48 protein-coding genes and 2 tRNA genes (2 of these 50 cut by a window edge) are annotated in these 57,671 nt (G+C 67.1%); 27 read left to right on the plus strand and 23 right to left on the minus strand.

Going from position 1 to position 57,671, the window contains the following annotated elements; genetic code table 11:
* The 3 genes from CAM01S_RS01785 to CAM01S_RS01795 form a co-directional block, all read left to right on the plus strand.
* A protein-coding gene (locus tag CAM01S_RS01785) for an ATP-binding cassette domain-containing protein (RefSeq protein WP_083527635.1) crosses the window boundary here: on the plus strand, positions 1–70 show its 3' portion. Its footprint begins 1,070 nt before the window's first position; only the last 70 of its 1,140 coding nucleotides appear in the window; the start codon falls outside the window, past its left edge; it ends in the stop codon at positions 68–70.
* A complete protein-coding gene (locus CAM01S_RS01790; RefSeq protein ID WP_066515337.1) occupies positions 67–900 on the plus strand; it encodes an ABC transporter permease in 834 nt (277 codons plus the stop codon). Before CAM01S_RS01785 ends, CAM01S_RS01790 begins: the two co-directional genes overlap by 4 nt.
* Positions 901–1,014: 114 nt before the next feature.
* Positions 1,015–3,012 (plus strand): amino acid transporter, encoded by a 1,998-nt coding sequence (locus tag CAM01S_RS01795; protein WP_066515340.1) that lies wholly within the window; start codon positions 1,015–1,017, stop codon positions 3,010–3,012.
* A 222-nt stretch (positions 3,013–3,234) separates the two neighbouring features.
* Here CAM01S_RS01795 and CAM01S_RS01800 read toward each other — a convergent pair whose 3' ends face one another.
* Positions 3,235–5,025 (minus strand): long-chain-fatty-acid--CoA ligase, encoded by a 1,791-nt coding sequence (locus CAM01S_RS01800; RefSeq protein WP_066515350.1) that lies wholly within the window; start codon positions 5,023–5,025, stop codon positions 3,235–3,237.
* Between the two features lie 148 nt (positions 5,026–5,173).
* Here CAM01S_RS01800 and CAM01S_RS01805 point away from each other — a divergent pair, with 148 nt between their 5' ends.
* Positions 5,174–6,082: an oxygenase MpaB family protein gene (locus tag CAM01S_RS01805; protein ID WP_066515356.1), complete on the plus strand. Its 909-nt coding sequence runs from the start codon at positions 5,174–5,176 to the stop codon at positions 6,080–6,082.
* 211 nt (positions 6,083–6,293) lie between these two features.
* Here the strand turns inward: CAM01S_RS01805 and CAM01S_RS01810 are convergent, their stop codons facing one another.
* The 8 genes from CAM01S_RS01810 to glgX all read right to left on the minus strand — a co-directional run bounded on the left by CAM01S_RS01810 (position 6,294) and on the right by glgX (position 17,497).
* Positions 6,294–7,301, minus strand: a complete 1,008-nt coding sequence (locus tag CAM01S_RS01810; RefSeq protein WP_066515358.1) for an aldo/keto reductase — start codon at positions 7,299–7,301, stop codon at positions 6,294–6,296.
* A gap of 24 nt (positions 7,302–7,325) precedes the next feature.
* A complete protein-coding gene (locus tag CAM01S_RS01815) occupies positions 7,326–7,907 on the minus strand; it encodes a TIGR03086 family metal-binding protein (protein ID WP_066515360.1) in 582 nt (193 codons plus the stop codon).
* Positions 7,908–8,147: 240 nt separating this feature from the next.
* Positions 8,148–8,708 carry a YceI family protein gene (locus tag CAM01S_RS01820; RefSeq protein WP_066515366.1) on the minus strand — a complete coding sequence of 187 codons (561 nt, stop codon included), beginning with the start codon at positions 8,706–8,708 and terminating at the stop codon, positions 8,148–8,150.
* 63 nt (positions 8,709–8,771) lie between these two features.
* The gene (locus CAM01S_RS01825) at positions 8,772–9,443 is read right to left on the minus strand and encodes a hypothetical protein (RefSeq protein ID WP_157071345.1); all 672 of its coding nucleotides are present in this window, start codon (positions 9,441–9,443) and stop codon (positions 8,772–8,774) included.
* A gap of 471 nt (positions 9,444–9,914) precedes the next feature.
* Positions 9,915–10,919: an aldo/keto reductase family protein gene (locus CAM01S_RS01830; RefSeq protein ID WP_066515376.1), complete on the minus strand. Its 1,005-nt coding sequence runs from the start codon at positions 10,917–10,919 to the stop codon at positions 9,915–9,917.
* A 118-nt stretch (positions 10,920–11,037) separates the two neighbouring features.
* A complete protein-coding gene (gene treZ / locus CAM01S_RS01835) occupies positions 11,038–12,843 on the minus strand; it encodes a malto-oligosyltrehalose trehalohydrolase (protein WP_066515378.1) in 1,806 nt (601 codons plus the stop codon).
* Positions 12,840–15,248, minus strand: coding sequence for a malto-oligosyltrehalose synthase (treY, locus tag CAM01S_RS01840; RefSeq protein WP_083527718.1), 2,409 nt, complete (start codon positions 15,246–15,248; stop codon positions 12,840–12,842). Before treY ends, treZ begins: the two co-directional genes overlap by 4 nt.
* A 20-nt stretch (positions 15,249–15,268) precedes the next feature.
* A complete protein-coding gene (gene glgX / locus CAM01S_RS01845; RefSeq protein WP_066515380.1) occupies positions 15,269–17,497 on the minus strand; it encodes a glycogen debranching protein GlgX in 2,229 nt (742 codons plus the stop codon).
* A gap of 290 nt (positions 17,498–17,787) precedes the next feature.
* Here glgX and CAM01S_RS01850 point away from each other — a divergent pair, with 290 nt between their 5' ends.
* Entirely contained in the window at positions 17,788–18,111 is a 324-nt protein-coding gene (locus CAM01S_RS01850) for a spore germination protein GerW family protein (RefSeq protein ID WP_066515388.1), read from the plus strand.
* A gap of 15 nt (positions 18,112–18,126) precedes the next feature.
* The gene (locus CAM01S_RS01855; RefSeq protein ID WP_245631502.1) at positions 18,127–18,801 is read left to right on the plus strand and encodes a nucleoside/nucleotide kinase family protein; all 675 of its coding nucleotides are present in this window, start codon (positions 18,127–18,129) and stop codon (positions 18,799–18,801) included.
* Here CAM01S_RS01855 and CAM01S_RS01860 read toward each other — a convergent pair whose 3' ends face one another.
* From CAM01S_RS01860 to CAM01S_RS01880, 5 genes are all read right to left on the minus strand, one after another.
* Positions 18,802–19,182: a metallopeptidase family protein gene (locus CAM01S_RS01860; protein ID WP_066515391.1), complete on the minus strand. Its 381-nt coding sequence runs from the start codon at positions 19,180–19,182 to the stop codon at positions 18,802–18,804. It abuts the gene before it with no gap.
* Positions 19,183–19,306: 124 nt separating this feature from the next.
* Positions 19,307–19,382 (minus strand) — tRNA-His (locus CAM01S_RS01865).
* Positions 19,383–19,578: 196 nt separating this feature from the next.
* A complete protein-coding gene (gene orn / locus CAM01S_RS01870; RefSeq protein WP_083527637.1) occupies positions 19,579–20,334 on the minus strand; it encodes an oligoribonuclease in 756 nt (251 codons plus the stop codon).
* A gap of 128 nt (positions 20,335–20,462) precedes the next feature.
* The gene (locus CAM01S_RS01875) at positions 20,463–21,701 is read right to left on the minus strand and encodes an MFS transporter (RefSeq protein WP_066516715.1); all 1,239 of its coding nucleotides are present in this window, start codon (positions 21,699–21,701) and stop codon (positions 20,463–20,465) included.
* On the minus strand, positions 21,695–22,129 hold the full coding sequence (locus tag CAM01S_RS01880; RefSeq protein WP_066515394.1) for a MarR family winged helix-turn-helix transcriptional regulator: 435 nt from the start codon (positions 22,127–22,129) through the stop codon (positions 21,695–21,697). The genes CAM01S_RS01875 and CAM01S_RS01880 overlap by 7 nt, the downstream gene beginning before the upstream one ends.
* A gap of 259 nt (positions 22,130–22,388) precedes the next feature.
* Here CAM01S_RS01880 and CAM01S_RS01885 point away from each other — a divergent pair, with 259 nt between their 5' ends.
* Positions 22,389–22,679, plus strand: coding sequence for a hypothetical protein (locus CAM01S_RS01885; protein ID WP_066515407.1), 291 nt, complete (start codon positions 22,389–22,391; stop codon positions 22,677–22,679).
* 164 nt (positions 22,680–22,843) lie between these two features.
* Positions 22,844–23,050 (plus strand): YbbN family protein, encoded by a 207-nt coding sequence (locus CAM01S_RS01890; protein ID WP_245631503.1) that lies wholly within the window; start codon positions 22,844–22,846, stop codon positions 23,048–23,050.
* 285 nt (positions 23,051–23,335) lie between these two features.
* On the opposite strand, the gene CAM01S_RS14775 is transcribed toward CAM01S_RS01890, so the two are convergent.
* Positions 23,336–23,695 (minus strand): hypothetical protein, encoded by a 360-nt coding sequence (locus CAM01S_RS14775; RefSeq protein WP_169795801.1) that lies wholly within the window; start codon positions 23,693–23,695, stop codon positions 23,336–23,338.
* A gap of 162 nt (positions 23,696–23,857) precedes the next feature.
* Between CAM01S_RS14775 and CAM01S_RS01900 the strand changes: the two genes are divergently transcribed.
* The 3 genes from CAM01S_RS01900 to CAM01S_RS15020 all read left to right on the plus strand — a co-directional run bounded on the left by CAM01S_RS01900 (position 23,858) and on the right by CAM01S_RS15020 (position 28,739).
* Positions 23,858–24,769 carry an LCP family protein gene (locus CAM01S_RS01900; RefSeq protein ID WP_169795802.1) on the plus strand — a complete coding sequence of 304 codons (912 nt, stop codon included), beginning with the start codon at positions 23,858–23,860 and terminating at the stop codon, positions 24,767–24,769.
* 185 nt (positions 24,770–24,954) lie between these two features.
* On the plus strand, positions 24,955–26,013 hold the full coding sequence (locus CAM01S_RS01910) for a glycosyltransferase family 2 protein (RefSeq protein WP_169795803.1): 1,059 nt from the start codon (positions 24,955–24,957) through the stop codon (positions 26,011–26,013).
* A gap of 299 nt (positions 26,014–26,312) precedes the next feature.
* Positions 26,313–28,739 (plus strand): helix-turn-helix transcriptional regulator, encoded by a 2,427-nt coding sequence (locus CAM01S_RS15020; RefSeq protein ID WP_066515429.1) that lies wholly within the window; start codon positions 26,313–26,315, stop codon positions 28,737–28,739.
* Between the two features lie 2 nt (positions 28,740–28,741).
* On the opposite strand, the gene CAM01S_RS14780 is transcribed toward CAM01S_RS15020, so the two are convergent.
* A complete protein-coding gene (locus CAM01S_RS14780) occupies positions 28,742–29,080 on the minus strand; it encodes a PqqD family protein (RefSeq protein ID WP_169795804.1) in 339 nt (112 codons plus the stop codon).
* 130 nt (positions 29,081–29,210) lie between these two features.
* Between CAM01S_RS14780 and CAM01S_RS01925 the strand changes: the two genes are divergently transcribed.
* The 5 genes from CAM01S_RS01925 (at position 29,211) to CAM01S_RS01945 (ending at position 36,287) form a co-directional block, all read left to right on the plus strand.
* Positions 29,211–31,577 (plus strand): glycosyltransferase, encoded by a 2,367-nt coding sequence (locus tag CAM01S_RS01925; protein WP_169795805.1) that lies wholly within the window; start codon positions 29,211–29,213, stop codon positions 31,575–31,577.
* A 159-nt stretch (positions 31,578–31,736) separates the two neighbouring features.
* Positions 31,737–32,276: an arsenate reductase/protein-tyrosine-phosphatase family protein gene (locus CAM01S_RS01930; protein WP_066515435.1), complete on the plus strand. Its 540-nt coding sequence runs from the start codon at positions 31,737–31,739 to the stop codon at positions 32,274–32,276.
* Positions 32,273–33,706, plus strand: a complete 1,434-nt coding sequence (locus CAM01S_RS01935) for a sugar transferase (RefSeq protein ID WP_066515436.1) — start codon at positions 32,273–32,275, stop codon at positions 33,704–33,706. Before CAM01S_RS01930 ends, CAM01S_RS01935 begins: the two co-directional genes overlap by 4 nt.
* Before the next feature lie 20 nt (positions 33,707–33,726).
* A complete protein-coding gene (locus CAM01S_RS01940; protein ID WP_157071348.1) occupies positions 33,727–34,632 on the plus strand; it encodes a WecB/TagA/CpsF family glycosyltransferase in 906 nt (301 codons plus the stop codon).
* A gap of 29 nt (positions 34,633–34,661) precedes the next feature.
* Positions 34,662–36,287: a tyrosine-protein kinase domain-containing protein gene (locus tag CAM01S_RS01945; protein ID WP_169795806.1), complete on the plus strand. Its 1,626-nt coding sequence runs from the start codon at positions 34,662–34,664 to the stop codon at positions 36,285–36,287.
* 818 nt (positions 36,288–37,105) lie between these two features.
* Here the strand turns inward: CAM01S_RS01945 and CAM01S_RS15355 are convergent.
* A complete protein-coding gene (locus CAM01S_RS15355) occupies positions 37,106–38,470 on the minus strand; it encodes a hypothetical protein (protein ID WP_066515444.1) in 1,365 nt (454 codons plus the stop codon).
* Between the two features lie 439 nt (positions 38,471–38,909).
* On the opposite strand from CAM01S_RS15355, the gene CAM01S_RS01960 reads away from it, so the two are divergent.
* The 4 genes from CAM01S_RS01960 (at position 38,910) to CAM01S_RS01975 (ending at position 45,590) form a co-directional block, all read left to right on the plus strand.
* The gene (locus CAM01S_RS01960) at positions 38,910–41,102 is read left to right on the plus strand and encodes an acyltransferase family protein (protein ID WP_066515452.1); all 2,193 of its coding nucleotides are present in this window, start codon (positions 38,910–38,912) and stop codon (positions 41,100–41,102) included.
* Entirely contained in the window at positions 41,099–43,357 is a 2,259-nt protein-coding gene (locus CAM01S_RS01965; RefSeq protein WP_066515455.1) for an acyltransferase family protein, read from the plus strand. The genes CAM01S_RS01960 and CAM01S_RS01965 overlap by 4 nt, the downstream gene beginning before the upstream one ends.
* A 74-nt stretch (positions 43,358–43,431) precedes the next feature.
* Complete coding sequence (locus tag CAM01S_RS01970; RefSeq protein ID WP_169795808.1) at positions 43,432–44,520, plus strand: glycosyltransferase; 1,089 nt, start codon at positions 43,432–43,434, stop codon at positions 44,518–44,520.
* Positions 44,517–45,590 carry an ATP-binding cassette domain-containing protein gene (locus CAM01S_RS01975; RefSeq protein WP_066515463.1) on the plus strand — a complete coding sequence of 358 codons (1,074 nt, stop codon included), beginning with the start codon at positions 44,517–44,519 and terminating at the stop codon, positions 45,588–45,590. Before CAM01S_RS01970 ends, CAM01S_RS01975 begins: the two co-directional genes overlap by 4 nt.
* 64 nt (positions 45,591–45,654) lie before the next feature.
* Here the strand turns inward: CAM01S_RS01975 and CAM01S_RS01980 are convergent, their stop codons facing one another.
* Positions 45,655–46,551, minus strand: coding sequence for a glycosyltransferase family 2 protein (locus CAM01S_RS01980; RefSeq protein WP_066515470.1), 897 nt, complete (start codon positions 46,549–46,551; stop codon positions 45,655–45,657).
* A gap of 246 nt (positions 46,552–46,797) precedes the next feature.
* Here CAM01S_RS01980 and CAM01S_RS01985 point away from each other — a divergent pair.
* Positions 46,798–46,870, plus strand: a tRNA-Arg gene (locus CAM01S_RS01985).
* Between the two features lie 25 nt (positions 46,871–46,895).
* Here the strand turns inward: CAM01S_RS01985 and CAM01S_RS01990 are convergent.
* The gene (locus CAM01S_RS01990) at positions 46,896–47,885 is read right to left on the minus strand and encodes a hypothetical protein (RefSeq protein ID WP_157071350.1); all 990 of its coding nucleotides are present in this window, start codon (positions 47,883–47,885) and stop codon (positions 46,896–46,898) included.
* A gap of 140 nt (positions 47,886–48,025) precedes the next feature.
* Here CAM01S_RS01990 and msrA point away from each other — a divergent pair, with 140 nt between their 5' ends.
* The 5 genes from msrA to CAM01S_RS02015 all read left to right on the plus strand — a co-directional run bounded on the left by msrA (position 48,026) and on the right by CAM01S_RS02015 (position 51,755).
* Positions 48,026–48,553, plus strand: coding sequence for a peptide-methionine (S)-S-oxide reductase MsrA (gene msrA, locus CAM01S_RS01995; protein ID WP_066515477.1), 528 nt, complete (start codon positions 48,026–48,028; stop codon positions 48,551–48,553).
* Between the two features lie 45 nt (positions 48,554–48,598).
* Positions 48,599–48,811, plus strand: a complete 213-nt coding sequence (locus CAM01S_RS02000; RefSeq protein ID WP_066515480.1) for a hypothetical protein — start codon at positions 48,599–48,601, stop codon at positions 48,809–48,811.
* Positions 48,812–48,962: 151 nt separating this feature from the next.
* Complete coding sequence (locus tag CAM01S_RS02005) at positions 48,963–49,499, plus strand: single-stranded DNA-binding protein (protein WP_066515483.1); 537 nt, start codon at positions 48,963–48,965, stop codon at positions 49,497–49,499.
* An 85-nt stretch (positions 49,500–49,584) separates the two neighbouring features.
* On the plus strand, positions 49,585–51,270 hold the full coding sequence (gene ettA, locus CAM01S_RS02010; RefSeq protein ID WP_066515486.1) for an energy-dependent translational throttle protein EttA: 1,686 nt from the start codon (positions 49,585–49,587) through the stop codon (positions 51,268–51,270).
* Between the two features lie 2 nt (positions 51,271–51,272).
* A complete protein-coding gene (locus CAM01S_RS02015) occupies positions 51,273–51,755 on the plus strand; it encodes an acyl-CoA thioesterase (protein WP_174520403.1) in 483 nt (160 codons plus the stop codon).
* Positions 51,756–51,870: 115 nt separating this feature from the next.
* On the opposite strand, the gene CAM01S_RS02020 is transcribed toward CAM01S_RS02015, so the two are convergent.
* Positions 51,871–52,746: an acyl-CoA thioesterase gene (locus CAM01S_RS02020; RefSeq protein WP_066515503.1), complete on the minus strand. Its 876-nt coding sequence runs from the start codon at positions 52,744–52,746 to the stop codon at positions 51,871–51,873.
* Between the two features lie 90 nt (positions 52,747–52,836).
* Here CAM01S_RS02020 and CAM01S_RS02025 point away from each other — a divergent pair, with 90 nt between their 5' ends.
* Positions 52,837–53,514, plus strand: coding sequence for a DUF8185 domain-containing protein (locus tag CAM01S_RS02025; protein ID WP_066516717.1), 678 nt, complete (start codon positions 52,837–52,839; stop codon positions 53,512–53,514).
* A gap of 42 nt (positions 53,515–53,556) precedes the next feature.
* Here the strand turns inward: CAM01S_RS02025 and CAM01S_RS02030 are convergent, their stop codons facing one another.
* The 3 genes from CAM01S_RS02030 to pepN all read right to left on the minus strand — a co-directional run.
* On the minus strand, positions 53,557–54,018 hold the full coding sequence (locus tag CAM01S_RS02030; RefSeq protein ID WP_083527644.1) for a globin: 462 nt from the start codon (positions 54,016–54,018) through the stop codon (positions 53,557–53,559).
* Positions 54,015–55,127: a mechanosensitive ion channel family protein gene (locus CAM01S_RS02035; protein WP_083527645.1), complete on the minus strand. Its 1,113-nt coding sequence runs from the start codon at positions 55,125–55,127 to the stop codon at positions 54,015–54,017. Before CAM01S_RS02035 ends, CAM01S_RS02030 begins: the two co-directional genes overlap by 4 nt.
* Positions 55,128–55,207: 80 nt before the next feature.
* Positions 55,208–57,671, minus strand: the 3' portion of a protein-coding gene (gene pepN, locus CAM01S_RS02040; protein WP_066515506.1) for an aminopeptidase N. The gene runs 119 nt beyond the window's last position; only the last 2,464 of its 2,583 coding nucleotides appear in the window; its start codon lies off the right edge, out of view; it ends in the stop codon at positions 55,208–55,210.

Raw genomic sequence — 57,671 nt, forward strand, 5'->3', positions numbered from 1 at the left:
CGAAGTCAGCCAGCGGCACGGACTCGGGCCAGCTCAGGCGCGCCGAGGGAACGAGGAGAAGGTCCGATGACTGCAACAGTCACATTGCAACCAGTCCGCTTGAACGCGCTGGCGGCCTGGCTCTCCGACGGTTGGGTCGTCACGCGCCGGAACCTCACGCGAATCAAGCGCTCACCGGACATGCTCGTCTTCGCGGTGCTGCAGCCGATCATGTTCGTGCTCTTGTTCAGTCAGGTGTATGGGGGCGCGATCCGCGTCAACGGTACGAACTACACGCAGTTCCTCATGGCGGGCATCTTCGCGCAGACGGTCGTGTTCGGCGCGACGTTCTCGGGCTCGGCGATGGCGCAAGACTTGAAAGAGGGGCTCATCGATCGCTTTCGGACGCTGCCGATGAGCGCATCCGCGGTCTTGATCGGTCGGACCAACAGCGATCTCGTGCTGAATGCGATCTCGATGAGCATCATGATGCTGACCGGTGTGGCAGTCGGGTGGCGCGTGCACGCATCCGTGCTCTCATTTGTCGGCGGCGTTGCGCTCCTCCTGCTGTTCGCCTACGCGTTCAGCTGGGTGATGGCGCTGGTCGGCATGAGCGTTCGGACACCGGAAGTCATCAACAATGCGTCGTTCATGATTCTGTTCCCCCTCACGTTCGTCTCGAACGCCTTCGTGCCGAGCAACACGCTCCCGCTGGTGCTCCGAGTGTTCGCGGAGTGGAACCCGGTGTCGTCGCTCGTGCAAGCCGCTCGGACCCTGTTCGGCAATGTCGGGTCGGTGCCCGTCCCTGAGATCTGGACGATGCAGCATCCGGTGACGACCGTGCTGATCGGCATTGCCGGGATGCTGATCGTGTTCGTTCCCCTTGCCGTCGGCAAGTACGCTCGCATCAGTGCACAATGACCCACTGACCGGCGGATTTGCTGCCGGACGGAGGGGCACTCCTGAACCGTCGAACGAAGGCACGGGTGGCCGGAGTTCGAAGGCGCCAGTATCCATTGATCGCGAAGAGGAACGATGAGCGTCAGGCCGAGCGCCGATCTCCCTGGATCATCTCGAGGTGCTGTAGTGACGCCGTCCAACCCGCGTATGCGGAGCCGCTTGGGCGATTGGATGATGCAGGGGACCGACCGGGCCACCGGACACCAGGGCCCGCACCAGGTGCACGTCGAGAAGACACACTCCTGGTGGCGAGTCATGTGTCTGACGGGCGTTGACTACTTCTCCACGCTCGGGTACCAACCCGCGATTGCGGCGCTCGCCGCGGGTCTGCTTTCGCCCATTGCCACCCTGGTGCTGGTGATTGTCACGCTCTTCGGAGCGCTCCCGGTCTATCGGCGCGTCGCGAACGACAGCTTCAAGGGTGCCGGTTCGATCATGATGCTCGAGCGGCTGCTGCCGTGGTGGGCGGGCAAGCTCCTTGTGCTCGTGTTGCTCGGGTTCGCCTGCACGGACTTCATGATCACGATCACGCTCTCCGCGGCGGATGCGGCCGCGCACCTCGCAGAGAACCCGTACACGGCGCCGCTGTTCGGGCACATCCCGCTCGTCATGACGCTCGCGTTGATCGCGCTCCTCGGCGTCGTGTTCCTTCGCGGGTTTCGCGAAGCGATCGGTATCGCCGTGGTTCTCGTCGGCGTGTACCTCCTGCTCAACCTCGTGGTCGTCGTCGTCACCCTCGGACAGGTGTTCACGCACCCGGTCGTGATCACCGACTGGTGGTCGGCCTTGACCGCCCAGCGGTCGAACCCGGTGCTCATGATCGCCGTCGCCGTGCTCGTGTTCCCGAAACTGGCGCTCGGTCTGTCGGGGTTCGAGACCGGCGTCTCCGTCATGCCCCAGGTCACGGGCGACCCGGCGGATGCCGAGACACCCCGGCCGATCGGCCGGATCAGGGGCACGCGACGTCTGCTGACGACGGCGGCGATCATCATGTCGTCATTCCTCATCCTCACCAGCTTGGTGACCACACTGCTGATCCCGCAGCGTGCGTTCCAGGCGGGCGGTCCGGCCAACGGGCGCGCGCTGGCCTTCCTTGCGCACGAGTACCTGGGCGGGGCCTTCGGCTCGCTCTACGACGCCTCGACGATCGCGATCCTCTGGTTCGCCGGCGCGAGCGCCATGGCGGGGCTGCTCAACCTGGTCCCACGGTTCCTGCCGCGCTACGGAATGGCCCCCCAGTGGGCCCGCGCTGTCCGTCCGCTCGTCATCATCTTCACGCTCATCGCGTTTGCGATCACCATCGTGTTCAACGCGAACGTCGACGCCCAGGGTGGCGCCTACGCGACGGGCGTCCTCGTGCTGATCACCAGTGCGGCCATCGCAGTGACGCTCTCGGCGCGTCGGAAGGCGCAGCGAGGCTGGTTCGTGGTGTTCGCCATCATCACGATCGTGTTCGGTTACACCACGGTCGCGAACGTCGTCGAGCGCCCGGACGGTGTCCGTATCGCGAGCGTCTTCATCGTCGCGATTGTTGTCGTCTCGCTCGTATCGCGCGTCCGACGCTCATTCGAGCTCCGCGCCTCCTCGATCGTGCTCGACCCCGTCGCCGAACAGTTCGTCGTTGCAGATGCCGACCAATTCGGCACCGTCTGCATCATCGCGAACGAGCCGGGCGCTGGCACCGCTGAGGCGTACCGCGACAAGGGCCGAAGCGAGCGGCGCGACTCCGGCATTCCGGCGCGGGTGCCGACGATCTTCCTCGAGGTCCTGCAGGCAGACTCCTCCGACTTCGAAGAGGATCTCGTCGTCGAAGGGCACGTCGTTCACGGCTTCCGGATCCTGCGCGTTCGGTCGGGCAACGTTCCCAACACGATCGCGGCGACACTGCTTGCGATCCGCGACGTCGCAGGAGTTGCTCCCAGCATCTACTTCGAATGGACGGAAAGCTCGCCGATTCGGAACGCCCTCCGCTTCCTGTTCACGGGCGTCGGTGACGTCGCCCCGGTCACGCGGGAAGTCCTGCGTGAGGCCGAGAGCGACCCGAACCGCCGACCGGTGGTGCACGTCTCCTGACGCCGGCTCTCCTGCAATCCCGGGAGGCGTCAGCGGGCCGCAACCATGCAAGACGGTGTGCCTCCGGGCCGGGACCGCTGCGCAGCCTTCCGAGACGGTGCGCCGCAGACAGGCCGTCGAGGGAGCCTTCGTGCCGAGTGCCGCGGTCAGGCCGTGGGCGGAGCCTTCGTGCCGAGTGCCGCGGTCAGGCCGTGGGCGGAGCCTTCGTGCCGAGTGCCGCAGTCAGGCCGTCGGGGGAGCAGTCGTGCCGCGTGCCGATGACATGGCGAGGATCCGATCGCGGACCTCGCGGCGGAGGACCTTTCCGATCAGCGAGCGGGGCAGATCTTCCATCACCACGATTCGACGTGGGACTTTGTACGCAGCGAGCTCGTTTCTCGCCCAGCCGCGGAGCGCCTCCGGATCGAAGTTCGACGGATCGGACGGAATGACCGCAGCAACCACCTGCTCGTTGCCGTCGTGCGTGATCCCGACAACGGCGACCTCGCGCACGAGCGGACTGCGGGCGAGCGTGTCCTCCACCTCGGACGGACTGACGTTGAACCCGCCGGTGATGATGAGCTCCTTCAGGCGATCCACGACGCGAATGTAGCCATCGGTGTCGATTGCCACGATGTCACCGGTCCGATACCAGCCGTCCGCCGTAAACGCCGCGCTTGATGCGTCCGGTCTGCCCCAATATCCGCGAAAGACCTGCGGACCGCGGACCTGCAGCTCGCCCGGCTCGTCAGAGCCAAGGATGCGGGTCGGCTCATCCGGGTCGGCCACACGAACAAGCGTCGAGGGAAACGGCAGACCGATCGTCCCTAACCGTCGCCGGTCCGAGACTGGGTTCGCGGCAATCACGGGTGAGCACTCCGATAACCCGTAGCCTTCGACGAGAACGCCCCCAGTTCGCTCCTCCCACGGCTCGATGACGTCCGGGCTCAGGGGCATCGCACCCGAGATGCCGATCCGGATGCCCTGGAGGGATACTCGGCGTTCGCGGGCTGCGTGCTCCAGCCGCGCGTAGATCGGCGGAACAGCCGGAAGGAACGTTGGCGGGTGCTTGCGAATCGCCGCCAATACGAGCTGCGGATCGAACGAGGGGAAGAGCACCAGTCGCGCGGCCATGCTCATCGCGAAGGTCAGGCACAGGGTCAGCCCGTAGGCGTGGAACATCGGGAGGACCGCGTAGACAACGCTGCCATCGCCCGGCCCCAACTCGGGAATCCATGCACGCGCCTGCGCGACATTCGACAGGAGGTTCGCGTGGGTCAGCATCGCCCCTTTCGGCGCGCCGGTCGTCCCCGATGTGTATTGGATCAGCGCGAGATCCTCGGGCTCGGGCCGAGAGTGCGAACGACGAAGCGGCCGTGCTGCGACGAGCGACTCCCACTCAGTCGCGCCCGCAACCGGCGCTGCCAAACGTTCACGGGCCTCCCGAGCGCGCGGGAGCGGCAGCGCCAGAGCGAGTCTCGTCTTCAATGGCATCGCAGTGCGGAGATCGACGGACACGATCGCATCAAGCCGAAGATCAGCCGGAAAGTCCTGCAACGTCGCAACCGTCTTCGTCCAAGCGATGGCGACGCGGGCACCGTGATCCTCGAATTGATGGCGCAACTCGCGCGGCGTGTAGAGCGGATTGTGCTCCACGACCACTGCGCCGAGGCGAAGCACCGCATAGAACGCGACCACATGCTGCGGGCAGTTCGGCAGAATCAGCGCCACCCGGTCGCCGGAACGGACGCCGAGACGCCGAAGCCCGTTCGCCGCCCGATCGATCTGGTGCTGCAATTCCCGGTACGAGGTGGTCCGTCCCAAGAAGTCGAGCGCAACCTTCGAACCGAATCGCCGGGCAGCATCCGCCACGATGTCGCTCAGACATCCGCTCTGCTTAGGGATGTCGGCGGGAACGCCCTCCGCGTAGGCGTCGAGCCACGGTCGAGGAGTGGAGGACGCGTCGCGGTCTGCGTTGGCGTCGGCCGGGAGGCTCGGCTTGGCTGCAGCGGGCGATGCGTCGTCGGTGCTCACAGCGTCAGCCTAAGCGCGAGAGCATCGCGTCGTTGTGATGCAGCGTTGTCGATGCCCTCGCGGTGGCTCGGGTCTCCGCGACGTGCAGGAGCCTCCTGGGTCTCGGGACGTGCAGGCGCCTCCCGGAAGCGACGATGAGAATGCCGCTATGGTCACTTTCGCACAGGCGATGCGCGATCGGCTCAACGCCACGTTCACCGGCAACGCTACGGAACGGCCGGCGTGGATCGACGAACTCGAACACGGGTCCGACATCGGGTTCTTCGGTCCGAGCAGCGCGGCGTGGTCCGTGCACGGCGGCATGTCAACGATTGCTGCCGGTGTCCGGGCGCTGCTCGTTCAGGCGATGCATCCGGGCGCACTCGCGGGGGTAGCGGATCACTCGCGCTACCAGGAAGATCCGTTCGGACGTCTCGCCGGCACGATCCGGTGGATCTACACCGTCACGCATGGAGACACAGCGACCGCCCGGGCCGGCTCCGACTTCGTGCTCAAACTGCACGAGCGGGTGACGGGAACGTATGTCGATGGCCACGGTGCTCCTCGCGAATACTCCGCGAATGACCCTGACCTGCTCCGATGGGTGCATCTGGCCTTCACCGATTCATTCCTCCGAGCAGCGCAGCAATGGGGCGACCCTATTCCAGGTGGTGCAGACGCCTATGTTGCCGAGTGGGCGACAGCCGGCGAACTGATGCGGGTCCCGAATCCGCCGCGAACCGATGCTGAATTGCGAGACGCGCTCGATGAGTATTGGGACGCCGGCCTCCTCGCGGTCACAGAGCGCACTCGCGATGTCGTCCGCTTCATCCGGAATCCACCGCTTGCTCACATGCTTCGACCGGGGTACCGCGTGCTCTTCCACGGAGCAGCGGCAACGCTCGACCCGCGGCACCGCTCAGCACTCGGGCTGCGCCTCCCGCCGGGCGGCGAATATGCCGCGACGCGCGCGGCTGGGCTCGTCTTGGACGGGATCGGCGGCGTGCTCGGCACGACGCCCGGGAGCGAGCGCGCGGCTCGAGTGCGCATCGCGCGGCTGCATGTCCGGGCCGCGTAGCGGCTGAGCCGCGGGCCGGGGCCCGGTTCTCCCGCGAGCGGGTGATATGCACGGAGTGTCGCCTCGGCTCGCCGCGCATATCGCCCGCTCGCGCCAGACGGGGTTGCGTGAGAGACCGGGGTGCCGAGCGGGCGATATCTACGGCGCGCCCTCTCGGCGCGCTGTGGATATCACCCGCTCGCGTTGAGAGCGCGATCAAACGGTCGCCGGTTCAGAAGCCAGAGGGGTAGCGAGGGGTGTAATGCTCCTCAAGTCGACGCACCTCGTCATCGGTGAGGGACAGCGTGAGCGCGGCGACTGCGTCGTCGATATGGTGTTCCTTTGTTGCGCCGATGATCGGTGCTGATACGACCGGCTTCGCAGCGACCCAAGCGAGAGCCACCTGGGCCATCGGGACACCCCGCTCGTCCGCGATGGCCGCGACCGTGTCGACGATCTGTCGGTTCGAAGCTTCGTCCTGTCGATAGAGGGTCTTACCGAATTCGTCGGTATTCGCGCGCGTTCCCGAACCTGAGCTCTCCCACGGGCGCGTCACACGGCCCCGCGCCAGCGGGCTCCACGGAATGACGCCAACGCCGGTCGCCGAGCAGAAGGGATGCATCTCGCGCTCCTCCTCCCGCTCAAGGAGGTTGTACTGATCCTGCATGGAAACGAATTTCGTCCATCCGTGACGCTCCGCTGCATGCTGCAGGCTCGCAAACTCCCACGCCCACATGCTCGAAGCGCCGATGTAGCGCGCCTTTCCAGCCTTGACGACGTCGTGCAGGGCCTCCATCGTTTCCTCGACGGGCGTCGCATGATCGAATCGATGGATCTGGTAGAGGTCCACGTAATCTGTACCGAGTCGTTGCAGCGAGGCATCGATCTCGTGCATGATCGAAGCCCGGGACAGCCCGGCGCCGTTCTTGCCGGGACGCATTCGGTTAAACACCTTCGTGAAGATTTGCACCTCCTCGCGCGGCGCTATCTCCTTGAGTAGTGTCCCCGTGATTTCCTCACTCGACCCGAGCGAATACACGTTCGCTGTGTCGAACGTCGTGATTCCCGCTTCGAAAGCGCGGCGTACAAACGGGCGAGCATCGTCGATGCCGACGCTCCAGGCGTGAGAGCCCTTCTGCGGATCCCCATAGGACATCATTCCGAGAATGATTGAGCTGATCTCGAGCCCGCTCGTACCGAGTCGCACGGTTTCGACACCACCGGAGTTGATCTCTGTCATTGATTTCCTTTCTTCAGAGAACTCTTATCGCCCGTCTCGCCCAGTAATGGCGAGCAGGCGGACGAGGAGTGGAGCCTCCGAATCGACCGCCAACGGTGCTGCGTAGAGCCCGGAAGCCGCGAGCGAATCGATCTGAGGCTCAAAGTGCGACCAAACTGCCTCCACGAGCTCTCCGGGCAGATCCTCGTCCTGCTGAGTAGCGCGAGCGAGATCCCACGTGTGAATCGCGATATCGGACGCCAGCTCTGCGAGATAGTCGTTCAAACTCAGCACATCGGTCCCGAGCAGGATCTCGGCTGATGCGGGCGTCACAGCGGCTGCGGCCGAGGCGGCGGCGGCGAATACGCTCCAGGCGTGCTGGGGGCCCTCGTACGGACTCGACGGCTCGAGCGACTCAGCGGAAGCGAGGCGGAGGCTCCGCCTCGACGTGCCGCGCGCCAGGAGTTCCGGAACGGCGCGTTGTTCACCAATCACGTGGTTGACGAGATCGGCCACAGACCACTCGGCGTCCGGTGTGGGACCGGACCAGGCCTCCACGTTGGCGACTCGCCGCCCGAACTCCTCCGAGGCGATGCGGTACAGGGCGAACCAATCGTATTGAGGCATCTGACTTTCGTTCCTGAAGCGAATTCGGAAGCGGTACGACCGGGCTGGGGAATCGAGCGGGGGTGTCGCATGCGTGCCCACGGGTCATGACTCCGTGACTCGTCTGACGGTACGCGCTTTGCGACCGCAGGGTTGCCACGGCCATGTGTTGGGGGAAGACAAAGGTGCGGCCCCATGGCGATGCCACGGAGCCGCACGCTCGAAATAGTGAGGAACGGGGCGACCTCGACTGAGTAGCGTTTAGGCCGCTTGCAGAACGAGCTGGACGTCGATCGTGATGGTCACGTCGTTCCCGAGGGTGAACCCACCGGCCTCCAGCGCCGCATTCCAGTTCACACCGAATTCGGTGCGGTCGATCTTGGTCGTTGCCTCGGCACCCAGCTTCGTCTGTCCGTAACCATCAGTGGTGATGCCACCGAACTCGGTCTTGAGGGTGACGGGCTTGGTCACACCGCGAAGGCTCAGGTCACCGTCGATGAGAAGGTGGTCGCCGTCTTCCCGGAGGCCCGTCGAGACGAACGTCATCTGGGGGTGCTCATCAGCTGCGAAGAAGTCGCTCGTCCGGAGGTGCTCGTCGCGCGGCGCCTGTCCGGTCGTCACGCTCGCGATGTCGATCGACGCAGTCACCTTCGAGTCGAGGGGATTCTCGGCGGTGACAACCGTGACGTCGAAGCTCTGGAACGAGCCCTTGACCTTGCTGATGGCAAGGTGGCGCACCGAGAACGTCAGTTCCGAGTGGCTGGGGTCGAGCTTCCAGGTTCCGGCGGTGTATCCGGGGATCGCGGTGGCAGTGAGCGTCATGGGATTCTCCTCGAGAGCGAATGCGCACGGGATTCATGCGCGTGCATGAACATGGTAGCGGTATTAAGTTGAAGCTTCAACTATCGGAATCGGCGGGGCGGCTGCACTCAGCGCGCGGCGCACCCGGGCCAGGAACTCGCCTCTCCCTCGATGCAGATCGTAGGCGGTTGCCCTGATGAGCCACCAGCCGGCGTCACGGAGACGCTCTCCGCGCGTGATGTCCTTTCGGAATGTCCGAGGGTCGGTTCTGTGAACGTCCCCCTCGTACTCGATTGCGACGCGCGCCTGCGGGAAGGCGATGTCGACGCAAGCCACAAAGCCATCCCGACTCTGGATCCGGAAGTTGGGCAGGTAATCCGAGCAGCCAGAGCGTTGAAGAAGCAGCCGCAGGCGTGTTTCTCCGGGCGAGCGGCTTCCTGTCGATATGAGAGCGAGGGCCTCGCGTGCGCGTCGGATGCCGCGTGCGCCACGCCGGTCCATTACTGCTTCTCGTAGGGCGGCAAGGGATGCGTGGCCGCCAAAGCGGGTGACGATGGCGTCGCCGAGCTCCACCAGTTCGCCGACGTTCAGCGACGACGCGAGAGCGACAAAGATGTCAATCGGATGCATGATGCGCAGGCTGTCGCGCAGGAGGAGCCGTCGAGCTCCGAAACGTGTGCGGTGCCCGACGACGCCCGGGCGACGCATTGCACGATCAGAGCCGATCGTGACGACGTGGAGAGCGGTACCGCGCATGCGTCGGGGGAGCGGAAGGCCGAGCATGAGCGCGGCCGTGCCATGACTGAACGCCTGCCCCGTGCTCAGGAGCGGCGCGAGTTGTTGAGCCCGTTCGACGAGATTTTGCGCAGGCCGGTGCGCACGAGCGCCGTGGTGGGGACGGAGCAGGTCTTTACAGGCCAAGCGAGCCACGGGGACGTGGCGGTACCGCGCCTCCCGGACCGAGAACGGGCTGGAAGCGAGTGCCGCGGGAAGCAAGCGAGCCATGTGTGCCACGGCTCCACGGTGGCGCACGCAGCCCAGCGGCGAGCGGAATCCTGCTTGGCTGAGGATAGGAGCGCTTGCGCCACTTGTGGGGAGGCCGAGCTCGACGCAACGGGCCCTGTCGTACCGGGCTCCCACGGCTTCTCAGCGGGCGATATGCACGGCACGTCGACAAGACACGCTGCACATATCGCCCGCTCGCCGGGATCCCCCGCCCTACTCGACTCAGGCGGGCCGGGACGCGGGCGAGCTTGTCTTCTCGGGGTCGGTCTCGGCGACCGCCCCGATGACCTCGTCGATACGGTCCATGACGTCGTCCGACAGCTGAACGCCGGCGGCACGGACGTTGTCCTCGACCTGAGCGGGTCGCGACGCACCGATGATGGCCGAAGCGACGTTCTCGTTCTGCAGCACCCACGCGACCGCGAGCTGCGCCATGCTCAATCCGAGGTCATCGGCGATGGGGCGGAGCTCCTGGACACGGCTGAGCACCTCGTCGCGCATGAAGCGCTGAATGGTGTTCGCTCCGCCCTTCTGGTCGGTGGCGCGCGAGCCCTCGGGGGCCGGCTGCCCGGGCACATACTTGCCGGTCAGGACACCCTGCGCGATCGGTGACCAGACGATCTGCGAAAGACCGAGCTGCTTGGATGCGGGAACCACCTCAGACTCGATGACCCGCCACAGCATGGAATACTGCGGCTGATTCGAGATCAGCTGGATGCCGAGCTGATTCGCGAGCGAGACGCCCGCGCGGATCTGAGAGGCAGTCCATTCCGAGACCCCGATGTACAGCGCCTTCCCCGAGCGCACGACGTCGGCGAATGCCTGCATCGTCTCTTCGAGCGGTGTCTCGTAGTCGAAACGGTGCGCCTGGTACAGATCGACATAGTCGGTCTGGAGGCGCCGCAACGATCCGTTGATCGACTCCAGAATGTGCTTCCGCGACAGACCGGTGTCGTTGTGGCCAGCAGGGCCGGTCGGCCAGTAGACCTTCGTGAAGATCTCGAGGCTCTCCCGCCGCTGGCCGGCGAGGGCCTCCCCGAGGACGCGCTCCGCAGCCGTGTTCGCATATGCGTCCGCCGTGTCGAACGTGGTGATGCCGTGCTCGAGCGCAGCATGGACGCACTGCGTCGCGACGTCGTTTTCGACCTGGGAGCCGTGCGTCAACCAGTTCCCGTAGGTGACCGCTGAGATCTTGAGACCGCTGTTGCCGAGGTACCTGAATTCCATACCGTGGACGTTACCGGGGAGGCCGCGCCGACGCTCCCCAGAAAACGTCCCGCCCGTCGTGGGCCGTCCCCAGAGGAGGCTCTGGTTGCGCCCGCCCCAGGGGCGCAAGCCTGCCGCCCTACTTGAGCACGACGACTCCAGTCCCGGTGATCGTGATCGAGCCGCTCGATAACCGACTCGTGTCGACTGCTCCGAACGCGAACACGACGCTCGTTGGGTCAGGTGTGTCTCCTGGTTCGCTGAGAACCGGGATGGAGACGGTGCCATCACCGAAATGGGCCGCGACGAGGGTGGCTGCCGGCGGCGCTCCCGAGACATGGCCCTCGAGCAGGCCTCGTCGGAGGGTGAGCCACCGAGCGTCCTCGTCGTAGTCCACTGCATTCGACGTATACCGCCAGTCGGTGAGCGACGGATCGCCATGGCGGAGCGCAATGAGCGCGCGGTAGGCGGCGAGGATACGCGAACCCCGCTCTGCGTCCAGCTCATCCCAGTCGAGCTTCGACCGTTCGAACGTCGCTGGATCCTGCGGATCCGGCACGATCGATGGATCCCAGCCCATGCGCTCGAACTCCGCGATCCGCCCCTTCGCGGTCGCCTCGCCGAGATCGGACTCGGGATGCGACGTGAAGAACTGCCACGGCGTTGAGGCCGCGAACTCCTCGCCCATGAACAGCATCGGTGTGAAGGGGCCGAGCAGCAGTATCGCGGCACCGGTCACGAGCGCGGCGTCGTCGAGGCGACCACTCAGGCGGTCGCCGACAGCGCGATTGCCGACCTGGTCGTGGTTTTGGAGGCACGCCACGAGCGCCGTGGTCGGAGATGACGACCGGTCAATTGGTATCCCGTGCCGCCGGTTCCGGAACGAAGACCAGGTTCCGTCGTGAAAGAACCCGCGCTCCAGCGTCTTCGCGAGCGCGCCCAGCGGCGCGAAATCGGCGTAATAGCCGGTCGTCTCGCCGGTGAGCGCGACGTGGAGGGCGTGATGGAAATCGTCCGACCACTGCCCCGTCAGGCCGAATCCGTGGGCTTCTTTCGGGAGGAACATGGTGGGGTCATTGAGGTCCGACTCAGCGATGAGCGACAACGGCTTCCCGACGTGCGCGGCCCACGATTGGGTCTCGCTCGCCATGTCCGCGAGGATATGGGGACGTGTTGTGTCGCGGATCGCGTGGACGGCGTCGAGGCGGAGCCCGTCGACGTGGTACTCCGAGAACCACATCCGAACGTTGTCCAACACGAACCGTCGCACTTCCGGATGCTCGACGTTGACCGAATCGCCCCATGTGTTCGCCAGCCCATGGACGAGGTATGGCCCGAACAATGGCAGGTAATTGCCGCTGGGACCGAGATGGTTGTACACGACGTCCTGGATGACTCCGAGCCCGAGGGAGTGCGCTCGGTCGACGAATCGCCGATATGCGTCCGGGCCCCCGTACTGCCCGTGGATCGCGAACCAGTCGACTCCGTCGTAGCCCCAGTTCCAGGACCCGTTGAAGTCGTTCACCGGCAGGAGCTCGATCAGGTCAATGCCGAGTTCCCTCAGGTACTCGAGACGATCGGCCGCAGCATCGAGCGTGCCTTCCGGCGTGAAGGTGCCCAGATGCAGTTCGTAGATCACGGCGCCGCGTGCGGATCGTCCACGCCAGCGCTCGTCCGTCCAGGGGAACGATGCGCTCTCGACGACCTCTGAAGTACCGTGCACGCCATCCGGCTGGTAACGGGACCGTGGATCGGGAACGATCAGGTCGTCGTCTCCAAGCCGGAATCCGTATCGCGCGCCACGTGCTGGTTGTATCGCGTCGGTTGACCACCAGTCGTTGGCATCCCGGCGCATCGGGTACTCGACGTCGTCGACAACCAGTCGTACGCGCTCGGGCTTCGGCGCCCACACCGCATAGCGTGCAGGGCTGGTTCGCGCGGTCATCGGGTCATCTCCTCGTGCGACGGCGACGTCGGTTTCTCGGCCTCGCTCGACGCTCCGGGCGTCGCGTCGTCGTACCGCAGTACCGCGACCGGATAGTGCTCGAGCAACGCACCAACCCGGAGCGGTGCGTCTCCTGCGAAGTGTCGTCCGGTGATGACATCGGTGCAGCCGGAGTTGACGGTGTGCAGTGTTGTGTCACCCCACCCGCCGAGCGCCCCAAGCCCGATCGGCAGGCGCGTGGCGACGACGAGCACCCCTCCGCGATCGGCCGCGATGACGTGGTCGGCAGCGACACCGGACGCTGCCACTGGCCGATACCGGGTGAACCGCTGCGGCTCGTCCCTGCGAAGGCGAAGCGTGCGAGAGACGGCGAGAAGCTTGGCCGCACCGGTCTCATCAACGTTCGGCAGGATGCCCTCTGCAAGCCCCGTCAGCATCTGGCGACGTGCCGCGAAATCGACAGGTCGGCGATTGTCCGGGTCGACGAGCGAGCGGTCCCACAGCTCGGTGCCCTGGTAGACGTCAGGAACGCCAGGACCGGTGATCTGCAGGATTTTCTGGCTCAATCCGTTCGACCAGCCTGCTTCTCGGATCGCGTCATCGATGCGTCCGAGCACCTCGGCGACTGCCGGGTCGTCGAAGGCGGCATCGACGAGCGCATGCATCTGTGCCTCGAACGCCTCGTCCGGATTCGTCCAACTCGTGCTGGTTCCAGCTTCTCGGGCCGCTTTCTCCGCGTAGGCGTGGAGTCGCTCGCGGCTCGCGGGCCAGCTACCGACGATGGCCTGCCAGAGCAGATTCGCGAATACCCCGTCGGAGAGCGGCACAAGTGTCTGGAGACGGTGCACCGCCTCCGCCCACTGGTCGCCGATCTCCGCCAGTGCGGTGATTCGAGCCCGCGTGTCCTCGCTCCGCTTTGTGTCATGCGTCGTGAGCGTCGTCATCGCGTTCGGCCAGGCGGCCAGGCGCTCTTGGTTCGCGCGATGGAACGCATCGACGCCGATCGCGAACTGGGAAGGATCTCCGCCGACCTCGTTCAGCGACGTGAGGCGTGAGTACTGGTAGAACGCGCAGTCCTCGACCCCCTTTGCCATGATCATCCCGGAGGTCTGCTGCAGGCGGATTGCCGCCGGCGACGCCGGGTCGGCAAGGATCGGTGCGATCGCATCGATGACAGCGTTGAGGTCTGGTCGACGTTCGGCAGCGCCCTCGAGGGCGTCAACGAGCGACGCGATCCCTTCCGGCAGATAGGTCCGATAGACAGCGAACCCCGATGCGACTTCAGCGATTGCGTCGACCAAATCTGCGTGCGGCGTGCCCGCGAGGGATGGTTCGATGAGGCGCGCCAGCCGCTCGACTTCCGATCCGAGGATTCCGTCAGCAACCCGACGTCGGGTCGCGATCGTCAGCGCCTCCCAATCGAAATCGACTTCGGGAGAGACCTCGGGTGCGTGGGAGGCCCGGAGCGCGTTGTCGAGGTTCCCGAGCGGCCCGGCGCCCGCCGGGTCGACGAGCACCCGCTCAAACGTGCCCAGCGCGTCGTATCCCGTCGTGCCGTCCGTCTGCCACGCGGCCGACAGCTGTTCGCCCGGTTCGAGGATCTTCTCGACCAGGGTGTAGGCGCCTCCGCTGACGTGAGCGAGATCGGCGAGGTACCCGACCGGGTCGAAGAGGCCGTCCGGATGATCGATGCGCAACCCGTCGACGAGGCCCTCCTCGAACCAGCGCTTGATCAGCCCGTGAGAGGCCTCGAAGATGTCGGAGGCCTCCACGCGAATCGCGGCAAGCGTGTTGACGGCGAAGAACCGGCGGTAGTTCAACTCTCGGTCCGCTCGCGTCCAGTGGACGAATTCGTAATGCTGGCGAGCGTGCACCGTCGCGACGTCGTCGCCGTCGCGGACAGTGCCCGGGGCGGTGGGGTAGGCGGTGGACCCCACCATGAGCCGATCGCCGTCGAGGGTGACGGCGTCGAGGAGTCGGTCGTCGAGCACCGGGATACGGATGCGACCGGCGCCCGCCTGCCAGTCCACGTCGAATGCGCCGGCGGCACTTCCGGACTCGCCGTCGGTCAAGAGGTCCCACCACCACGCGTTCACTTTGGGCGTCGCGACTCCCACGTGATTCGGCACGATGTCGACCAGGACACCGAGGCCGGCTCCGTGTGCCGCATCTGCCAGCGCCCGCAGGCCAGCGTTGCCGCCTCGTGACTCGTCGACGCGGCGATGATCGACGACGTCGTATCCGTGCATCGAACCTGGCTCAGCTTCGAGGATCGGCGAAAGGTAGACCCAGTCAGCGCCGAGGTCCCGGAGGTAGTCGACGACGTCTGCCGCGGCGCCGAGATCGAACTCCGGGGTGATCTGCAGGCGGTACGTCGACCGGGGAACCGGATGGGGCCCCGACATGCGGAGTGCAGTGTCAGCGCTCACGAGTTCGATCCGCCAGCGACACCGGTGCCTGCGGCGCGGACGGAGGCCGTGTCGCCCTGCGCGCTGGACTCGCCACTTGTGGACGCCGTGCTGCTTGGCGTCGAGGCCGCAAGGTCCTCATGCGTTGCGGCACGAAGAACGAGCATCGACCGGCCGGGAACGTCGAGTTCCGCTCCCGCTGCATAGATGTCGCCCCGCTCCGTCGGGTCCGCTGTGTCGATTCGGATCGTCCAGCCCGGCGCGTATTCGTCCGGCGGCAAGGTGAAGCGGACCACGTCGTCATGGGCGTTGAAGTACATAAGGAAGTTGTCGTCGGTGACGCGCTCACCGCGCGCGTCGCGGCCCCTGATGCCGCCTCCGTTGAGGAACATGCCGACGCTCTTCCCGAAACCGGAGTCCCATTCCTCGGGCTGCATCGCTTCGCCCTGAGGCGTGAGCCACACGACGTCCGGAATGGGCTCATCGCGACCGCGGCGGACAGGGCGACCGTTGAAGTAGCGGTTCCGTCGGAACGTCGGGTGGTGCCGCCGGAGGCGCACGACGCTTGCGGTGAACTCGATGAGATCTTCTTCCGCGCTGTCCCAGTCGATCCAGCTCAACTCGGAGTCTTGCGCGTAGACGTTGTTGTTTCCCTGCTGGGTGCGTCCAAGTTCGTCACCGTGCAAGAGCATCGGTACACCCTGGCTCAGCATCAGGGTCGCGATGAAGTTGCGACGGCGCTGCTTACGGAGCGCAATGATTGCCGGGTCATCCGTCGGGCCCTCGGCGCCGGAGTTCCACGAGCGGTTGTGGCTCTCGCCGTCGTTGTTGTCCTCGCCGTTCGCATCATTGTGTTTCTCGTTGTACGCGACCAGGTCGTAGAGCGTGAAGCCGTCGTGCGCCGTGATGAAGTTGATGCTCGCTACTGGGCGGCGACCGTCGTGTTCGTAGAGGTCGGCTGAACCCGAGATTCGTGAGGCGAATTCGCCGAGCGTCGATGGCTCGCCGCGCCAGAAGTCGCGAACCGTGTCGCGGTATCGGCCGTTCCATTCCGTCCATTGCGGCGGGAAGTTCCCAACTTGGTAACCGCCGGGGCCGACATCCCAGGGCTCGGCAATGAGCTTCACCTGCGACACGATCGGATCCTGCTGGACGAGCTCGAAGAAGGTGGCCAGGCGGTCGACTTCGTAGAACTCACGGGCGAGTGTCGCAGCAAGATCGAATCGGAACCCGTCGACGTGCATCTCGGTCACCCAGTAACGCAGCGAATCCATGATCAGCTGCAATGCGTGCGGATGACGGACGTTCAAGGAGTTGCCGGTGCCCGTGTAGTCCATGTAGTACCGAGGATCGTCGTCGACGAGTCGGTAGTAGGCGGCATTGTCGATGCCCTTGAACGAGAGCGTCGGACCGAGGTGATTGCCCTCAGCGGTATGGTTGTACACCACGTCGAGCACGACCTCGATTCCTGCGGCGTGCAGGCTCCGAACCATTGCCTTGAACTCCTGGACCTGCTGCCCCTCGTCCCCGGACGATGAGTAGCGGGAGTGCGGCGCGAAGAATCCGAGCGTGTTGTAGCCCCAGTAGTTCGACAGCCCGCGCTCCGACAGCGTCGAGTCGTTGACGAACTGGTGAACCGGCATGAGTTCGAGCGTGGTGATGCCGAGGCGCTTCAGATGATCGATGATCGCCGGATGCGCGACTGCCGCGTACGTGCCCCGCTGCTCCTCCGGGATGTCCGGGTGCGTCTCCGTGAGGCCTTTGACGTGGGCTTCGTAGATGACGGTCTGGTTGTAGGGATACTTCGGCGCACGGTCGCCTTGCCAGTCGAAGAACGGGTTGATGACAACCGCTTTCATCATGTGCTCGGCCGAGTCGTCCTCGTTCAGCGACTCCGGACCTCCGAAGTTGTATGAGAACAGCGACTGGTCCCAATCGATCTCGCCGCTCGTTGCTTTCGCGTACGGATCGAGAAGAAGCTTGCTCGGATTCGCGCGTTGCCCTTTCTCGGGGTCGTACGGTCCGTGAACACGGAACCCGTATCGCTGACCGGGGCCGACGTTCGGGAGATACGCGTGCCACACATAAGCGTCGACCTCCACGAGGTCGACGCACGTTTCGGCGCCCGCGTCGTCGAAGAGGCAGAGCTGGACGCGCTCGGCCGACTCGCTGAACAGCGCGAAGTTCGTACCGCTCCCGTCGTAGGTCGCGCCGAGTGGATAGGGCTGTCCGGGCCACGTCTGCACGTGTTCCTCCTGATGAGATGTCCAAGGTCGCGCTGCGAGAGCGAGCGTCTCGGGCGAGGGTGCGGCCAACCTATCGGCGCAGCCTGACATTGTCCGTTGGCTGTCCAGACGAGCGCGGGAGCGATCCCGTGGGAGGTCGCGCCCGCATGGTGGTCGTTCGTCCCGCCCCCACGGGTCTGCGCCCCGCGACGCGGTTGGCGACATCGACAGGGTCCCCCAGACCTACGGAGCGTCCACACCTGCTCGGAACCGTCCACGCCCGCGCACACCTCGGCGTGTAGCCTCCGACTATGGCCAACATCGTCACGCAGATTGCAGACAAGGTGCGCCCGATCGGCATCACGACGAACTACGGGGATCCCGTCGACGTGCAGGGCACGACACTCATTCCGGTATCGCTCGCGTGGTTCGGATTCGGCGGCGGCAGCGATTCTGACGAGAACGGGGGTGGGGGCGGCGGTGGCGTGTCGATCCCGGTCGGTGCGTACGTCAAACGGGACGGACAAGATCTCGTCTTCGAACCGAACCTCATCGCCCTGGTCGCCGTCTCCGTGCCGATGGTCTGGACTGCCGGAACCGTCCTTCGGAAGCTTATCCGCGCGCTGAAGAAGTAGTCGGTCGCAGGCTCCGTGAGCGACCCGACCCGAGCCTCCGGACCGTACAGGATCATCGCCGCCCGGGGCGCCGCGGCTGTCGCGGCCACGTCCGCATCGGGCCGAGCCGTCGGTGCTTCCGACATGGTCGGTGCACTCGGGGGTATCGACGAACGGCAGTCGTCGGGGGCTTCGGTCGACGCTCTTCGCGCGTGGATGTGGACAGGCGCGCCGGTCGTACGCCTGCTGATCGACGGCCGGGCGGGGACCGGTAAGACCACACTCGCGGCGGCGCTGAAAGATCCCGGCACAGCGGTCGTGCACATGGACGACATCTACCCGGGCTGGGACGGACTCGAGGTTGCTGCCGAGGCCGTATTCCGGACCCTCATCGCGCCGCACGCCGCCGGTCAGGTCGGTCGCTGGCAACGGTGGGACTGGCAGGCAGAAGCGCCTGCCGAGTGGCACGAGATCGATCCGGAAACGTCGGTCATCGTCGAGGGTTGTGGTGCACTTTCCCGGTCGGCAGCCCCACTCGCCACACATCGGATCTGGATGGAAGCGCCGAGCGCGGAGCGCCACCGACGGGCGATCGGTCGCGATGGCGAACTCTTCGCGGCGCACTGGGATCGCTGGGCCGCGCAGGAAGCAACGTTCATTGCCGCAAACGGACCGACTGAACTCGCCGACCTGGTCCTGCGCTCGTTGTGATCAGCCCCAGCCCAGCTCGTGCAGTCGTACGTCGTCGATTCCGTGAAAGTGTCCGATCTCGTGTGCGAGGGTCGTACGGATCTCACTTCGGAGTTCGTCCATCGTGGAGCAAGCCGCGGCGTGGGCGCGGCGATAGACGATGATCTGGTCCGGCAATTCCCCAAAGCCATACTGACCGCGTTCGGTGGCGGCGACGCCGACGTACTCGCCGAACACGTCGAGCGCCGCGTCAGCGTCGATCGAATCCGCACTGTCCACCGAGTCAGGGGCGTCCGCCACCAGGAACGCGACGTTTTCGAGCCGGGCGATGACGTCCGCCGGAAGGTGGTCGAGCTCTTCGCCGACCAGCTCCTCGAACGCGTCCAGGGAGATCTCGATCACGGCATGTCTTCGAATGGCCGGAACATCGAGCCGCGAGGGCGCTCGACCGCGACCCCGACACTGGAGCCGTGAATGGGGTGAGTAACGGGGCTCGAACCCGCGACCTCGACACTGAAGCCGTGAATGGGGTGAGTAACGGGGCTCGAACCCGCGACCTCCTGGACCACAACCAAGCGCTCTACCAACTGAGCTATACCCACCATGCGCCACGCTGTGGCAACGGAACGAGTGTAGTACATGCCCGGCAGGCTTCCGTCCTGCTCGCCCGGCTCGCATCGCTCGTCCCCGTCGGACGCGGGCGGTGATCAGGTGCGGCGGCCTGACGTGTCGTCCGGTCGGGGTGCACTCCGACTCAGATCGTCGCCGCGCGTCCGCGCGTCCGCGCGTCCTAGCGTCCTAGCGCTCCGCCGTTTGCTCCGCCTGCGCGGGCTGCGTCGTTCGCGCTTCGCGCGACGTCTGCTCGGTCTTCGATGCGGTGACGTCCTGCTCGGGCGCACCGGCAGAAGCGGCCGTTGATTCCGAGGACCGGGATTCCAGGCGCGGTCGCCAGTTCTGCTCGACGCGCTCCGCAATGCGCTTCAGTTCGTCCGACGCAGGCCCTGGTATCGCCACGAATCCAGCGCGCCGGTAGTAGTCGAGTTCGCGAATGGACTCGAGGATGTCGGCAAGTGCGCGGTGGCCGCCGTTCTTCTGAGGCGCGTTGAAGTAAATCCGTGGGAACCAGTGCCGGCACAGTTCCTTGATGCTCGAGACGTCGACGCTTCGGTAGTGCAGATGCTTGTCGATGCGCGGCATGTACTTGGCGAGGAACGCCCGGTCGGTGCCGATCGTATTGCCGGCGAGCGGTGCGGCGCCCTCGTCCGGAACGTGCTTGAGGATGTACTCGAGCACCTGATACTCCGCCTCGGCGAGCGACACCCCGTGAGGGATCTCATTGATGAGCCCTGAGTCGGTGTGCATGGAGCGGACGAAGTCGTTCATGTTCTCGAGCGCGGAACGGTCCGGGTTGATCACGATGTCGAACCCCGGGTGCACGGGCACCAGGTCGAAGTCGGTGACGACGACGGCGACCTCGACGAGTTCATCCACGTCGAGGTCGAGGCCCGTCATTTCGCAGTCGATCCAGACGAGTCGGTCGTTCGCGGTGGACATGCCCCGATCCTATGCCGCGAGGCGCGCGGCGGAGGTCCCTCAGGCGCCGTCCTTGACCGAGCGGGCGATATACGCGGCGCGCCGTCAAGACACGCGCGGTATATCGCCCGCTCGACGTCGCGCCCCGGTCAGGCGGCCTCGCCGGCCCCGATCGCCGCGGCCTCCTCGAGCGCGTCCTCGGGCACGGCGTCCACGCGGCGGAGCGCACGCGCGGCCACGACGGTCACCAGGAACGCAACGACGACAGAGCTCCCCGCGAACACGTATGCCGCGCTTGGGGCGATCGCCGACGCGAGCAGAGAAGCAACCGGAGGCGCCACCGCACCGCCGATGAATCGAACCGCGGAATAGGCGCTCGACGCAACGGCTCGTGGCAGGTCGGTGGCCTCCATCACGCTTTCTGTCAGCACAGTGTTCAGCACACCGAGCACCAATCCGCCGATGATGACGCAGAGCACCAGCCCGAGCTGCGAGCCCACAAACACCGCGGCGGCGAAGAGATCGGCCGCGAGGATCGGCAGCGCGATGCGCAGCACCGTCGTCCTGGGGAGTCGTCGGGTCAGTATCGGAGCGATCCACACCGACGTGATTGCCAAGCCGACGCCCCAGCCGAAGAACGTGAAGCCGATTCCGAGTGCCGAGAAGCGAAGTGGGTATGGCGTGTACGCAAGGAGGACGAAGAACCCGATGTTGTAGAACAGTGCGGTGACAGCGAGCGCGGCGAGTGCGGGATGGCCGAGCGCTCGGAACGGAGCCGACAGTTTCGTGGGTTGCGGCTTCTCGACTCCACTCGAGCGGAGGAACACGAGAATCGCGACAAACGCAATGGCCATCAATGTGGTGACGCCGAAAAACGGGCCGCGCCAACTGATTGATCCGAGCAGACCGCCGACCAGAGGCCCGATCGCGATGCCGAGGCCGAGCGCTGCTTCGTACAGGATGATGGCGGACGCCGTTCCTCCGCTCGCAGCTCCGACGATCGTTGCGAGCGCCGTCGAGATGAACAGCGCATTCCCGAGGCCCCACCCGGCGCGGAAATCAATGATGTTCCACACGCTTCCCGTCGTGGCGGCGAGCACCGAGAAGACCACAATCAAGCCGAGGCCGATCATCAGCGTTCGCTTTGCGCCGATGCGGCTGGACACCCAACTCGTGAAGAACATCGCGACGCCGGTCACCGCGAGATAACTGGTGAAGAGCAGTTCCGTCTGCGTCGGGGAGGCATGCAGGGACGCTGCAATCGCGGGAAGAATCGGGTCAACCAGCCCGATTCCCATGAACGCGACGACGCATGCGAACGCGATCGCCCAGACCGCAGATGGCTGCTTGAGAAGGCTGCTTCCGGAGGTCGTGTGCTGACTCACGATGATTGTTCCGTTCCGAGCCGCGCACCGAGAATGTGCGAGGCTGCTTCGAGAGTGTTCCATTCTGATTCGTCGAGTTCCGCGAACATCGGCACGACGGTTGCGGCAAGGCTCGCCCGGAGCGCCACGAGTCGCTGTCGACCGTGCTCGGTGATCGTGATCCGCTGACTCCGTGAGTCGCTCGCATCGGTCGATCGGGCGACGAGTCCGTCTTCGACCATGCCCGCGATAAGTCGCGTCATCGTGGGCTGAGCCACGCGCGAGGCGAGAGCGAGTTCGCCGACCCGGAGCGCGCCGTCGGATTCGAGGATCGAAAGGGTCCGCCATGCCGCACTCGTCGTCGCGTTGCCGCCGGCTTGGACCGCGACTCGAATGAGCCGGTTTGCGGCGACGAGCAGTCGCTCGATTGCAGCTCCGTGCTTCGACTCCATAGCTCAACTATATAGCATTGCTATGGAAACTGTGCGGCAAAGCCGGCTGTCCACTCCCGTGAATCGAATACCGCGCGCTCGTCGAGTCGGAGGTGCGGTGCGCGACCGTCGATCACCGCGCCTCCGGAACGGACGCCCGAGCGCGTTTCGGAGGAACGCCTCGGATCCGTCGATCACCGCGCCTCCGCCTGATGGTTCCGCCCATGCGCATGGATGAAGGTCCCGTTCTCGCCCGGCCGCGGGCTGGTAGAACGGGACGATGAGTGACATCACCCTCTCCCACGGCGACGACTACATCGCCCTCTACCACGGTGGCCCGTTTGACGGGACCACGGAGACCCGCACCGCGACCGCGGCAGGCTGGGACACGGAAGTCACTGCCTACGCTGGGGTCGAGGGGCTCGAGACCGGATTTCGGTATGTCGCGACCGGAGCGAAGCAGGTGCTCGACCAGGTGCACGTCGACTACACGTTGGACGCGAAGGATTCCGACCCAGTCGACGATCTGCAGGATCGCGGCGACAGAAGCGGGGAGTTCGATCGCGAGTAGTTCGTCTGAATCGGAGCGTGCCTTCTCGTGGGCGCTCGGGGAATGACTTCGCGCGTTCGGCCGTTCACGTTGGCGTGCGCGTAACGCTTTACACGTCCTCGTTCTGCGGATCGTGCGCTGCCGCGCGGCGCGTGCTACCTCAGGCTGCATCGCTCGTGCCACAGATGACGTCGATCGAGGTCGACGTTGCCGCGCAGCCCCACCTCGCTGAAGACGCGATGATCGCGCAAACGCCGACGACGGTCGTGCAGCGCGAGGACGGCGAGGAGGTGTTCCGTGCTGCGGGTGCGCCGAGGCTGCCGCAGCTGCTGGCGGCCCTGGCGCTGGCCGTGCCCGGACGTTCCGCGCCTCCCGCGAGCGACCCGCCGTGAGCGGGCGATATGCACGGTGTGGTTCGAAGCCATCCCGTGCATATCGCCCGCTCGTCGGTGCGGACAGGAATTTCTTCGCGGGCATCGAGTGGCACGGGGAGGGCGCCCAGGCACTGAGCGGGCGAGATATACAGGGTGCCTCCGCGCCACTCCGTGAATACCGCCCGCTCGGCAGAGGAGCCGAGGAGAGCGCGCGCGGAGTCCGCGGGTGCAGACCTGGGTGAAACGCGACGCGCAGGTCGGGGCGCTGCCGCTCGGACGCGATGTCGCAACCGTTCGCGCCCCCTACCGTCCCTCGTAACGAGGAGTGAGGGCGGCATGGAGAGCGGTGGCGCGGTCGAGCGCGGTGCGATCGATCCCGGAGAAGGCGAGTCCGGCCCAGGCGCGGAGCACCCCCGCGGTTCGCAGGCAAACAACGCGGCGAAGCCCGAGCAGGACGACGCGCCCGAGCAGGACGACGCGCCCGAGCAGGACGACGCGCCCAAGCAGGACGACGCGGCGGAGCCCGAGCCTGCCGTCCGATCGGACAGCGACCTCGATCACCTGTTCCCGCGCAATGCGATCCAGCCAGCGCAGCCCCGAGCGCGCCGACGCCGTCAACGACGCGATCCCTCGACCGAACTTCGTCCGTCGTCCACCGGTCACACCGCGCGCCGGAGCGCCCCGTCCCAGCATCAGGGAACGGCAGAGGCTCGAGCCACTAACCGCTCGGAAGTCCCCGGATCCAATCGACCGAGATCTCGCAGACGGATTCTGAAACCGCTGATCTTCGTAACGGGCGTGTTCGTCGGTCTTCCCATGATTGCCGTGGCATTGCTCGCCATACTGCTGCCGTCCGTTCTCGCTCCGGTGTCGACATTTCGAGCGGACCCATTCCCGACGGGAGGCCCGACATACGCGGCCGCCGACGGTGCGATGAACATTCTCCTCATTGGGTCGGACACGCGATCGGCAACGCTCGGTGAGATCGCGAGCGGCGCACCGACGAATGAGCGGTCGGACACGCTGATGCTCGTTCACATCAGCGCGGATCGAAGTCGCGTCGCCGTGGTGTCGCTCATGCGCGACCTCTTCGTCGCGATTCCGGGACACGGCACCACCAAACTGAACGCCGCGTTTTCATACGGTGGAGTTCCCCTGACGATCGCGACCGTCGAGCAGCTCCTCCACGTGAACATCGACCACGTCGCGGTCATGGATTTCGACGGCTTCGCCTCGATGTCGGAGGCTGTGGGGGGCGTCCCGGTGACCGCACCGTTCGCCTTTGATTCGCGAAACATGCCGGGTTACCACTTCACCGCGGGGCGGAACGTGGTCTCGGGGCAACGGGCGCTCGCGTTCGTCCGTGAACGGTATGCCTTCGCCGATGCCGACTTCCAGCGGGTGCGAGACCAGCAGTCCTTTATCCAGGGAATGCTCGAGGTCGTTCTTCACGGCAACCGGAGCATCGGTCAACTGACGAACCTCGCGCAGACGACCAGAGAGTTCGTCACCGTCGATCGCGGCCTCTCGACGTTCGCGATGGCTCGACTGGCATGGAGCCTCCGGCACATCGACCCGGCGACGAACACCTACATGACTGCGCCGACGCTGGGTACCGGGACGGAGGACGGGCAGTCGGTCGTGTTCCCCGACACGGTGCGGATGCTCGAGCTCGGCCAGGCCATCGCGGCTGACAACTCGATCAGTGCATCGCTCGGCGGGGATCGTGCTCCGTGAGGAACGTGGCGCGGTCGGGCTCGAGCTGGAGTGGAGCGAAGCGCGCCGAGCGCGCTGCACCAACCGTGCTGCGCGGAGAGGTGTGCTGTGCGGAGACGTGTGCTGCGCGAAGCGCCTGCTCTGCGCGAGGATGCCGCCTCGTGACCGCGTCCATCCGAACACCCCGCACGAGAGGAATGCTCAGTTTGATCGGATCTGAACCGCTGACAGTGATCGCCTGCGTATTCAATGCTGCAGAGCTTGCCCCGCGGCTCCTCGCGCAACTGGATGCGGCGCGCGACGTGGTCGACGCGGTCGTTGTCGTCGACGATGGATCCACGGATGGGACGGGAGCGCTGCTGGCGTCATGGGCAGCAGACCGTCCGCATGTCCGTCTGTTGTCGCGTCCCGTTAACGGCGGGGTGGCGGCGGCGCGAAATTGGGCGCTGTCGACCGTGCCCGAGGGATTCGTGTGGTTTGTCGACCACGATGACCTCCTTCATCCGGGACCGCTCCGCCGGATCGACCCCATCGAGTCGGAGGTCGACGTGCTGTGGTTCCAAGCGGACTATCGGTCTGCCCCCGACGCTCAGGCCCGTCGCTGCGACGGTCTCGACGGGGGCCGAGTGGCGGATGCCCCAAACGCGGCAGGCCTCCTTCTCCGCGGCGATGTCGATGGGTTTTTGTGGAGCAAGGTCATCCGTCGCTCGGCCATCCCGCCGGACGTGTTCCCGCCGCTCTCATCCCAGAGCGACGTGGTGGGCGTTGCCCGTATCGTCGCGCAGTCGCGGCGTATCTCGTTCGTGCCCGAACTCCTGTACACATGGCTGCACCGGACAGGATCGATATCGCGTCGCCCTGGCCGTCAGCTCGACAACCTGCTGGCCGCGCACGACGCCGTCTTGTGCGCGCTTCCGTCTGCCGCGGTGTCGCTCCAGGCCCGGAACGAATTCGCAGCGTGGTTTCTCTGCCGTGCCTGCGTCGTCCTCCCGCTCAGATTCGCCGGCGACCCCGCGTTCGACGCGGCTGCGACTCGGCTCTTGCGCGCGGTGCTGTCGACCGCTGTGCTGGGCGTGCTCGTCCGCCGTTCGCCGTCGATCGGGGCGGCAGCCGTTGCTATCACGCTTGCTCCGGCTCCGTCGCGCTGGGCGATCGCCCGTGTCGATGCGCTTCGACGCGCGCTCCGGCGCCCGCGCGACCACCCTCGCTTCCCGCTGCGTTCGAAGAACGCCTCGCCTCGCCGGCGCGATTCTCTCGGGAGGTGAGAAGTGCTTCTCATTCATCATCCGCGGGACTATATTGCGGGTGAATAGCGCAGACGTTATGCCACCAAAATACAAATATTTGAAGGTGATGATCGTGCACGTCGCCGGAAGGTGACGCCATGCATAATCGCGTCGACAGGGGGCGGGGAACAGTGTCGCAGCAGGATCACAACGAAGAGTCGGCCGATCGTGTCGACCGGGGCGCCCCGATGCGCGGGTCTGCCTTGCCGAGGCCGATGCGCGCCCATGTTCGGCGTGGACGTCTCATTCGCGAAGTGGAGTCCGGCTTACGAAGCGAGGTGGTCATCGTTCGGGGCGCGGCGGGCACGGGCAAGACGAGCCTCCTCAACGACTGGATTCAGTATGCCGTCGAGCGCGGCACGCCCTCCTCCGAGCTCGAACTCATCTCCGGCGCGCAACTCAGCAGCGATCGAGCGAGTACCTGGGATGGCCTTGGCGTCCGCACACCGACGTCGTGGGGCGCGGTTCGGAGCCGCTTCAATGGCGTGCGATATCTCGTCATCGACGGACTTGACCATGTATCCGACCCCGAAGTGCTCGCTGACCTTGCTCGGCTCGTGACCGACTGTGGACTGCAGATCGTGGCCAGTGAGCGGACGAGCACCGGGTTCGAGACGCGCTTCGGGCGCGACATCGCGGTCGCGGTCATCGACCCGGTGAAGCTCGCGTTCGAACAGATCGAGGTCGCCGCGCTGATCGCCCACCGCGGAGCGACCGTGGAGTCGTCGGTGCTTCCCGCACTGGTCGAATGCTTCGGCGGGTGGGCACGCGGCATTGCCAGCGCCGTCGGTGAGCTCGCGCTCGAGCGGTCGCGAGTGTGGCGACTGTCCGCCGCGCAACCGCTCTTCCATCGGGTGCGTGAATCGCTGGTGGCCGAATTGACCGCGCCGTTGCGCAAGGACTGGGAAATCGTGGCGGAGTGTTGTCTGCTGCCGTTCGCGTCCGTTCCACTGCTCCGCGAACTCGGTTCCACGGACTCGAACCGAGTGTTGGCCGAGATGGAGCGAGTCGGTGTCGGCTCGTGGCGCCGCGTACGAGGGCATGACCGCTACGAAGTGTTGCCGGTCCTTCGCGCTGTCGCACGCCAGGAGTTCGCTGCATTGCCCTCGACCCCCGACAGTGCCCGCATCGATCGGTTGACGAACATACTTGTCGCGAGCGGCAGTCATCCCTGGGAGGCAGTCCGGCTGGCGGCGGACGCGGGCCAGTGGACGAGCGTGAGCGGTCTTGTCCGCACCCACCTTGCTCCAATCGTCCGCGATCATGCGTTGCCTCTCCTTGCGCTGCTGCAGGCCCATCCCCTGCCGACTGCGTCCGACCCATGGCTGGCCTACCTTGCCGCCACAATCGCGGTGGCCGAGGGTCGTGTGTCGGTCGGATCCGCCACGACGGAACTGCGACGCATCGACAGTGCGCTCCGCGGCGACCCACCCCTGCCGGGTCAGGCGGGTGCCCTCGACACGCAAGTCCTCCGCTGTGTGGTCGCGCGTCAGCTGGCGAACTACGGACGTGCCGAGACGCTCGCCCGGGCGCTGTCCGAGAGCGTTCCCGCGACGGTCGCGCGCGGCGGTCAGGTCTCGGCGGACGTCGCTGTCCAGGTCGGAATCACGTTCCTCGTCAACGGCGCGCCGACTGAAGCGCTCGCCGAGTTCGCGCGTGTTCGTACCCGGACAGCAGCCCCGCATCACCTTCGGCTCCAAGCGGTGGGATACAGCGCGCTCATCTCCGCCCTCGCCGGGGATATCCGCGCCTCCAGGCAGTTGGTCGAGGACGGGATCTCAAGTGAATGCTGGCCGGAGTGGCGTCATTCCGTCTGGGCGATCCCCATGCATGTCGCGGCCGCGCTGGGTGCGACGGAGGCCCGGGACTGGCAGCGCGCTGCGCGCCATCTCCGCGCCGTCGCAATGCTTCCGTGCAGTCCGGATGATTGGCCGTTCGTCGCCTATGCGGAGGCGTGGGCTTCGCTCACGGCCGGGGACGGCTATCGCGCGTTCAGCATCATTCGGGACGCCGAGGGCCTGCACAGTGCGTCCAGCGAATCGAACTACGTGCAGGGACTGCTCGCCGTGATCAAGGCCGACAGTCTCCTGATGGCGAGACAGGTCAAATCCGCACAGGCCACACTCCGTCCGTTTCTCGACGGCCGCGATCCGATCGTCGGCCCGTTCGCCCGGGCGTTGCTGCTCTCCGGAAACGCGAGTCAGGCGCGCGTCTTCGTCGATCGGGGCGTGTGGCGATCCCGGCTGAATCCGCGCTCAGTCGCAGAACTGCACATTGTCCGGGCGATCGCCTCCGCGCGGCTGCACGATACCGAGGCAGCGAGCGCGGCGCTCGGACAGGCGATCCTCACGACCGAGAAACACGACCTCGCGAGCCCGTGGTGGCTCGTTCCACGGGACGAGCTGACACAGCTCTGTGCCGACCTCGATGTCCCGATTCCTCCTGGGGTGCGCGCAGCTCCGCAGATATTCGACAGTGGCCTCACCGTTCCGGTCCTCACTCGTCGCGAGGGCATTGTTCTTCGTCTGCTTCGCGAACCCGGTTCCATCGAGTGGATTGCCAATCAGCTCGGTGTCTCGCAGAACACCGTGAAGTCGCAGGTGCAGAGCGTGTATCGAAAGCTCGGCGTGAAATCACGGTCGGACGCGGTTCGCGTCGCTCGCGACTGGCAGCTGTTCGACGACGTGAAGGGCCGCCCGGCCTGAGATCATCGCGATCCGTCACAGCGACCGTCGGCCTCGTCGACTCGGCGCGCGGCGACGATTTGCACCAATCCGAGCGCGACCAGCTCCTCCACGAAGCGCTGAACCGCGGCGCATTCGTCCTGCTGCTCCTCCGGGTCGAGCGCGAGCGTCGCCACGAGTTGCCGCAGCGTGACGCCAGGGCCGATGGCGTTCCAGATTTCTGCGCCCGCGGGCGTGATCGCGTACGCCGTCGCGGTCGGCAGATGGCAGACCGCCAACCCGTCTCCATCGCGAACGGCGGCTGCTGCCCCCGTTGGGACGATTCGAGCGGTCAAGACCGGTGATGGGTTCGCTTCGTGCATGAGGATGGCTCCTTCCATGGCGCCGCGTGCGCGGATAGTGAGGTGCGTGATGAGCGTGGCGTGCAGAGTCGGCCCCGCGTCGCGCAGCCCAAGTTCACCGCCGTGGCACGACACGCACGATGGCTCCGCCATGTCTCGCCGTTCCCCAGTCCGGAGGCTTCACCTGGCGAGTCGCATTCCTCGCGTCTCCGGGTTCATGCTGCTTCCCCTCGTCAGTGCTGCCGCTCCGATACTCCTCGTCCCGGTCGTGTCCATGCGCTTCGGCGCCGAGGGATGGGGGCTGTACGCCATTGGGCAGTCCGTCGGTGCCTTCGGCGCCGTTCTGGTCGAACTCGGCTGGGGGCTGAGCGGTACGCAGCGCGTCGCCCGGCAGTCGCCCGCGCATCGGCGGAGGACGCTCGCGTTCGCGGCCGCGACACAGTGCGCGGTGCTGCCCGTTGCCGTGCTCATCTGTACTGCTGCGGCCGCTGCGGTAGCCCCCGACCATCGTTGGTTCGTCGGCAGTGTGGCGGTCGTGGCCGCGGCCGGGGCGGTGAACGGCGTCTGGTTCTTCATCGGCCGCGGACGGCCGGCCGATATCCTCCGGGCCGACACGGCGCCGCGTGTCGTTGCGCTGCTGCTCGCGGCCGGTGCGCTCGCGCTCGGTGCACCCATCGGCGTCGTTCCGATTGCGCTCGGCATCGGCGCGCTCAGCGCGGTGGTCCTGACCGCACGCGTCACCGGCATGCGCATCACGGACTTCCGCGGGCTGACAGCCGGTCGGATCATGCGACTTCTCCGTGCGCAAGCGGCGCCGTTGGTGGCACGAGCGGCATCCGCTGGGTATATCGCCCTGCCGACCGCGCTTGTGGCCGGCGCCGCCCCACATTCGGTACCGCTGTTCGCCGCCGTCGATCGGCTTCAGCGGTGGCTGCTCACCGGGCTGCAGCCCATCCCGAACACGATGCAGCGCTGGGTCGGCGCGCCATGGGAGCGATCGGATCGCCAGCGCCGCGCGCTGCTCGCGGTGGTCGTGTCCGGCGTCATCGGTACCGGGTTCGGCGTGTCCTTCGCGCTGGTCGCGCCCGTCCTATCGACGATCGTGTTCGCCGACCAGGTGCACGTCCCGATCGGCCTCGCGGTATTCGGCGGGGTCATCATCGCGCTGGTCACCACATCTCGAGCAACCGGCGGGTTGCTCCTCGTGGCGCTCCGCGCCGTGCCCGGGATCACCGCGAGCGCACTCATCGGATGCGCCGTCGGTGTGCCACTGATCATCGTCGGGGCGCAGCGGTCAGGAGCAGCGGGTGCCCTCGCCGGCATTGCTGCCACCGAACTCGTCGTGCTCGCCGTGCAATCCGTCGTCGCCGCCATTGCGATCGCTCGTCGCCGTTCCCGGTCGCCTTCGCGCCCGCCGGGCGGCCGCCGGGCGGGCGCCCGCCCTCGCGTCGTCTTCGTCCGCGTCGACGACCCGGAGTACCCGAGGAATGCGCGCCTCCGGGCCGCGGCGGTGGACGCGGGGTGCGAGGTGACCATGCTGGTTCGTTCGCATCACCCGAACGGCGCGCGGCGCCTCCTGACCGATGTGATCAGGATCTGCACCACGCTCCGTAGGTATGACGTGTACGTCGTCGCGGAGTTCTCGCTCCGCTTCGCACCGCTCGTCGGATTCATTGCGCGACTGAACCGCGCGCGCTGCGTCGTGGACTGCTTCGTCCAGAAGGAGGAGACCGTCATCGACGATCACGCGCTGGCCGGACCGCGGTCGGTCACCGCGCTCCTGGCACGCGCCGAGGATCGGCTTGCCATCGGAGCAGCGCATGTCGTCCTCACCGACACGCAGTTTCGGGCATCGGCAATTCGTCGGCGGGTGGGGACGCGGGCACGGCCGATCGTCATGCCGCTCCCGGTCGGCGCTCCGCCATGGGCGCACCCCGCCGGAACCCCCGCAGATGACACCGGTCAGCACATCCCCGACGGCGCGCAACGACCACTCCGGGTGCTGTTCTACGGCAGCTTCATCCCGCTCCACGGCGTTCCGACCATCATCGAGGCCGCCGCCCTCGCTGGACCAGCCGTGCACCTCACCCTCCTCGGAGACGTCCGAGAACGCGACACCCGGGCGCGCCTGGTGACCGCCGGGATCGCCGCTCGGTGCACGATCGCTGACCCCGTTCCGGCAGCGTCGCTCGCAGATGTCATCGCGGACCACGACGTGGTGCTCGGGGTATTCGGAACGTCGGTCAAGGCGAACAGCGTCATCGCGAACAAGGTGTGGCAGGGCCTGGCATGCGGAAAGCCGGTCGTCACCCAGCGCTCACCAGCGCTCGCAGAGATTCGCGATCTCGTCGCCGATCAACTGATCGAGGTGGCCGCGGGAGACCCGGAAGCCCTCGCAGCTGCGCTCATCAGACTCGTGGCGGCTCGTCCCAATCCTTCATGGGGCGCCACCGGAGAGCGGCTGGAACGCTATGTGCGGCGCCAGTTCGAGCCCTTCGCCGCGATCCTCCAGGGGTGAGATGCGCCGTGCGCTGACAAGCCCGTTGTCAGGCGTGCGAATGGTGATCCGGGTGAATGCTCCGTTCGTTGCAGGCCAGTGACGCGGCCCTGCGGATTGTCAGCCGAACACCTGCCCTACGGTCCGGGACACCGTCAACGGATCCCGAAAGGCACATCGATGATCGACGCTCGTTTCAGCGTGCCGTGGCTTGCGGAGACCTCTTCCGCCGACCGCGAGCGAGTCCGCCGTGTTCTCGTCGTCTGCACCGCGAACGAGGCGCGCTCTCCGCTCGTCGCCGGCCTCCTCAACCACGCGATTGCGCGCTCTGGGCGTCGCGGCTCCGCCACCTCCGCCGGGACGCGTGTCCTCGAGCCGGGGCGCCCGATGGCTCCGGTTGCGCGGCGCGTCCTCGCGCGAGCCGGGGTTCCGGTCAGGCCGTTCCACTCCCGGCAGCTGACCGCTGCAATGATCGGTGACGCCGACCTCGTTCTCGTCGCCGAGGAGGGGCACCGCCGCGTCGTCCTCGATATCGATCCCTCAGCGGTGCAGCGCACGCATCTGATCCTGGCGTTCGCAGCAGCGGCACCGATGCAGTCGGTGCGATCCCACGAGTGGGAGCTCGAGGACCCCGTCGGCGCACCGGCCGATCGTCTGCCAGCACTCGAGGCAACTGTCGTGCGTGCGACCCTCCGAATCGCGGAACGGATCGTCGCATGATCGACGTCGCCGCATCGACCCCGACCCGCCCCCGGTCGGTCAGGTCTGACCGGGGCGACGGAGGCATCCTCTTCGCGGTCAGTGCGACCGAAGCGCTGGCGCTGCTCGCCGGCACGTTCGCCTCCATGCTCATCCGGTTCGGACTCGGGCCGAACGGTGTCGATCTCGGGTTCGTCGACATGGGGTACGCGGCGTTCTCTGTGCTCCTCAGCGCCTGCTGGTTCGGCCTCATCCAGCTGCTCCGCGCCGACCGTGCGATCGTCCGTCATCTCGGAGAGGGATCCGGCTACACGGACATCACGACGTCGACGATCGTGACCGCGCTCGCTGTCGCCGTCTATTCCGCCATCACCCAGACCGAGATCTCGCGGGGGTATCTCCTTGCTGCAATCCCGCTCAGCGCAGTCTTGCTCGCGGGCACGCGCGGCTTCTGGCGCCGGTGGCTCCGCCGACGGCGGCGACAGGGCACGCACTGCGAGCGTGCGGTCCTCGCGGGACCGGAAGAGCGCCTCCCAGCCGTCGAGGCGCTCATTGCGGCCGATCCGGATGCTGGCATGCGCGTCGGGGAGCGCGTCAGCGTGGTCGGCGACGCCGACGATCATGCGCGCATCGTCCGTGCCGTCGCGGCCACAGGCGCATCCATTGTCGTCGTCGCAGGCGCGCCGCACGACGACACCGGTATCCGATCGCTGATGTGGGCACTCGAACCGCTCGGCGCTCGCGTCCTCGTCGTTCCGCACCTCGGACCGATCGCGATGCGCCGGGTCCGGACGGTGCCGGTGAGTGACTCGCCGCTCATCGTTGTGGAGCCGGCGAGGTTCTCGGGGCGCCGATACGTGTCGAAGCGTGCGTTCGACATCCTTGCCAGCACGGTCGCCCTCGTCGTCCTTGCACCGCTCCTCCTGGTGCTCGCAGCGATCATCAGGCTCGACTCGCCGGGACCCGCGCTCTACCGGCAGCGCCGGATCGGCCGGAACGGTGCTGCGTTCACGATGCTGAAGTTCCGCTCGATGCGAGTGGATGCCGACGCGCACCGAGCTGCGCTGCTCCTCGAGAACGATCACCGCGGCGGTCCCATGTTCAAGATGCGCGCAGATCCACGGGTGACGCGCGTGGGTCGGATCCTCCGGCGGACCTCACTCGACGAGCTGCCGCAACTCATCAATGTGTTCGCCGGGCAGATGAGCCTCGTCGGTCCGCGGCCACCGCTCCCCGAAGAAGTCGCGGCGTATGCGGATCACGCCAGGCGGCGGCTTCTCACAAAGCCGGGTATTACGGGCCCCTGGCAGATCGGGGGGCGCTCGGACCTCGGGTGGGAGGAGGGCCTCCTGCTGGATGTGCTGTATGTCGAGAACTGGTCCGTGGCGGGGGACCTCGGCATCCTCCTGCGCACCGTCAAGGCAGTCGTCGACGGACGGGGCGCATATTGATCCCGCGCACGACGCTCACCGTGACGAACGGACGATGCACGGTCGCGGGACACGAGCTGTTCGCGGGAACGATGGACGATGCCGTGGTCGCGATCGATGCACTTCGCCGACGCGGCGGTCTGCATCTCGTCGTGACGCTGAACGTCGACCAGATCCTCACCCTCGAACGTGACCCGCAGGCAAACGAGGCGACGGCGCGTGCGTCGATCCGCACGATCGACGGCGCACCGGTTCTCGCCGTCGCGAAACTGCTCGGCGCGCGGAACGTGCACCGCATCACCGGCGCCGACCTCATCGAGGCGGTCTCGCAGTCGGCGGCGGGACGCGGCTGGCGGGTCGCGGTCGTCGGTGGTGCGCCGGGTGTCGCAGAGCACGCAGTGGCGAGGCTTTCGGCCCGCTCCGGGGCCGACCTGCATGCCGTCGCAGCGCCGCTTTTCGACGACCGCGGGCACGATCCTGCGGATGCCACCATCAGGGCGCTGACCTCGCTGGCTCCGGACGTTGTCTTCGTCTGCTTCGGCGCGCCAAAGCAGGAGCTGTGGGTCGCGCAGTGGCGCGATCGCCTGCCCCCGGCGGTCTACATCGGCGCAGGCGCGGCGGTCGACTTCGCGGCCGGCACGCGGCTCCGCGCGCCACGTGTCGTGCAGCGAATCGGTGGGGAATGGCTCTGGCGTCTTGCGCAGGAACCGAGGCGGCTCGTGTGGCGATATCTCGTGCGGGGGCCCCGCTTCGTGCTGATCGCGGCACGCTCGATCGCGCAGGGGCTGCAGCGAGGAGGCGTTGGTGGGCGCTCGCGTGAGGAACCGCACGCCCGCCGCGGCCTGTCGGACGACCGACAGGGTGAAGCCGGTCCACGTGCGTCCAGCATTGCCGGGCACGAAGCCCACCGTGGCGTCCGCGATGCGGAAGCCTCGCGCCCACGATGACCGCCGATGCGAACAGGAGCGCCGTGCGCGTGAACGATCCCACCTCGACTCGGGCGGATGCGCAGACTGATGACAGTCGGCGTGGGTACGACCTCCGTGACTACGTGCGGATGCTGCGGAGCTATTGGCTCGGAACCCTGATCTGTCTCCTGCTCGCCGTCACTGCGTCCGCGGCGTGGACGCTGACGCAACCGCGCGAGTACACGTCGACCGCCTCGGGGGTCGTCCAGGTCGCGACAAGCGGTGATGCAAACCTCTCCTTCGCTGCGGATCAACTTGCGAAGTCACAAGCGGAGTCGTACGTCGAGCTCGGGAAATCACTCGCTGTTGCTCGGCGCGCGGCTTCGACCGTCGGCGCTCCGGGCTCCGCCGCCGCCCTCCTCAGCAGCGTCACGGCCACGCTCGCGGACAACACCGCGATCATCACGGTTGATGCGCACGCCGCAACACCGGACCGAGCCGCTGCCCTGGCAACCGCGTGGATCGACGGCATGGGCAAGCAGATCGAGAGCATGCAGGCGGCGGCCACGGGTGCCAACGGCCTCTCGACCACCAAGTTCGTGCCGCTCGCGAGCGCAAGCGTCCCGTCCGCACCGTCCTCGCCGAACGTCACCGCAGCAGTCACGGTGGGAACACTCGCAGGCGTGGTGCTCGCGTTCCTCTATCTTCTCGTGCGGAACACGTTCGACCGACGGATCCGGAGCGCCGACATGCTCGAGCGCGAGACCGGTGTCTCGGTGCTCGGGACCATTCCGTTGCACCCGATGCTGCTCGGTGAACACCATCTCGTCGCCACGCTGCCGCAAGACGACACACTCGCTCGGCATCGGAACTTCGCGATGCTCGAATCGCTCCGGGAGCTTCGGACGAATCTCTCCTATGTCCACGTCGACGCCCCGGCGCGGAGCATCGTCGTCACGAGCGCGCAGCCCGGCGACGGCAAGTCCACGCTCGCGGCGAATCTCGCGGAGGCGATGGCAGCCTCCACCTCCGGCCGGGTCGTGATCCTCGACTGCGATCTTCGTCGACCGACAATCTCGACGATCTTCGGCGTCAGCGTCGGCGCCGGGTTGACGGACGTCTTGGCGGGTCGGGCGCGGCTCGCCGACGTCATGCAGCAAACCGACGTCGCGCCGAATCTGTGGGTCATCGGCACCGGACGGATCCCGCCGAATCCCAGTGAGCTGCTCGGCTCCGAGTCGATGCGGAGCCTCCTGCGGACGCTTGCCGAGCACGCGGTCGTCATCCTCGATGCTCCGCCCGTGCTCGCTGTCACAGACGCAGCGGTGCTCGCAGCACACACGGACGGCGTGCTCATCACCGTCTCGGCGAAGCGGACCACCGTCGACCTGCTGCGTCGCACGGTCCAGCTGCTCGGTCGTGGTGGCGGTACGGTGCTCGGCGCTGTGTTGAATCGGGTGCCGATCCGCGGGGCAGATGCCCGTGAATATGGCTACTACGGCGGTGCCTACTACTACGGCGACGAGGAGCGGGGCGGCGATGATGCGCCGACGCCGGCTGAGCCGGCAGCGCCGCCCAGTGGTGCGGACACGCCGCCGAGGAGCCCGGTCGCAGCGGGCGCCACCATTGGATTCGCGTCGGAACCGGCGCCGGGGACGACTCGGCGTGGACGGCGCGCTCGCTCGATGCCGTGACCGGAAGCAGGGACCGCTGCACGCCGCAGCGCCCAACCACGTCGGAGGCGGCACGAGCGGTCGTGAGTCGTCGCGCGGAGCGAGAACTCCTGTTCGCCCTCATCGCCGATGTGACGGCAGGCCTGGACGCCCGGTCGCTCGTGATCAAGGGAATGTCGTCGGTGCAGCACGGTCTCCGCACCGACCGCGCGTCAGCCGATGTCGACATCCTCGTGGCGACCGCCGACAGCGAGCGTGTGGTGGCCGAGCTGATCGGCCGCGGCTGGTCCGTCCGCCTCGAGGATGAGGACGAGCGCGTGTTCCCACGGCACTCGGTCACGCTGTACAAGCCGGGGTGGGCGCACGACGTCGACGTGCATCATGCATTCCCTGGGATGGCCCCAGACGCATTCACGGTCTTGTGGGAGGCGCGAGTCCCGTTCGTCTCGCAGCTCACCCTCCCGCTGCACACGGTCAGTCCGCATCATGCGCTGGTCATCGAGGTGCTGCACGCGTTGCGAAACCCGACGCGTCGCGAACACCGAGCCTCGCTGGAAGTCCTCGCCCGGCGTGCTGCGGAAGGAACGAATGCGGCGGAGCTCGTCGAAGCGGCGCGTGCGGTGGGCGCCGCCGGCGCGATCGGGCCGTTCATCCGCGCGGTCTGGGGGCCGAACCTCGCGCCCACGGAGCTCCCGACGAGCGATTGGCTGCTGCGGACGCGCCTCGTGAATCCGCTGGCGCGACGTCTGTACCTCGTCGCCGCGGCATCCTCGCGCAGGGAGCGGTTGGGGCTGATCCGGACCGCGATCATGCCTCGGCCCTCGACCCTGGTGAAGTCCTCATTGCGGGAGCGAGTCGGCTGGCTGGAGGTGACGTGGCGCCTCCTCCGTCGCTGGAGACGAGGCATCGTCCAACTGCCCGAGGCTGTCCTCGCGGTTGCTCGTCTGATGCGCGCCGAGGACCTCTCTTCGCGAAGGGCGGGCGTCACTCCTGCCCTCGAGGCGTTCCGTCAGGGGCAGGAGCAGGCTGACGAGCACGCCCGCGAACAACCAGACGAAGAGGTCGAATGAGAACCCCATCCCAATGATGAAGACCAGGATCGCGATGCCCTGACGATCTCCCCGACCGAGCGCGATGACGAAGGCTCCCACGACGACAGCGAGTCCAGCGATTCCCGTCGTTCCGAGGAGGTAGACCCAGAAGTCGTCGACCACCGGGAGTCCGAATGTCAGTGGGATGAGACCGCTCGTGAACAGCTGGACCTCGCTCCCGAATCCGTGTCCGAACCATGTGTCGAACGGCGGACGCCCGAGGAGCGCGGGCACGCTCTCGATCGAGGCGAGGCGGTGGGTCCATGATCCGGACTGGACGAGCGTCTGAATTCGCGCCGAGACGCCGAAGTCCATGATTGCGAGGATTCCGGCGAGCGCGGACGCCACGATGACGTTGCGTACCCACGCGCCGAGCCGTCCCCGCACGACCAGGTGAACGAGGATCGCCGCGATGACCGCGGCGATCGCGCTGCGTGTTCCGGAGAGCACGAGTCCGGCGGCCAGGACTGTGAGCCAGAGGACACGGATGCCTCGACGCAACCGGATGGTGTTCGTCCACGCGATGATCGCAGCGACGCCGATGACGAGGCCGAACACGATGGGGTGACCGAGGGTGCCCTGAACTCGGTCGATGGTGCCCGCGAACAGGTGGTTCGTCGGATCCATAGCGCCTCGGTATCCCCAGAGCGGCTTCGCGCCGGCGACGAGCGTTGCGACGCCGACGACAGTCTCACCGAGCGCAACCCAGAGGATTCCGTGGAATACGAGCCGACGACCGTCAGGGTCGAGGCGGGCACCGAGCGCTGCGAGGGTGACGCAGAGCCCGGCGTACAGGATGATTCGTGATATCGACGATGAATGGGTGAGGATCACCCCGACGGCAAGCCAGGTCCAGGCTGCGGTGATCGCCCAGAACGTCCATGACGGTCGACCCGTTCCGACGCTCGGCCGTCGGAGGACCGCTATCGCGGCGATGAACCCGCTGAACAGGAACGAGCCGACCCAGAGCAGGCGTGGCACGCTGTTGTTTCCGAAGACCGCGAGCACGCCGAGGCACACGAGGACCGCAGCCGGAAGAACACGCTGACGGGGGATGACCAGCGCGACGATCGTGCTGATCAACACGGCTGCTGCAAGCGCGAGGACGACCATTGCTCTCCTTACCGGGATCGGATGAGCATGCGGGCACGCGTCGGTCGGTATCGCGAGGGTCGGTCTGGCACCGGTCGCGGTTGGCCGCTTTTTCACCCGGCGGCTCGTCTGGGTCGCCGCGCCGCATCGGACGGCAGGCTGCGAACCCGCCGCCACGCCGCCGCGTCCGGCCGAGGCTGGGCGGCTGACGAACGCCTGCGTGGCCGGGCTGGGCGGCTGACGAACGCCTGCGTGGCGGGCCGGGCGGTTTTGAGGAACGCCTCCGTGCCCCTGGCCGGGGTGAGCGAGCTGATGAAAGCAGGGCGCGTTCCCGCGACACCTCCGAGCACGGCATTGGAGGGCGACCGGGAAGGCGGCAGAGTTCCGCTCGATCACACACCACGAGTGGCGGGGTCCGTGCGGAGGATTCCGTGCGATAGGAACGAGGAGGCGCTCGGCGATGGCGCGATCGGCAGGATCGACGGCGGTGCGGCGTGGCGATGTGCAGGGTCTCCGGGCCGTGGCAGTCGCCGGCGTCGTCGCAAACCACACGGTTCATGCTCCGGTCGGGGGATTCGTCGGGGTCGATGTGTTCTTCGTCATCAGCGGCTTTCTCATCACTGGTCTGCTCGTTCGCGAACACGGGCGCACCGGCCGCATCTCGTTCGTCGAGTTCTATCGGCGCCGCATCCGTCGGATCGTCCCCGCTGCGTTCGCGGCATTGACCGTGACGGTCGCGGCGACGTTCCTCCTGTACGGGCGCGGGCGCGGCACGACCGTCGTGCAGGACGCGCTCGCCGCCGCGGGGTTCGTGGCGAATTGGCGGTTCGCAGCGGTCGGGACCGACTATTTCCAGGCCGACGGTCCGACATCGCCGCTGCAGCACTTCTGGTCGCTCTCCGTCGAAGAGCAGTTCTACCTCGTCTGGCCGTTGCTCCTCGTCGTGGTTCTGGCGGTGCATCGGAGGGCCGGCATGCGCCGCCGTGGTCGCGTCGGGGCCGCCGTGCTGCCGCTGCTCACCGTCGTCGGGCTCGGAGGCGCGTCGCTGGCCTGGGCGTTCATCGAGACGTCGACCTCGCCCACAGTCGCATATTTCTCCACGCCGGCCCGAGCCTGGGAGCTCGGCATCGGCGCCGTGCTCGCCCTCGCCGCTCCGCGGCTGTCGGGGATCCCGCATGCTGTGCGCGTCGCTTCCGCGTGGACGGGTCTGTTGATCATTGTCGGCTCGATGATCGTGATTGACGGGGCGCAGCGGTTCCCAGCGCCCCTCGCGCTCCTGCCGACGCTTGGAGCAGCCCTCGTGATTCTTGCCGGCTGCACGGACGACCGCTGGCGATTCGGGGTCCTCGATAACCGGCTCATGCGGTGGGGCGGGGATATCTCGTATTCGCTGTATCTCTGGCACTTTCCGGTTGTGATTCTCGGCGGCCCGCTCGTCGTCTTCCTCCTCGGCGACCGCACGTCTTCGGCGGTGCTTGCCCCGGTCATCCTCGTCGTGACGGCGCTCGGTCTCGCCGTGCTGTCGTGGCGATGCATCGAGCGCCCTGTGCTCCGGAGCGCCTGGTTGCAGCCGTCGAGCTCGGCTGGGCTGCGTGCGTACCGGCGTGGTGCTCGCCGGCCCCTCCTCGCCCTTGGGATATCGGTCGCCGTCTGTGCTGCGACCGTCGGTGTCGCGTGGGGGACGGACGGAATACGCGCCTCCGTGTCGACGGGAAACGCGGAGGCCGCACCCGTATCGACGCCGTCCCCGTCCGCATCGGGTGGGAGCGGGAGCGGCGAAGGCTCGCAGGGCGCACTCACCGCTGCGATCACCCAAGCGCTCGCCGCACGCTCGTGGCCAGCGGGCCTTGAGCCTGCGGTTGCCGACGTGAAGAACGAGACGCTTCCGGGAAATACCGCGCGGTGTGGTTCGGCCGCGTGGCTCCCAGCAGCGGAGTGCACGTTCGGTTCACCGACAGCCGAGCACCGGGCCGTCCTCGTCGGCGACTCGATCGCCCAGTCGTATGTTCCGGCGCTCGCGGCGATCTTCGGGACGGGGTCGTGGTCGTTGCGGATCACGTCGATGTACGCGTGTCCGTTCATCGACCATGCGGTCGGTGTCGACACCCGAGCAGATGCCGTTTGCGCGGATCGCCGCGATCAGGAGGCACAGGCGGTGGCGACCATGAAGCCGGACCTCCTCATCGTCGGCAACACGTTCTGGAGGGGCACCGACCCGGCGACGGGGAGGGTGGTCACCCTGACGGACTGGCATGCCGGGTTCGAGGCGATGATGCGACGTGTGGTGCCGGACGCGAAGCAGACGATCGTCATCGCTCCGCCGCCCTACGACAAAGACATCGGGGCGTGCTACAGCGCGTTCGGTGGGCCTTCGGCGTGCGTGAGCAGCGTCCTCGCCCCCGATTCGACGTGGAGCGAGATGCTGTCCGATCAGCTCGCGGCGGCCTCCGATCTGCACTACACGCTGATCGACTCCCGCCCGTGGTTCTGCACTTCCGGCGGCCAATGCCCGGCCTTTGTCGGCAAGCTGCTCACCAAGAAGGATGCAGCCCATCCGACCGCGCTCTACGTCGAGCGGCTGACCCCGGTGATCCGAGCGGCGTTCGTCGCTGCGAAGGTGCCGGGACTGGAGCCCGGCGGAACATCAGGATGACGCCGATATCGCCACGCCCGCCCCAGGCAGCGCGTGCCGCCACGTCGTCGCTGGCCAGCGGTCGGCGGGCTGACATCGAAGGGTTGCGCGGCGTCGCGGTCGGACTTGTGGTTGCGCAGCACCTCTTCGGATGGCCATCGGGCGGTTTCATCGGCGTCGACGTATTCTTCGTCGTCTCCGGGTTCCTGATCACGGGACTCATCGCCGATGAGGTCGAGAGGACGGGCCGACTCGACGTCGCCGCGTTCTATCGACGTCGGGCGCGACGAATTCTCCCCGCTGCGCTGGTCGTCCTCGCGGTCACGGTGATCGCCACGGCCGTCCTGTTCTTCCGGGCTCGCGCGACGGCTGTCGCATTCGACGCGATTGCTGCTGCGACGATGGTGCAGAACTGGCATCTGATCCGCACCGGGACGAGCTACTTCGCGGACGACGGCTCCACCTCACCTCTGCAGCACTTCTGGTCGCTCGCAGTGGAGGAGCAGTTCTATCTCCTGTGGCCCGCGGCAGTCCTCGTGGTCGTGGCGCTGGCGCGACGGCGGCATGCGAGCGCCACGAACTGGGACGCAGCAACGCCGATTCGCTGGTCCATCGGGTTGGTTCCGCTCCTCGCGGTCGCCACAAGCGCATCGTTCGTCGTCGCGTGCTGGGAGTCGGTCGCGCACGCGGGGTGGGCATATTTCTCATTGGAGTCGCGAGCGTGGGAGCTCGGTGTCGGTTGTTTGGCTGCGTTCGCTGGTCGACGGTGGCGGATGGGCCAGGCGGCGTCGACGATGCTGATCGGCGCCGGACTCGGGGTGCTGGCCTGCGGAGCGATCCTTCTCACGGGCACCATGCCGTTCCCAGGACCGTGGGCTCTCGTTCCCGTGTGCGCCACGGTCGCGATCCTCTTCGGAGGACGTTCGATGTCGACAGGGGACTCGGAGCGCCTTCCGAGCAGAGGAGTGCACCGCGCCCTTGCATGCAAGGCGATACTTGGCATTCTTCCGAGTAGGCCGCTGCGCGGGCTCGGACGTATCTCGTATTCGCTCTACCTCTGGCACCTTCCGCTCGCCGTCTTCGCTGCTGCGCTCCTCCCGGCGGTTGCGGCGCCGATGGTGTCGGTCGTCGTCGCCGTCGGCCTCGCCGCGATCAGCACGCGCTTTATCGAAGAGCCGTTCCGTCGGCATCGAGCGTTCAGCGAAGCACGTCACCGCATAGGGCCGCGGCGGCGCAGCGTTCGCGCGCACCCGCTCGTCGTACCGGGCACCGCCGCGGTGCTCGTCGTCTGCCTGACGGGGCTGCAGGTCCGTGGGCCGTCGTGGTTCGCCGAGCCCGACGCGCTGGCCGCGCCTCCTGCGCGCCAGAACTCCTCGGCGTCGTTCGCGTCGACGACGTCCATCGAGCAGGCGATTGCCGATTCTCTCCGGTCCACGCACTGGCCGGTGTCGACCGATCCTGCCCTGGACCGTGTGGACGCGAGCGCGTCGGCTGCGGCGGCGGTGCAGGCGCACGGCTGTCTCGTCGACCCAGTCGGGCTCACCGCCGCCGAGCTCCGTACAGCGATGGCGCGCTGCACGTTCGGCAGGGGGCCAGCCGACCGGACTATCGCCGTTGTCGGCGATTCCATCGCAGCGAGCTGGCTGCCCGCACTCCTCCCGCTCGCTGCGCTCGGTTGGCGCGTCGTCGGGATCGGCCTCGAGAGTTGTCCGGCCGCCGAGGCTCCGACCGCGGACCGGCTTCGACGTCCGGACTTCCCATCGGATTGCGCAGAAGCGATGCGCCGCGCGCTCGCGCTGGTCCACGCCCTCGACCCCGAACGGGTGGTCCTGTCGAGCGCGCTCGGTGCCTACCAGCGACAACGCACCTCCGGCGACCCGGAAGCCGCGTGGGCTCGGTCCGTCGTGCGCGCGATCGACACGCTCGGGCTGCCGCCGAATCGGGTTGCCGTATTCGGCTCGCCGCCGGAGACGACGCCCGTCACCGCATGTGCGACGCGCGTGCTCGGTCCGGGCATGTGCGAGCGGAGTCCGTCAGCGGACTGGTTCGCGAAGCGAGCCGCCGAGCAGACCGCGACGCAGCGCGCAGGCGCGGAGTTCGTCGACACGTCGCGCTGGTTCTGCGACGCAGCCTGGCACTGCCCGGCGATCGTCGACGATGTCGTCGTGAAGGCCGACGGCGGTCACCTGACGAACGCGTATGCGATGCGGTTGTCGAACCTCGTCGAGCGATCGGTGCTCGGCTTCGATCCCGACGTCGGGCGATCTGCGAGGTGAAAGCCGGAGGAGGAACCGAGCCGGCAGGCGGCCCTGTCGGAGGAGGCGGCGGACGGCCGGCGCAGGATCGCGTCGTGCACGCGCCTCCAGCCAGTCGTCGATCCCGCGCCCCGCATGTCATGCATCTGCTCGACGGGTTTCACTGGGGAGGCGCCCAACGCGTTGCGCTTGACCTCATTCGGTATTCCGTGGACCGCGGGTTCGCGGTGACCGTCCTCGGTCGGGACGGGCCGATGCGGGCTGCATTCGACGACCTGCATGGCGTCTCGGTCGTGTCGCTGCCGGAGGCGTCCCGAAGCGGCGTGCTCGGGCAGATCGCAGCCGTCCGAGCGGCTGTCCGGGCCCGGCGTCCGGCGCTCCTGCACGCCCATCAGCGCCGCGAGGCGCTCATCGCGAACATGGTCGCCCGGCCACTCCGCATCCCGACTGTCGAGCACGCGCACACGGTGCTTCCGTCGCTGGGGTTTGCGCGCCTGTCGTTCCGATCGGACCGCGTGCTCGCGGTGTCGGAGGGGGTACGGGCGATGGTCGATCGTGCAGGTGCCGGCGATCGGGTCAGGCTCGTCGGAAACACCGCGTCCAGAGTGGACGTCAGCCCCTCGCGCGGGTGGACGCAGCCCGGTCGCGACGAGCCGCTTCGCTTGCTCGGGATTGGCCGACTCGAGCCGCAGAAAGATCCGCTTCGCTTCGTGCGGGTTGCGGCAGCCATCGCCGACCAGCGCCCGGTGCAAGCGATGTGGCTGGGGAATGGACCGCTGCGTCAGACCGCGGTCGACGCCGCCGTGGCCGCCGGCGTGAGCGTGGCATTCCCGGGACAGTCGGATGCGGTTGTCTCCGCGCTGGATGATGCGCATGCGCTCGTCATGACCTCACGCTGGGAGGGGCTCCCGCTTGTGCTGCTCGAATCGTTCGCGCGCCGGCGCCCCGTGTATGCAACGCATGCGTGCGATGGTGACGGTGCACTCGCCGATGGCCGCGCGGTGAGCATCCCCGACGACGCGAGCGACCAGGAATTCGCGCGCACGATCCTCCACGATCTCGACCGCTTCGACATGGAGGACCGGCTCGAGCGTGCGGCGGCCTACGCCGCTGCGCAGACACCCGACGTCGTCTTCGGGCGGGTACTCGCGGCCTACCGAGCTCTCGGAGTCGACGCCGCATGAGGACGATTGCGCTCACGGCGGCCGGGGTCCGGATCGACCTCGTTCTGCACGGTGTGACGATCGAGGGGGAGCGCGAACTCCGCCGTGCCTGGGCAGGGTGCATTACCACGGGCCCACAACCGCCCGCGATGCGGATTCGCTGTCTGCTGGTGGAGTCGGAATCCGCCTCGCTTGCGCCCTTGCGTGCGGCCGCGATGCGGATGGGGTCGGAAGTCGGACCCGGCCAGCCCGACGTCGTCGCACAATCGTTCTCTGAACTGTCAGCCGCGATCGTCGCGCGTGTCACCGCCGCGGTCATCGAGCGGCGAAGCGACGACGCGACGCTGCTCCACGCAGCGGGTCTCGCGCGCCGGGGCTCGGTGATCGGCTTCGTGGGACCATCGGGCGCCGGCAAATCGACGCTGATCCGGGAGATCGCCGACGAGTATGTCAGCGACGAGACCCTCGTCGTCGACGCGAGCGGGGTGGTTTCGCCATATCCGAAGCCGATCTCGATCGTTGCGGATGGGGCGCCGAAGACCCAGCATGCACCGGCGGACTTCGGCCTGCACCCGGTGACGGAGCGACTCCCGCTCGGAGCGCTCGTGCTGCTCGATCGCAGCCCTGGGACTCGGGAGGCGCGCATCCGTAGAGTGAGCCTTGCAGCGTCGATTCCAGATCTCGTTCCACAGGTCAGTCACCTGGCGCGGCGTCGCGACGGGCTATCGCGGCTGTCCGTGCTCGTGGCATGCGCGGGTCCGCTGCTTCGCCTGACGTATGGCGAGAGTAGCCAGGTCCGGGCGATCCTCGACATGCTGGTCGACGATCGCCGAGCGCCCGCGAATCGATCGCCGGGGACGCCCGGACGGCGCTACCGGCGCGCCGTCATCGACTGGGTTCAGGATGCTGAGCATGTGATCGTCCTGCGGCAGAGCACCGTGAACGTGCTGTCTCCGAGCGCGAGTCTCGTCTGGCTCGCACTGGACTATCCGCAACCAGCCTCGCGCATCGCGCAGCGCGTCGGACTCGAGGCATCCCAGGCGGATCGCATCCTGTCCGAACTGCTCGAAGCGGAGCTCGTCGAGCGCTAGGGACGCCGAGGTGCGTCGTTGCGACTGCCGGACCCACGCGTGGTGAGGTTGCAGGGCGAGCGGCTCACTGAGTTGACGAGGTGGCGGCACTGCCGGCGCGGCGCTCCATCCGTCGAAGACAGGCGAGCACCTCGGCGGCGCCGCTCCCCGATGCGTCAAGCACCGTAGCGCGCATTCGCGCGATGTCCGCGGAGACGTCCGGCGGCACCGCGTTCGCCGGAAAGCCGTCTCGCCGCCAGGTGAACCAGCCGGGCACAATTCCGAGGAGTTGCTTCGCCAGGACGCTCCATGCGTCGAGCACGAGCGTGCTCGCGCTCCGCTGCGCGAGCCATGCCGACTGCTGCGACGTCTGTCGCGGATGTCGGCGGTATAGGACGACCGGCGGTCCCGAGCGCCGCAGGCGCAGGCCAGCGGTCGCGGCCCGCAGCCAGAGGTCGTAGTCCTCGCTCGCGACATCGCGGTAGGCGCCGATCGCGCGGATCGACCCGGTGCGTCCGATCATCGACGAATGGAGGAACGGGTTCTCGACGAGCAGCTCCAGCCGAGCGACGTCGCCGTCGAGGCGACGCGTCATCGCAGGTTTGACCAGGGCGGTGCCGCTCCGCCATCGCAGCCAGGGCGAGAACGCGAGGTCGGCCGAGTCGAGCACTGATCGCTGCGCGCGGAAGCGCCATGGCAAGCAGATGTCATCGGCGTCCATCCGGCACATGAACGGGGTGTCGACGGCGTCGAGCAGGGCGTTGGCCGAGCGTGCGATGCCGATCGGATCCCCGACCAGAACGCTGAGCCGACGATCGCGAATCCGTCGCAGGACATCGGCCGTTCCGTCGGTGCTTCCGTCGTCGCGAACGATGAGCAGGCCGTCATCGGGGAGCGCACGCAGCGTGGAGTACACCGCTGCTCCGATGGTGGCAGCGGCGTTTCGCGCCGGCATGACGCAGGTGATTCCGGAACTGCGCATGAGACCAGAGCGTCACCGCGGACTTCCGGGTTCCGCGAGCCGAGCGCGGCCCGGACCCGGTTCGCCCCGCAAACTTCACGTCGTATCCCACCTGGGCGCTCCACTGGTGTGCACCCACTCGTCCGCACGGTGCACGCCCGCGCTGAGCACCCGCTCGTCCCCGAGGTGCGTAGCCGAGCAGAGCGTCGCTCGGCCGCCTGAGGCTTCCCCGTAGGATTGCTTGACGCGGGGAAGCGACGCCTCCTTGCCCCTGTAGCTCAGTGGATAGAGCAGACGGTTTCTACCCGTCGTGCCGCGGGTTCGAATCCTGCCAGGGGCACGACCGCCCCGCGCCGCAAACGGAATCAGAGATCGTCGTCTTCCTCGGCCCGGCGACGAAGCTCGCTGGCACTCACGGGGTGGGCGTACGGCGACTCGTCGGTCTCGTGCGGATCCGCCGGCTCGACATTTCCCTGCTCGATCCGCGTCGGAACAGAACTCGTGGTCGTCGGGACGACTGCGGCGGCGTCGCCCTTCGGCTCAGTGAGCGCACCGGTTACCGGCGGGAGCGGCGCAGCCGTAGGGAGCCCCACTGATCGGTCGCTTCCGGAATCGCTGCTCGGGTCGTGCTCTGCATTCGCGGTCTGCCCGATTGCGGTGCCCTCGAACCGAGCATTCCCGTTGGACGCGGCTGGGCTGAGCGGTTGTGGCTGCTTGAGGGCGGGTGTCGCGGCGGACGGCGACGACGGGGTGGGACGCGCCTCCGGTGTGGTGCGGGGTGAATCCGGAGCGCCACCGGTGCGCTTCTGGTCCGCGTTCCACTGCTGCTGGCGCCGGATCAGATCGTGGTCGGGGTCGGGGGATTCGAATTTCCAGCGCTCGAGATCGGCGCGGAAGAGCTTGCGCGCCTTCGCGGGACGCATCTGCCACTCGAGCATCCGGTCGCGGAACTCGGCGAGGGACTGCTCGGCCTGGAAGCTGAACGTGGACGAGTTCTTCTTGATGTCGGCGATCTCGTGCTGCGCCCAGTTCGCGGCGACGACAGCGCCTGCGATCGGCAGGAGGCGCAGACGGATGTCGGCGTCCTCCGCGAGGTGATCGGCGTAGGCGCGCTCGTCATGCCCGAGGTTGCCCCAGTTCGCGGCTTTCCGCGCGGCGGACAGGACGGTTGCGACAGCGGCGTTCCGTGCCTCCCGGTCGTGCATGTCGACGGCGCGTTTGGTCGCCGCTCGCCCGATCAGCGCCGCGATGAGCCCCGCCAGCACGATCGCGACGAAGGGGATGATCGCGCCGGAGAGGACGCGCCATCCGGAGGTCGATCCGGTCCAGCTCAGGAAGTCATTCCACCATTGCATGGCCGAACCATAGTGGTTGACCATGCCGGTCTCAGGGAGGACAGGCGGGGAGGTGTGGATCGCTCCCGTGCCGACTCGGCGCGCGAGCGGAATACGATGAGCCGCGGCCGGCGTTGACCCGGACGACGAAAGGGATCGCAATGACGACGTTTGTGCTTGCGGGTGGATGCTTCTGGTGCTTGGACGCGGTGTACCGCACGCTGGAAGGCGTGCAAGACGTCGTGTCCGGATACACGGGCGGCGTGACCGACAGTCCGTCGTACGAGCTCGTCTGCACGGGGACGACCGGACACGCGGAAGCGGTGGCTGTGACCTTCGATGAGGAGCAGATCCCTGCGGAGGTCATCCTCGACGTGTTCTTCACCCTGCACGACCCCCGGCAGCTGAATCGGCAGGGAGCCGATGTCGGCACGCAATACCGGTCGGCGATGTTCTTCGACGGCGACGAACAGAAGGCGCTGTTCGAGGCGGCCCGGGAGCGCGCCTCCGAGATCTGGGACGGCGGGATCGTCACCACGATCGAGCCGCTCGGCGCGTTCTACCGGGCGGAGGAATACCACCAGGACTTCTTCGCGAAGAACCCTGGCCAGGGCTACTGCATGGCCGTGGCACTTCCCAAGGTCAACAAGATCCGCAAGGCGTACAGTCGCTACATCGTGGCGTCCTAGCCGATCCACGGCTGGCGGCGTCACCGGTCCACAAGGAGGTGGTCGATGATGCAGACGATCGACGGAACGGCGACGTGGGTCGCAGTCGGTGAGGCAGGCGCGGTGGGGTGCATCCACCGGGAGCGCGACCGGTTCGTCGTCGAGATGTACGGGCGGCGCACCGGCGGAGGGGCATATCCCGATCTCGAGACGGCGAAGCGTGCGGTGCACGCCGCGCTCGGGCCGCTCGCGAGCCGACCGGAGTTCCGCGCGCACTGAGCATCTGCTCCTGACGCGTCGTGCCCCGGTGGGGTGACGAGCGGCGTGCTGCTGACCCTCGGGCCCTCCACCGGTCTCGATCGCTGCAACTCCTCCACAGCTGGGAGGCGCGGCGCGGCTCCGGCGCGCTCGGTGCGTCGAACATCGACGCATGAACGACATCATCACAGTCCGCGGCATCGTCGCAACCGAGCCGCGCCACCTTGTCACCCAGGCCGGCCTCGAGATCACCAGCCTCCGTGTCGCCTCGCAATCACGAAAGTGGGACCGCTCCAATTCGTCGTGGACGAACGGCGAGACGAACTGGTTCACGGTGACCGCATTCCGGTCGCTCGCGGCGAACCTCACCGCGTCGGTGAACAAGGGCGATCGTGTCGTCGTCTTCGGGCGGCTGCGGATCCGCAACTGGGAACGAGACGAGCGCAGCGGCATCGCCGTGGAAATCGAGGCCGAGTCGATCGGCCACGACCTCGCCTGGGGGACCGGCACGTGGGAGCGAACGCCCCGAGCGGTCGCGGACGAGCACGCGCCGTCGACGGACGACGGTCAGATCGAGGTGCCCGAGGACAGCGCCGCGTCCGATGGCGTCGTCAATCGTGCGGACAGCGACGAGGCGGTCGCGATCGGTGGTGCTCGGTCGGGTGCCGATCCCTTCGGGCAGCCCGCCTCCGTTCCGACGCCGTTCTAAGCGGTGAATGCTCGGCAGGTCGCGCATCCCCGCGATGTTCGAACAGGACGTCGGCTCGGAAGCCGATCAGTAGACTGGGCCGGACATGGCTGAGTACATCTATCAAATGGTTCGCGCCCGCAAAGCCGTCGGCGACAAGCTGATCCTCGACGACGTGACGATGTCGTTCCTGCCGGGGGCCAAGATCGGCGTGGTCGGTCCGAACGGCGCCGGCAAGTCCACGATTCTCAAGATCATGGCCGGGCTCGATCAGCCGTCCAACGGTGAGGCGAAACTGACCCCGGGCTTCACCGTCGGCATTTTGATGCAGGAGCCCGAGCTCGACGAGTCAAAGACGGTGCTCGAGAACGTCCAAGAAGGACTCGGCGACATCAAGGGCAAGGTCGACCGCTTCAACGAGATCTCCGCCGCGATGGCAGAGCCCGATGCCGACTTCGACGCGCTCCTCGCCGAGATGGGGACGCTGCAAGAGGAGATCGACGCGGCTGACGCGTGGGATCTCGACTCGCAGCTCGAACAGGCGATGGACGCGCTGCAGTGTCCTCCGGGCGATGAGCTCATCACGCACCTCTCGGGCGGGGAGAAGCGCCGCGTTGCGCTCTGCAAGCTCCTGCTCCAGAAGCCGGATCTGCTCCTCCTCGACGAGCCGACGAACCACCTGGACGCGGAGAGCGTGCTCTGGCTCGAACAGCATCTCTCGAAGTATCACGGCGCCGTCCTCGCCGTGACCCACGATCGCTACTTCCTCGACCACGTGGCCGAGTGGATCGCGGAGGTCGACCGCGGACGCCTGTATCCGTACGAGGGGAACTACTCGACCTACCTGGAGAAGAAGCGCGAGCGTCTCGAGGTCCAGGGCCGGAAGGATGCGAAGCTCGCAAAGCGGCTGTCCGAGGAACTCGAGTGGGTGCGCTCGAATGCGAAGGGTCGTCAGGCCAAGTCGAAGGCGCGGCTCGCTCGGTACGAGGAGATGGCGGCAGAGGCTGAGCGCACCCGAAAGCTCGATTTCGAAGAGATCGTCATCCCGGTCGGCCCGCGACTCGGATCCCAGGTCATCGACGCCGACCGGCTGCACAAGCAGTTCGGGGAGCGCATCATCATCGACGACCTGTCCTTCACCCTTCCTCGGAACGGCATCGTCGGGGTGATCGGCCCGAACGGTGTCGGTAAGACGACCCTCTTCAAGACCATCGTCGGGCTCGAGCCGCTCGACGGCGGCGACCTCAAGGTCGGCGACACGGTGGACATCTCCTACGTCGACCAGTCTCGCGCGGGCATCGACCCGAACAAGAACCTCTGGGAGGTCGTCTCGGACGGCCTCGACTACATCCAGGTCGGGAAGACGGAGATCCCGTCGCGTGCGTATGTGTCGCAGTTCGGGTTCAAAGGGCCGGATCAGCAGAAGAAAGCCGGGGTGCTGTCCGGTGGTGAGCGGAACCGCCTGAACCTCGCGCTCACCCTCAAGCAGGGAGGCAACCTGCTCCTGCTCGACGAGCCCACCAACGACCTCGACGTCGAGACGCTCGGCAGCCTCGAGAACGCACTGCTCGAATTCCCCGGGTGCGCGGTCGTGATCACGCACGACCGGTGGTTCCTGGACCGTATCGCCACGCACATCCTCGCGTGGGAAGGGCTCGACGACGACGGCCGGCCTCGCTGGTATTGGTTCGAAGGCAACTTCGAGGCGTACGAGGAGAACAAGATCGCGCGACTCGGCCCTGACGCCGCAAAGCCCTCCCGGTCCACGTATCGCAAGCTCACGCGGGACTGAGCGTGGCGCGACTCCACGTTCCGGTGCGGCTCCGTTGGAGCGACATCGATGCCTACGGGCATGTCAACAACTCCGCGATGCTTCGTCTGCTCGAGGAAGCGCGAATCCTCGCGTTCTGGGCTCCGGATGCCGACGAGACTCCGGAGCCGGGCGAGTATCCAGCTCCCGTGATCGACGGTCGACCGGGGTCCGGAACGCTGACGGTCATTGCCGGACAACGACTCGAATACTTGGCCTCGATCCCGTACTTCCGCCGACCGCTCGACGTCCAGCTCTGGTTCGGCCGTCTCGGCGGCGCGAGCCTCGACGTCTCCTACGAAGTGTGTTCGCCGGCGGGCGTCACGCCTCCGGTGCTCTACACAAGGGCGTCGACGACGCTCGTGCTCGTCGATGCTGCGACGGAACGACCGAGGCGACTCTCGGACGCGGAACGTGCGGCCTGCGAGCCGTGGATCGACGAGCCGGTCGTATTTTCTCGGCCGTAGCCCTGCTGGAGTCGACCGGCGCTCATCGGTGAGGAGCGCCCACGCGGGCGGGAAGCGCTCGTCCGGGCGACGAGCGCCTATGTATGCGACAAGCGCTCATGCGGGCGCAGGGCGCTCACAAACTCGGCGCTCGCACCATGCCCTCCTGGGCGACCGTGGCGAGGAGCCGGCCTTCGCGATCGAACATGCGCCCGAACGCGAGCCCCCGCCCGCCTTGGGCGCTCGGGGAGTCCTGCGTGTAGAGCACCCACTCGTCCGCGCGACCATCGCGGTGCCACCACATCGCGTGGTCGAGGCTCGCCGTCTTCAGGCCGGGCGTTCCCCAAGCGAGTCCGTGCCGACGCATCACCGGTTCGAGGATCGACAGGTCGCTCGCGTACGCGAGGATCGCGCGATGCAATGACGGGTCGTCCGGGAGTTGGCCGAGCACGCGCATCCACACAGCCTGCTGGGCAGTGCGCTGATCCGCCGCACCGACGAATACCGGCCCCTCGACGTGCCGGACGTCGATGGACCGCTTCGCCCACGCGCGCGCAACGGGGTGGTCGATCGCCTGCAGCAACGAGGCGGCCGACGGGAGGGCCTCCGGGTCCGGAAGACCCTCGGGTGCCGAGACCTGATGCTCGACCCCGACATCCGATCGCTGGAAGGACGCGATCATCGAGAAGATCGGGACACCGCCCTGATAGGCCTGTGCGCGGCGTGTGGCGAACGATCGGCCGTCGTGAATGCGCTCGACGGCGATCGTGATCGGCTGGCCGATGTCGCCAGGCCGCAAGAAATACCCGTGCATGGAGTGGATCGCGCGGTCGTCGATCGTCGACTGTGCGGCGACGATCGCTTGCGCCAGGACCTGACCGCCAAAGACGCGGCCGCCCGGTGACCAATGGCTCGACGCGGTGTAGATGACTTCGCCCGTGTTCGCACCGGTGTCGACGAGGCGAAGCGTCGGAAGGAAGTCAGGTTCGTCCGGAGCGTCGTTGCCGTTCATCGACGCCAGTCTACGAACTGCGCTGTCCCTCTCCGCACCGTGCCGACCGACCGGAGGCGCGAGACCGACGGCGGTAGGGTGGTCACCGCCATGACGCTGACCTTCACGCTTCCGGACGCGGCTGCCGCCGAAGATCTGCGAACCTATCTCGAACGTGCCGCTCGGGTCGAGGACGGATCCGCTCGGCTCATCGTTGCGTCGGGTGTGCTCGCGGCGTACACGGCCATCATCTACCCGGTCGGCCTCCTCGATGAGGCGCCCACCGTTCTCGGACTCCGCACCGCTGAGGTGGCGCAGAGCGCCGACTTCGATGTGGTCGTTCCGCTTCGATCGCTCCTTGAGCGCATCCGGAACGCGCTCGATGCTTCAGCGGGCGTCAGCCCGATTGAAGTCGGTGTCCCGCTGCAGGTCGGTTCCGTGACGTGGGCAGCCATCACTCCGCCGCGCACGGGCTGGGTGCCGCTGCCGACGCTGTCGGTCGACTCGCTCCGCCAAGCGGCGCGCGCTGGGATGAGCGAAGTCGCTGAGGCGCTTCCGCCCAGTTCCGGCGACGCCCTCGTTCGTCGAGTGCGGGCAGCAGTGTGGGGCCGGCAACTCACGGAGCAGGACACGATACCGGCGGGGGCGGCCTTCGCCGCCGAGAGTCTCGGGTTCCTGAGCGGGGCGGAGGAGCGCGTCCGCGTGTTCGAGTCCGGGCCGTGGCGCAGGCTCACCACTGCGCATGGTCACGTCCTCGCCGCTCGCCGTGCGTGGTCGAGTCGCGCCTGATCGGCTCCCTGTACGAGTGTCAGCGGCGCATGCTGTGCGCGCTCATCGGTCGAACGAGTTGACCATCGCGTGGGCGGCACGGTCGAGGTATGCCCAGAGCTCTGCCTCGTCGAGTGGTGCGAGTGCGAGCGATTCGACAGCGGTGCGCATGTGGACGAGCCACCGGTCTCGCGCCTCGGGCGTGATCGGGAACGGGTGATGCCGCATTCGGAGGCGAGGGTGGCCGCGCCGCTCGCTGTAGGTCGTGGGTCCGCCCCAGTACTGCTGCAGGAACAGCGAGAGGCGCTCGATGGCTCCCTCGAGGTCATCTGCTGGGTACATCGGCCAGACAAGCGGATCCGATTGGATGCCTTGGTAGAAGGTGCGGACGAGCCGATCGAATGCTGGCGCGCCTCCGATCCGCTCGTAGAGTGATCCGCCGATCGCCGGTCCGCTCAGCCCGCTGCGAAGGAGCAGCGGCTGCTGCTCGGTGGGCTCGCGGGTGGGTTCGGATCCGGTGGTCATCGCGGCCCTCCGTTGATGTCGTCGCGGCCGGATTCTGGTTCTGGCGCTGGTGCGTGCGGCGCTCGCGCTTCTGTTGACCGGCCCCATCGGGATGATTTTGCGCGCCGCTCGTGCGGCTGGACGGGAGTGGGCTGCGTCGTGACGGGACGGAGCCCGTTGATCGATGTCGCGTTCTCCCAACCGGCGGGCATGATCATCGCCATCGCCGGGAGCGTCACCCCGAGGGCGTCGACCGCGTGCTTCAGTCGCACGCGGAGCTCGCGGCCGACGTTGTCGAGCTCGGATGCACGGGTCTTGACGACGAGACGGAACACCATCGCCGAATCGGTGATGGATTGCAGGCCCCAAATCTCGGGCTTCTCGACGATGCGCTGTCGCCACCGCGGCTCTCGCGACATTGCGACTGCCGCTGCGAGGAGCGCGTCCTGAATCGCGTCGATGTCGGCGTCGTAGGGGATGGTGATGTCGACGAGAACCCGTGACCAGCCCTGCGACATGTTCCCGACGCGGAGAATCTGACCGTTGGGGACGAACCACAGGATTCCGTTGACATCCCTGATCTGCATCACGCGGAGCCCGACGTTCTCGACGACGCCGGTCGCCGCACCGGTGTCGACGATGTCGCCGACGCCGGCCTGGTCCTCGAGGATCATGAAGATTCCGGACAGCAGGTCTTTGACGATGCTTTGCGCCCCGACCGCGAGGCCAGCAGCGACCACGGATGCACCCGCGACGATGCCGAGCACATTGAACTGGAAGACCCCGAGGATGAGCACGAGAGCGATGATCGCGACGACCACGGTGGCGACATTGTCGAGGACACTGCCAAGCGTTCGGGTTCGCTGGACGACGCGTGCGGTCTGAAGCGGGGAGACGACGAGCGCGTCCGTGTCGTCGACGCGCTGCTTGCGCTTGACGCCGGAGACGACTCGGTCGACTAAATGGTTGATGGATTTGCGGAGGAGGATGCGGACGATGAGCGCCGCGATGAGGATCACGACGATGGAGATGGGCACGTGCCACGTCTGCATGAAGGATGCGAATGCGTTCTTCACGACGGTCGTCGCCTCCTGCGTCGGATTGTTGGTCGGCGATGCAGCAAGGAGCATGATCCGATCGATGCTAGGGGGAGGGTGCCCGGGTGTTGCTGAGTGTCCCGGGCACCCCCACCGGTCAGTGGTCGTTCATATCAATGGTCGTTCAGCTGGACCCGCAGTGCGCGTTCGACGCCCGAGAGGTTCTCTGCGACGAGTCGACGGAGTGCGGGCGTCTCGGGGTGGGATTCGAGCCATGCGGTCGTCGCGTCGCGGAGCTCCTCGCTCGCGAGCGGCGCCGGGTACAGCCCGACGATGAGGCTCTCGGCGATGTGGTAAGTCCGCGTCGCCCAGATGTCGGTGAGCGCGTCGAAGTACGGCCCGACGAGACCTTCGAGCGCAACCGGTGCGTTCACGTGTTGGAAGCCGATCGTGGTCTGCCGCACGATCGCGTTCGGCAGCGCATCAGAGTCGACGAGCGAGGCAAAGGCCGCGAGCTTGCCGTCCGCGGTCGGGATCGTCGCCCGAACCCGGGCGGCCGCCTGCTCCCCGTTCGCTGTCCGGTCGGACGCGAGCTCCGCATCGATGTCGTCGGCGCCTGCCGCGCCCGCGAGGACGAGGCCCTCGAGGAGCTCCCATCGGAGGTCCGTGTCGATCGTGAGCCCGTTCAGTTCCACGGTGCCGTCCCGCAGGCCCTGCAGCGTCGCGACATGCTCGGGGGTCGATGCGATCTGCGCAAAGAACTTGACGAACTGGAACTGCGCGTCGGAACCGGACTCCGCCGTCGATGCGAGCTGCCACAGCGCGTTGCCGACGTGCCGGATCGTCTCGTCGACACGATCGCGGGCGACGTAGCTTCGCGTCGTCAGAAGCAGCTGCGTGAGCGTCGTGCGGATCGTCGTCGACTCGGTCTCGGTGGCGATGTTGCCGAGAACCAGACGCACATAGTCGCTCGCCGGCGCTTCGGCGTCGCGGGTCGCGTCCCACATGGCACCCCAGACGATGGAGCGCGCGAGTGGGCTGGCGATCGCGGCGAGATGCTCGATCGCCGTGCGCCGCGAATGCTCGTCAAGCCGGATTTTCGCATACGCGAGGTCGTCGTCGTTGAGCAGCACAAGGTCACCGCGGTGCACGCCGACGAGCTCCGGCACTTCGGTGCGCTCCCCGTCCACATCGATCTCGACGCGGTGGGTGCGTTCGAGTCGACCTCCGGCGGAGGCGGCGTTCGCGCCGAACGGAGCCGACGCGGCGTCGCCGTCGAACGCATACACACCGATCGCGAGACGGTGCGGGCGAAGTGTCGGGTAGTCGGCGGGGGCCTCCTGGATGACGGCGAACGACGTGATGATCCCGTCGTCATCGACCTCGAACTCGGGACGGAGCGTGTTCACGCCCGCTGTCTCCAACCACTTTCCCGACCAGCTGGAGAGATCGCGACCGGAGGTGACCTCCAGCTCGGCGAGCAGGTCCTTCAGCTCGGTGTTCGAGTGATGGTGCTTCTTGAAGTATGCCGAGACGCCCGCGAAGAACGCATCGATCCCCACCCACGCAACCAGCTGCTTCAGGACCGAGCCGCCCTTGGCGTAGGTGATGCCGTCGAAGTTGACCTGGACGTCTTCGAGGTCGTTGATCGTGGCGACGACAGGGTGGGTCGACGGAAGCTGGTCCTGGCGGTAGGCCCAGGACTTCTCCATCGCCTGGAACGTCGTCCACGCCTCGGTCCACTCGGTGGCCTCGGCCGTCGCGATAGTGGAGGCCCACTCGGCGAACGACTCGTTGAGCCAGAGGTCGTTCCACCACTTCATGGTGACGAGGTCGCCGAACCACATGTGCGCGAGCTCATGCAGGATCGTGACGACGCGACGTTCCTTGATGGCGTCGGTCACCTTCGACCGGAACACGTACGTCTCGACGAACGTGACGGCGCCCGCGTTCTCCATGGCGCCCGCGTTGAACTCGGGGACGAACAGCTGGTCGTACTTCTCGAACGGGTACGGAACGTCGAACTTCGACTCGTAGTACGCGAACCCCTTGCGCGTGATGTCGAAGATGTAGTCAGGGTCGAGGTATTCGAAGAGGGACGCGCGCGTGAAGATACCGAGCGGGATCGTGCGGCCGTCGGAGCTTGTCAGCTCGGAGCGGACGACCTTGTACGGCCCGGCGATGAGGGCGGTGATGTAGCTCGAGATCCGCGCGGTGGGCGCGAACGACCACGTGGCGGTGTCACCGTCGACGGTCGGCTCGGGGGTCGGAGCGTTCGAGACGACCTGCCAGCGTGCCGGCGCCGTGACGGTGAACGAGAACGTTGCCTTCAGGTCGGGCTGCTCGAACACGGCGAACATCCGTCGCGAGTCCGGGACCTCGAACTGGGAGTACAGGTAGACCTCGTCGTCGACCGGGTCGACGAACCGATGAAGGCCTTCGCCCGTGTTCGTGTACACGGCATCGGCGACGACCGTGAGCTCGTTCTCGGCCTGCAGGTCGTGGAGCTGGATGCGAACGCCGTCATTCACGGCCCCAACGTCGAGCGCCTTGCCGTTGAGCTCGATCGAGTGCACTGTGCGCGTGATCGCGTCGATGAACGTCGACGCGCCAGGCGTGGCCGCGAATCGAACGGTC

The sequence above is a fragment of the Curtobacterium ammoniigenes NBRC 101786 genome, assembly GCF_001571045.1.
GTDB classification, from domain to species: Bacteria; Actinomycetota; Actinomycetes; order Actinomycetales; family Microbacteriaceae; genus Curtobacterium; species Curtobacterium ammoniigenes.

Bases quoted from the DNA above. Each gene is read 5' to 3' on its own strand.
- CAM01S_RS14780 (WP_169795804.1), bottom strand. From the start codon at position 29,080: ATGCACGAAGCGAACCCATCACCGGTCTTGACCGCTCGAATCGTCCCA.
- CAM01S_RS01960 (WP_066515452.1), top strand. From the start codon at position 38,910: ATGGCGCGATCGGCAGGATCGACGGCGGTGCGGCGTGGCGATGTGCAG.
- CAM01S_RS02005 (WP_066515483.1), top strand. From the start codon at position 48,963: ATGAACGACATCATCACAGTCCGCGGCATCGTCGCAACCGAGCCGCGC.
- CAM01S_RS02035 (WP_083527645.1), bottom strand. From the start codon at position 55,127: ATGCTCCTTGCTGCATCGCCGACCAACAATCCGACGCAGGAGGCGACG.
- CAM01S_RS01975 (WP_066515463.1), top strand. From the start codon at position 44,517: ATGAGGACGATTGCGCTCACGGCGGCCGGGGTCCGGATCGACCTCGTT.
- CAM01S_RS15355 (WP_066515444.1), bottom strand. From the start codon at position 38,470: ATGGTCGTCCTCGCGCTTGCAGCAGCCGTGTTGATCAGCACGATCGTC.
- CAM01S_RS01880 (WP_066515394.1), bottom strand. From the start codon at position 22,129: ATGGAGTCGAAGCACGGAGCTGCAATCGAGCGACTGCTCGTCGCCGCA.
- CAM01S_RS01890 (WP_245631503.1), top strand. From the start codon at position 22,844: ATGACGTCGATCGAGGTCGACGTTGCCGCGCAGCCCCACCTCGCTGAA.
- CAM01S_RS02025 (WP_066516717.1), top strand. From the start codon at position 52,837: ATGACGCTGACCTTCACGCTTCCGGACGCGGCTGCCGCCGAAGATCTG.
- CAM01S_RS01805 (WP_066515356.1), top strand. From the start codon at position 5,174: ATGGTCACTTTCGCACAGGCGATGCGCGATCGGCTCAACGCCACGTTC.
- CAM01S_RS01935 (WP_066515436.1), top strand. From the start codon at position 32,273: ATGATCGACGTCGCCGCATCGACCCCGACCCGCCCCCGGTCGGTCAGG.
- CAM01S_RS01930 (WP_066515435.1), top strand. From the start codon at position 31,737: ATGATCGACGCTCGTTTCAGCGTGCCGTGGCTTGCGGAGACCTCTTCC.
- CAM01S_RS01830 (WP_066515376.1), bottom strand. From the start codon at position 10,919: ATGGAATTCAGGTACCTCGGCAACAGCGGTCTCAAGATCTCAGCGGTC.
- treZ (WP_066515378.1), bottom strand. From the start codon at position 12,843: ATGACCGCGCGAACCAGCCCTGCACGCTATGCGGTGTGGGCGCCGAAG.
- msrA (WP_066515477.1), top strand. From the start codon at position 48,026: ATGACGACGTTTGTGCTTGCGGGTGGATGCTTCTGGTGCTTGGACGCG.
- CAM01S_RS01980 (WP_066515470.1), bottom strand. From the start codon at position 46,551: ATGCGCAGTTCCGGAATCACCTGCGTCATGCCGGCGCGAAACGCCGCT.
- treY (WP_083527718.1), bottom strand. From the start codon at position 15,248: ATGTCGGGGCCCCATCCGGTTCCCCGGTCGACGTACCGCCTGCAGATC.
- CAM01S_RS01990 (WP_157071350.1), bottom strand. From the start codon at position 47,885: ATGCAATGGTGGAATGACTTCCTGAGCTGGACCGGATCGACCTCCGGA.
- CAM01S_RS01815 (WP_066515360.1), bottom strand. From the start codon at position 7,907: ATGCCTCAATACGATTGGTTCGCCCTGTACCGCATCGCCTCGGAGGAG.
- CAM01S_RS02030 (WP_083527644.1), bottom strand. From the start codon at position 54,018: ATGACCACCGGATCCGAACCCACCCGCGAGCCCACCGAGCAGCAGCCG.
- CAM01S_RS01885 (WP_066515407.1), top strand. From the start codon at position 22,389: ATGAGTGACATCACCCTCTCCCACGGCGACGACTACATCGCCCTCTAC.
- CAM01S_RS02000 (WP_066515480.1), top strand. From the start codon at position 48,599: ATGATGCAGACGATCGACGGAACGGCGACGTGGGTCGCAGTCGGTGAG.
- CAM01S_RS01965 (WP_066515455.1), top strand. From the start codon at position 41,099: ATGACGCCGATATCGCCACGCCCGCCCCAGGCAGCGCGTGCCGCCACG.
- CAM01S_RS01790 (WP_066515337.1), top strand. From the start codon at position 67: ATGACTGCAACAGTCACATTGCAACCAGTCCGCTTGAACGCGCTGGCG.
- CAM01S_RS01810 (WP_066515358.1), bottom strand. From the start codon at position 7,301: ATGACAGAGATCAACTCCGGTGGTGTCGAAACCGTGCGACTCGGTACG.
- CAM01S_RS02020 (WP_066515503.1), bottom strand. From the start codon at position 52,746: ATGAACGGCAACGACGCTCCGGACGAACCTGACTTCCTTCCGACGCTT.
- CAM01S_RS01795 (WP_066515340.1), top strand. From the start codon at position 1,015: ATGAGCGTCAGGCCGAGCGCCGATCTCCCTGGATCATCTCGAGGTGCT.
- ettA (WP_066515486.1), top strand. From the start codon at position 49,585: ATGGCTGAGTACATCTATCAAATGGTTCGCGCCCGCAAAGCCGTCGGC.
- CAM01S_RS01925 (WP_169795805.1), top strand. From the start codon at position 29,211: ATGTCTCGCCGTTCCCCAGTCCGGAGGCTTCACCTGGCGAGTCGCATT.
- CAM01S_RS01820 (WP_066515366.1), bottom strand. From the start codon at position 8,708: ATGACGCTCACTGCCACCGCGATCCCCGGATACACCGCCGGAACCTGG.
- CAM01S_RS01850 (WP_066515388.1), top strand. From the start codon at position 17,788: ATGGCCAACATCGTCACGCAGATTGCAGACAAGGTGCGCCCGATCGGC.
- CAM01S_RS01825 (WP_157071345.1), bottom strand. From the start codon at position 9,443: ATGCGCGGTACCGCTCTCCACGTCGTCACGATCGGCTCTGATCGTGCA.
- orn (WP_083527637.1), bottom strand. From the start codon at position 20,334: ATGTCCACCGCGAACGACCGACTCGTCTGGATCGACTGCGAAATGACG.